The 57,671-nt window shown below is 34.6% G+C and carries 38 protein-coding genes (2 of these 38 only partly in view); 13 read left to right on the top strand and 25 right to left on the bottom strand.

All coding sequences use genetic code 11. The features are described from left to right. The 10 genes from BM289_RS04335 to gcvT all read right to left on the bottom strand — a co-directional run. Positions 1-648 carry the 5' portion of a hypothetical protein gene (locus BM289_RS04335; RefSeq protein WP_143102043.1) on the bottom strand. The gene continues 1,797 nt to the left of window position 1, outside the view, so 648 of the gene's 2,445 nt are visible here — the first part of the coding sequence; it begins with the start codon at positions 646-648; its stop codon lies beyond the left edge, outside the window. A gap of 97 nt (positions 649-745) precedes the next feature. Then, positions 746-7,333: a T9SS type A sorting domain-containing protein gene (locus BM289_RS04330; RefSeq protein WP_091491150.1), complete on the bottom strand. Its 6,588-nt coding sequence runs from the start codon at positions 7,331-7,333 to the stop codon at positions 746-748. Between the two features lie 142 nt (positions 7,334-7,475). Further along, a complete protein-coding gene (locus BM289_RS04325) occupies positions 7,476-8,891 on the bottom strand; it encodes a hypothetical protein (protein WP_091491148.1) in 1,416 nt (471 codons plus the stop codon). Positions 8,892-8,900: 9 nt separating this feature from the next. Then, positions 8,901-10,337, bottom strand: coding sequence for a hypothetical protein (locus tag BM289_RS04320; RefSeq protein ID WP_091491146.1), 1,437 nt, complete (start codon positions 10,335-10,337; stop codon positions 8,901-8,903). After that, positions 10,334-11,689, bottom strand: coding sequence for a hypothetical protein (locus BM289_RS04315; RefSeq protein WP_091491144.1), 1,356 nt, complete (start codon positions 11,687-11,689; stop codon positions 10,334-10,336). Before BM289_RS04315 ends, BM289_RS04320 begins: the two co-directional genes overlap by 4 nt. 17 nt (positions 11,690-11,706) lie before the next feature. After that, positions 11,707-13,782 carry a fibronectin type III domain-containing protein gene (locus BM289_RS04310; protein WP_091491143.1) on the bottom strand — a complete coding sequence of 692 codons (2,076 nt, stop codon included), beginning with the start codon at positions 13,780-13,782 and terminating at the stop codon, positions 11,707-11,709. A gap of 1 nt (position 13,783) precedes the next feature. Continuing rightward, entirely contained in the window at positions 13,784-18,505 is a 4,722-nt protein-coding gene (locus tag BM289_RS04305) for a hypothetical protein (protein ID WP_091491141.1), read from the bottom strand. Positions 18,506-18,807: 302 nt separating this feature from the next. Further along, positions 18,808-19,521, bottom strand: coding sequence for a YebC/PmpR family DNA-binding transcriptional regulator (locus tag BM289_RS04300; RefSeq protein WP_012024626.1), 714 nt, complete (start codon positions 19,519-19,521; stop codon positions 18,808-18,810). Between the two features lie 289 nt (positions 19,522-19,810). Further along, entirely contained in the window at positions 19,811-21,847 is a 2,037-nt protein-coding gene (locus BM289_RS04295) for a S41 family peptidase (protein WP_091491555.1), read from the bottom strand. A gap of 195 nt (positions 21,848-22,042) precedes the next feature. Next, positions 22,043-23,125, bottom strand: a complete 1,083-nt coding sequence (gene gcvT, locus BM289_RS04290) for a glycine cleavage system aminomethyltransferase GcvT (RefSeq protein WP_091491140.1) — start codon at positions 23,123-23,125, stop codon at positions 22,043-22,045. Between the two features lie 408 nt (positions 23,126-23,533). Between gcvT and BM289_RS04285 the strand changes: the two genes are divergently transcribed. The 3 genes from BM289_RS04285 (at position 23,534) to BM289_RS04275 (ending at position 25,801) form a co-directional block, all read left to right on the top strand. Continuing rightward, positions 23,534-24,382, top strand: coding sequence for an NAD(P)H-hydrate dehydratase (locus BM289_RS04285; RefSeq protein ID WP_091491139.1), 849 nt, complete (start codon positions 23,534-23,536; stop codon positions 24,380-24,382). Between the two features lie 266 nt (positions 24,383-24,648). Next, entirely contained in the window at positions 24,649-25,428 is a 780-nt protein-coding gene (locus BM289_RS04280; RefSeq protein WP_091491137.1) for a HipA family kinase, read from the top strand. Further along, positions 25,418-25,801: a DUF3037 domain-containing protein gene (locus BM289_RS04275; protein WP_091491135.1), complete on the top strand. Its 384-nt coding sequence runs from the start codon at positions 25,418-25,420 to the stop codon at positions 25,799-25,801. The genes BM289_RS04280 and BM289_RS04275 overlap by 11 nt, the downstream gene beginning before the upstream one ends. A gap of 367 nt (positions 25,802-26,168) precedes the next feature. Here the strand turns inward: BM289_RS04275 and BM289_RS04270 are convergent, their stop codons facing one another. Beyond that, positions 26,169-27,287, bottom strand: a complete 1,119-nt coding sequence (locus BM289_RS04270; RefSeq protein WP_091491133.1) for a pectate lyase family protein — start codon at positions 27,285-27,287, stop codon at positions 26,169-26,171. Between the two features lie 235 nt (positions 27,288-27,522). Between BM289_RS04270 and BM289_RS04265 the strand changes: the two genes are divergently transcribed. Beyond that, on the top strand, positions 27,523-28,095 hold the full coding sequence (locus BM289_RS04265; RefSeq protein ID WP_091491132.1) for a Crp/Fnr family transcriptional regulator: 573 nt from the start codon (positions 27,523-27,525) through the stop codon (positions 28,093-28,095). A gap of 325 nt (positions 28,096-28,420) precedes the next feature. Here the strand turns inward: BM289_RS04265 and BM289_RS04260 are convergent, their stop codons facing one another. Both BM289_RS04260 and BM289_RS04255 read right to left on the bottom strand, forming a co-directional pair. Further along, the gene (locus BM289_RS04260) at positions 28,421-28,963 is read right to left on the bottom strand and encodes a GNAT family N-acetyltransferase (protein ID WP_244165322.1); all 543 of its coding nucleotides are present in this window, start codon (positions 28,961-28,963) and stop codon (positions 28,421-28,423) included. Positions 28,964-29,022: 59 nt separating this feature from the next. Then, entirely contained in the window at positions 29,023-29,316 is a 294-nt protein-coding gene (locus BM289_RS04255; RefSeq protein WP_143102042.1) for a hypothetical protein, read from the bottom strand. Between the two features lie 124 nt (positions 29,317-29,440). Between BM289_RS04255 and BM289_RS04250 the strand changes: the two genes are divergently transcribed. Both BM289_RS04250 and BM289_RS04245 read left to right on the top strand, forming a co-directional pair. Continuing rightward, complete coding sequence (locus BM289_RS04250) at positions 29,441-30,211, top strand: hypothetical protein (protein ID WP_167365383.1); 771 nt, start codon at positions 29,441-29,443, stop codon at positions 30,209-30,211. Between the two features lie 283 nt (positions 30,212-30,494). After that, entirely contained in the window at positions 30,495-30,887 is a 393-nt protein-coding gene (locus BM289_RS04245) for a helix-turn-helix domain-containing protein (protein ID WP_091491128.1), read from the top strand. A gap of 345 nt (positions 30,888-31,232) precedes the next feature. Here the strand turns inward: BM289_RS04245 and BM289_RS04240 are convergent, their stop codons facing one another. After that, positions 31,233-31,457, bottom strand: a complete 225-nt coding sequence (locus BM289_RS04240; RefSeq protein WP_091491126.1) for a helix-turn-helix transcriptional regulator — start codon at positions 31,455-31,457, stop codon at positions 31,233-31,235. Between the two features lie 114 nt (positions 31,458-31,571). Here BM289_RS04240 and BM289_RS04235 point away from each other — a divergent pair, with 114 nt between their 5' ends. Both BM289_RS04235 and BM289_RS04230 read left to right on the top strand, forming a co-directional pair. After that, positions 31,572-32,138: a hypothetical protein gene (locus BM289_RS04235; RefSeq protein WP_091491125.1), complete on the top strand. Its 567-nt coding sequence runs from the start codon at positions 31,572-31,574 to the stop codon at positions 32,136-32,138. Beyond that, positions 32,135-33,067: a DNA-methyltransferase gene (locus BM289_RS04230; protein WP_091491123.1), complete on the top strand. Its 933-nt coding sequence runs from the start codon at positions 32,135-32,137 to the stop codon at positions 33,065-33,067. Before BM289_RS04235 ends, BM289_RS04230 begins: the two co-directional genes overlap by 4 nt. Positions 33,068-33,156: 89 nt before the next feature. Here the strand turns inward: BM289_RS04230 and thrC are convergent, their stop codons facing one another. The 3 genes from thrC to thrA all read right to left on the bottom strand — a co-directional run bounded on the left by thrC (position 33,157) and on the right by thrA (position 38,417). Then, entirely contained in the window at positions 33,157-34,446 is a 1,290-nt protein-coding gene (gene thrC / locus BM289_RS04225) for a threonine synthase (protein ID WP_091491122.1), read from the bottom strand. 421 nt (positions 34,447-34,867) lie between these two features. Further along, the gene (locus tag BM289_RS04220) at positions 34,868-35,791 is read right to left on the bottom strand and encodes a homoserine kinase (protein ID WP_091491120.1); all 924 of its coding nucleotides are present in this window, start codon (positions 35,789-35,791) and stop codon (positions 34,868-34,870) included. 178 nt (positions 35,792-35,969) lie between these two features. Further along, the gene (gene thrA / locus BM289_RS04215; protein WP_091491118.1) at positions 35,970-38,417 is read right to left on the bottom strand and encodes a bifunctional aspartate kinase/homoserine dehydrogenase I; all 2,448 of its coding nucleotides are present in this window, start codon (positions 38,415-38,417) and stop codon (positions 35,970-35,972) included. 640 nt (positions 38,418-39,057) lie between these two features. Here thrA and hutH point away from each other — a divergent pair. Genes hutH through BM289_RS04200 form a run of 3 tightly spaced genes read left to right on the top strand, consistent with a single transcriptional unit; the run spans position 39,058 to position 42,636 of the window. Beyond that, positions 39,058-40,572: a histidine ammonia-lyase gene (gene hutH / locus BM289_RS04210; protein ID WP_091491550.1), complete on the top strand. Its 1,515-nt coding sequence runs from the start codon at positions 39,058-39,060 to the stop codon at positions 40,570-40,572. A 48-nt stretch (positions 40,573-40,620) separates the two neighbouring features. Then, complete coding sequence (locus BM289_RS04205; protein ID WP_091491116.1) at positions 40,621-41,265, top strand: DUF47 domain-containing protein; 645 nt, start codon at positions 40,621-40,623, stop codon at positions 41,263-41,265. Between the two features lie 30 nt (positions 41,266-41,295). Continuing rightward, entirely contained in the window at positions 41,296-42,636 is a 1,341-nt protein-coding gene (locus tag BM289_RS04200; RefSeq protein WP_091491115.1) for an inorganic phosphate transporter, read from the top strand. A gap of 88 nt (positions 42,637-42,724) precedes the next feature. On the opposite strand, the gene BM289_RS04195 is transcribed toward BM289_RS04200, so the two are convergent. The 3 genes from BM289_RS04195 to BM289_RS04185 all read right to left on the bottom strand — a co-directional run bounded on the left by BM289_RS04195 (position 42,725) and on the right by BM289_RS04185 (position 47,632). Further along, positions 42,725-43,243: a DUF421 domain-containing protein gene (locus BM289_RS04195; RefSeq protein ID WP_091491548.1), complete on the bottom strand. Its 519-nt coding sequence runs from the start codon at positions 43,241-43,243 to the stop codon at positions 42,725-42,727. Between the two features lie 110 nt (positions 43,244-43,353). After that, on the bottom strand, positions 43,354-44,721 hold the full coding sequence (gene rimK, locus BM289_RS04190; protein WP_091491113.1) for a 30S ribosomal protein S6--L-glutamate ligase: 1,368 nt from the start codon (positions 44,719-44,721) through the stop codon (positions 43,354-43,356). A gap of 361 nt (positions 44,722-45,082) precedes the next feature. Further along, complete coding sequence (locus tag BM289_RS04185) at positions 45,083-47,632, bottom strand: ATP-dependent Clp protease ATP-binding subunit (RefSeq protein ID WP_091491112.1); 2,550 nt, start codon at positions 47,630-47,632, stop codon at positions 45,083-45,085. A gap of 258 nt (positions 47,633-47,890) precedes the next feature. Between BM289_RS04185 and gyrA the strand changes: the two genes are divergently transcribed. Then, a complete protein-coding gene (gene gyrA / locus BM289_RS04180; RefSeq protein ID WP_091491110.1) occupies positions 47,891-50,539 on the top strand; it encodes a DNA gyrase subunit A in 2,649 nt (882 codons plus the stop codon). 37 nt (positions 50,540-50,576) lie between these two features. Further along, positions 50,577-51,845 carry a tetratricopeptide repeat protein gene (locus BM289_RS04175; RefSeq protein WP_091491108.1) on the top strand — a complete coding sequence of 423 codons (1,269 nt, stop codon included), beginning with the start codon at positions 50,577-50,579 and terminating at the stop codon, positions 51,843-51,845. A 70-nt stretch (positions 51,846-51,915) separates the two neighbouring features. Here BM289_RS04175 and BM289_RS04170 read toward each other — a convergent pair whose 3' ends face one another. From BM289_RS04170 to BM289_RS04150, 5 genes are all read right to left on the bottom strand, one after another. Then, positions 51,916-52,335 carry an OsmC family protein gene (locus BM289_RS04170; RefSeq protein ID WP_091491107.1) on the bottom strand — a complete coding sequence of 140 codons (420 nt, stop codon included), beginning with the start codon at positions 52,333-52,335 and terminating at the stop codon, positions 51,916-51,918. Positions 52,336-52,743: 408 nt separating this feature from the next. After that, entirely contained in the window at positions 52,744-54,723 is a 1,980-nt protein-coding gene (locus BM289_RS04165) for a DUF349 domain-containing protein (RefSeq protein WP_091491105.1), read from the bottom strand. 250 nt (positions 54,724-54,973) lie between these two features. Then, positions 54,974-55,720, bottom strand: coding sequence for a lipid A phosphoethanolamine transferase (locus tag BM289_RS04160; protein ID WP_091491103.1), 747 nt, complete (start codon positions 55,718-55,720; stop codon positions 54,974-54,976). Between the two features lie 66 nt (positions 55,721-55,786). Beyond that, positions 55,787-56,539 (bottom strand): shikimate dehydrogenase family protein, encoded by a 753-nt coding sequence (locus tag BM289_RS04155; RefSeq protein WP_091491101.1) that lies wholly within the window; start codon positions 56,537-56,539, stop codon positions 55,787-55,789. A gap of 2 nt (positions 56,540-56,541) precedes the next feature. Next, a protein-coding gene (locus tag BM289_RS04150) for a tetratricopeptide repeat protein (RefSeq protein ID WP_091491100.1) crosses the window boundary here: on the bottom strand, positions 56,542-57,671 show its 3' portion. The gene runs 265 nt beyond the window's last position; the window shows 1,130 of its 1,395 coding nt (coding positions 266-1,395); its start codon lies beyond the right edge, outside the window; its stop codon occupies positions 56,542-56,544.

The raw sequence follows: 57,671 nt of genomic DNA, 5'->3' as shown, positions 1-57,671 counted from the left end.
ACTAATTGCCGCATTTTCTTTTGGCGAAACACCCAATTCAAATGGAATAGGAATAGATAGGGAATTTACCTCATCTTTTGCTTTAAAAATGGTAAGTCCTAAATTTATTTTTTCCAATGCATATTGTGTTTTAAATCCGTAACCCATTCTTTTATAGGTTGGAACAAGTTCTGTATTGATAGCATCGTATTCACTGCTGCGCACTAAACGTCCATACATGGCACTGATTTTGAATTTTCCCTGCGGTGTTAAATCAACTCCTAATCCAGTAAATTGATGTCCTGCTAAAGTATAAGGCGAAAAAGTCATACTCACGTCTCCAATGTGTCCAGTAATCCATTTATAAGATGGGTGAATACTCAGACGGTTCATGAGTACTGGTCTGTTGTAGCCAAACTTTTGATTAGTATATGAAAATGAAAACGGGATATTGTACAAACTAGCAATATTCACGTTGATATTTCCGTTTAAGAAATAGGTAAATGGCTCTCTGGCACCGTTTCCGGAATAAAATACTCCATTAGCTGAAGCACCTCCAGAAACGTTTACTAATTTGGCTTTTCCTAATTCTTCAACATTGAAATTCTGTGCGAACATCAGAGTATTACACAATAATAAGCTGAAAAATAATATTCTTTTTAAATTCATTATGATAAATTCAGGGCAATGAAATAGGGAAGGACTGACCTTTTATTTCGAACTGTTTTATTTAAAAAATTGACTTTTTTGATCTGTTGTTTCGAGCTTATTGTATAATTAATTTTCTCAGTTTTGTTCCTTGCTGTGATTCGAACAATACAAAATAAATTCCCGATGAAAGTCCGCTTAAACTAAAATTGAACGAGTAGGCATCTTTTCCATTTCCATTTCTAGAATCCAATACAACATTATTGTTTAGGTTGTAAATTTTTACGCTGGCAGACATTACTTTATCCAATGTGGCATCAACAGTAAATATTCCGTTTGATGGATTCGGATAAATTTTGACATCGAATTTTTTCTGCAAATCAGTATCGTCTGGATCTTCGTATTCGCCTTCTGTTACCACAATCGTTTTAGTTTGATAAGCCGTGCATCGACCTTTTTGTGTATTTATGGTAATATCATATTCACCAGCTTTAGTAAAACTCATTTCGGCATAATCTCCATTATTAGTTGTAATAACAGCTTCAGCAGGCAGTTTCCATTCTACTTTATCAGCCTTTGGATTACTGATATCGATAATGATAAATTTCTCATTTACGAATACTTGAGATGACATCGCAAACTCAGCACTAATATCAGATTCCTGACTTGATATATTAATAGTATCGGTTGCCTGACAGCCTAATTTGTTGGTTACAACAAGTGTATAATTGGCTGGTTCGGAAACTGTAATAATTGGATTCGTACTTTTGAATCCTTTGTCAGAAGTCCAAGCATAAGTTGCTTTATCATCGTCTATAGTACCATTTATTGTAAGACTTTGTTTGTAACACAATGTCACATCTTCACCTAAGTAAATAACATCTTTCGGTGGATTTACAATGGTATATTTTCTTAAGATGATACAACCTCTGGCATCAGTAATTTCCAATGAATAATCACCAGCAGTAGCATTGCTTAATTTATTTGTTTTTTCGCCTGTATTCCACAAATAAGTATATGGAGCTGTACCTGCGATTGGAGTTACAGTAATAGTAGCATCAGAACCTTCATAACAAGTTGGTATTTTGATTACTTCGGCAGCATCTAAATGAGCAGGTGCAGTTAAAGTGATTGATTTTGTAATGCTACATCCGTGATTATCTGTCACAACAACAGAATAATTGCCCGGTTTTACATTCTGAATACTTGCCGTTTTTGCACCATTATTCCAAGAATAACTGTATGGCACTGTTCCTCCGGTTGGGGTGGCATCTATTGTCCAGTCTTCGAAATCCCCACAACGTACATAATCAGCAGTCAATACATTAGTAAGAACTTCTGGTTCGGTTACAATTAGAGTTTGGCTTGTTGCTAAGTTTCCATTAGAATCTTTCGCAATCACATAATAAGAACCTTTTCCAATATTGGTTAAAATGGTACTTGTAGACAAAACATTCGAATTACCGCTTTCAAACCATTGATACGTATAATTTTCTCCAGGTTTTAATAGTCCTCCAGTTGTAGTAGGTCTTATACTTCCGTTTTTATCTCCATTACATAAAACAACATTTTGAACGCTAATTGAAGTTTCTAATAAAGGTGGTTCAGTCACTTCGATTAAAGGAGAACTAAGTGTACAGCCTTTGGCGTCAGTAACTGTGATGTAATATTTACCAGCAGCTAAATTTACAGCCTTGGCAGTTGTTTGATTTATAGCTGAACGGTCTGCTTTAAACCAATTGTAAGTGTAACTTCCGTTTGCACCTTGAGCAGTTGTACTTATTGACCCGTTGCTTAAACCTTTTCCTGTTGCAGGAACAGCTACAATATTGATAATCTCTAAAGCAGTTGGTGATGTAATTTTTACTGTTGCATCTGTACTTACGCACTGCTGTGTATCTTGTACCTGCAGTGTATATTCGCCATTTGCTAAACCGGTAATACTTGTTGAAGTTGCATTTGCAAAATTGGTCCAGTCTTGAACTAATGTTCCGTTGTTAAAGTATCTGTATCTAAAAATTCCATTTCCTCCAGCAGCAGTAATGGTAATGGTTCCGTTACTGTCTCCTAAACATTTTACAGGTTCTTGAACGGTACTAAATGTTACAAGATCTGGCTGTGTAACAGTAAGTGGAGCAGTAGTAACTTCGATTGCTTTTGTATCTTTTACTACAGCATAATAATTTCCAATTTTTACATTTAGCAATTCTGCATTATGTTCGTTTGGTAATAAAACATTGTTTCTGTACCATGAAATTGTTTTGGTACCAAAACCTCCATTTACAACAGCTTTTAAAATTCCGTTATTAGACTCAAAACAAGTTAGAACTTGAGTCTGACTGATGGTTATTGTTAAAGGATTATCTGTAAAATCAAAATCGGTATATTTGGTACATCCAGTATCATCCTGAACAGATACATAATAATGATCTTTGATAAGACCTGTAAAATCTACCATTTTTGCCGAAGTATTTGAGATTGTTTCTAAAACAGTCTCATTTCCAAGAGCATCTTTTTTATAAAGCTTGTACTCGTAATTTGTTTTACCGCCCTTAATTTCAAAATGTAAAGCGCCGTCGTTTCCATTTGCTGCGGTTGGATTTTGATACGTCATTCTATCAATTTCAAAACCAAAATCTGCTGGTTGACTAATTAATATATCATTTAGTAAACCTACGCAATGTGTTGTATCATTTGGATTATAATTTGCATCACGAACTTCTACTGCATAAACTCCTTCGTATAATGTATTTAATGATGTTGGAATAAAGTTTTCATAAAGATTTGTAGCAGGGTTTTTCTTTTTCCAGATATAGGTATACTCTGGAGTTCCATTTACAATAAAAGGAGTTCCACCAGTAACAGTAAGAGCAATAGAGCCGTCTTGTCCGCCATAACAGCTTACATCTATTTTTGAAGCCAAGTTAACGATAACTGGAGTTGGCTGTTGAAATAAGACGTCAATAGTATTAGAATCTACTCCTGCAATATCTGTCGCTGTAAGGCTGTAATCTCCGTCTGCGATGTTGGTGAAATTTGCAGTATTTCCAGTTATTGTAATTGTAGCTCCAGTAGCTTTATTTCTGAACTTGTACGTATAACTTCTACTTGCTTGATTCTGATTGTAAGAAGCTCCTCCAGTTGCAATAGCATTTAGAGATCCAAATAATCCATTACATTTTGCTTGTAAATGTGTTTCTGTCAATGCAGGTCTTGTTGGCTGAGGTACTATGTAAGTATCTCCAGTTGGACATCCTTTAGAATCGGTTACCAATAGGGTATAAGTATCAGCAGGAACATTGCTTAAAGTTGGGCTATTAGTTCCAACAACTGTTCCTAAACTATTTTTCCACTGATAGGTGTATCCTGGAGTTCCACCCAATACCGTAACCACAACTTTTCCTGTAGAAAGCCCAAAACCAGTTGTTGGAGTAATAACAGAATTTGTTATGTGTACAGACTCAGCAGGCTCGGTAATTTGGATAACCTGCTCACCAGTCTGGCAGCCATTTGCATCTATAACTTTTACGATATAACTTCCTTTTGACAGGGCGGAGATAACCCCAGTTTGATTGTTTATAGTACCGCCGTTTGAAACAATAGTATAAGGTTTTGTATTATCAGAGTTTTTTGTTCCTCCTGTGATGTTCAATGTAATTGTACCATTATTGCCACCATGACAAGAAACATGCTGTGGTGTATAACTAAAAGCTAATACCTCAGGTTCTGTAATGGTAAATGTATTGGTACCATCAAGTTTATTACTGTGTTGATCTTTTACCGTAACTTCATATTCACCTGCTTCTAAACCTGAAGCAGTTGAGAAGGTTGAAGTATCTCCTATAACTTCAATGGAAGTGTATTTTTTATTTTTACTCTTGTTAAACCATTCAAACGTGTATTCTTTTACACCACCAGTAACTTCAATAGTAAATTTTCCTGAATCATCACCTTTACATAAAATGTTTGTATTTGGAGCTTGAGTTAAGCTTACCACTCTAAGCAATGGAGGCTGTGTAATTTCGTAATCGATCTGAGGAAGGATACACCCTTTAGCATCTGTCACATTCAAATGATATATACCTGCTTTTAGACCGGTAATTACATCTGTAGTTTTAAGGAAAGAAGTGTCGCCATCTCTTGTCCATTTATAAATATAATTTGGTGTTCCGCCAGATACAATTGCTTCTAAGCTTCCATTTTCAGTTTCAAAACCAGTAAGGTGAGTTGGAATAATTTTATCCAAGGTTAAAGGATTTAGAGGCTGTGTAATTACTACTGGCTGTGGAAGTGTTGCTGTACAATCATGACCTATAGAATCGGTAACAACAACATTATATGTTCCAGTTGTAAGTTCGTTTAGATTACCTGTGTATTCTTGACCATTTTTACTCCATTTTTGAGTATAAGGTGCAGTACCTCCTGAAATTTTTATTTCTATTTTACCAGTCGCCACATTGTAACATGCAACGTCAATTTTATTAGTTACCTCAACGATCAATTCGTCTGGTTCCGTTAAATTGTAGTTTAGCTGTTCTGCTTTAGCAAATTGTCCCAAAGGAGGATTAGCGCTGTCTGTAACCGTTACACTGTAAGAGCCCGCGCCCAGACCGGAAATTTTATTACTATTTATATTTAAGTCAGTTGCTCCTTTTTTCCAAGCGAATTTATATGGGCCAATACCACCTGCAACTTCCGCAGTTAATTCACCATTATTATTTCCCTTACACTTAATGAATTTTGTTCTTTTGATTTCAACGGTTAGTAAATCTGTTTGAGGAACATTATACGTTTTGCTAATAATACAGCCAGAATTGTTAGCTATTTCCCCTTTTGCATCTCGAATTTCCAAAGTGTAGTCTCCAGCTTCTAATCCAGAAATATCTTTAATATCACTTGTAAAAGAAGAATTTGCTTTTTTCCATTTGTATTTATAACCGCCATTACCGCCGGTTGGTTCAGGTAGGGATATTGATCCTGTACTTTGTCCATTTATTAAAACAGGATTTATAGTAGGTTCGCCAATAGTAATTGGATTTGTAGGAGAAGAGATTGTGAAGGAAACATCTTTTGTACAGTATTGATCCTTTACAGTAACCACGTAAGTTCCAGCTGCGATATTTGAGATTGTTGAACTATTATTAGAACTTACAACTGTGCCAGCTTTGTTCCAAGTAAATTGATAAACTCCATTTACAGGTACTCCTCCATGAACTACAATTTGTGCCGTTCCATCACTGCCCCCATAACAATTTACGTTTGTACTGTTAACACTTGTTATAGTGATTGGCAAATTTACAGGATCATTTAATGTCTGGGTCGCTGTAAAATAATTGTCGCCATCAAAAACAATAACTTTGTAATTTCCAGCACCACAATTTTCTAAAGTTTTTTCTGTACTTACTGGAGTTGGATCTGTTCCTTTATACCAGCTGTAACTGTAACTTCCATTTCCATCTACAGGCATTGCTTCTAAAGTAGTTGTATCTCCAATACAGTTTATAGGCGTAAGGACTTTAATAGTGGAAGAAATTGACTGAAGTTTTATGTTGCTGATTGTTATAGGACATCCATTTAAATCTGAAACTAGTCTTTTGTCAGTTACTGTTACACTATATGTGCCATTCTCTAATCCAGTTAAAGCTGTAGGATTTGAAGGAGTGAAAACAGAACCATTTTTTGTCCATATATAGCTATAGTTGCCATATCCATCAGTTACATCAATATTTATGATGCCATTATTATTAGTTGGTGATGGATGTTTTTTTGAATTAAGTGTTGCAGTGAATTTATTTACAGGTTCAATTATGGTTTGTTCTGTATTATTGGTTGATGCATTACATTTAAGATTATCTGTAACAGTATAATAATATTTTCCAGCAGGAGCAGTTATAGTTGAAGTGAGAACATTATTTGCAGCAATAACATTAGAACTGGTAATTTCGACACCCAAATTGTTTTTCCATACTATTTCGTAAGGAGCAGTTCCACCACTTACGGTTGCAGAAATAGTACCATTTCCATTTTTACAGCTCACATGATTTATTACTGTAGTGACATTTATTTGCGGGTTTGGTTTTAGTTCATATACCTCTTCTGCAGTATTGTTTTTTGCGTCAGTTGCTACAACTTTATAAAAACCTGCTGAAAGATTTGTAATCTCAGGATTTGCACTGGCGTTAGATATCGGAGTTGGAGAGTCTCCATTTTGGTTAATACATTGATACCATGTATATGAATAGGTTCTAGTTATAGGCGTGCTACTGTATGGGAAGCCTTCGGAAGCAGTTGCTGTTAAACTTCCTTTACCTCCAAAACATTCTATAACCGAAGGTTTTGTAATAACTACAGTAATTTTTTTCGGTTCATTTATAGTAAATGAATATGGAGCACTTAAACATCCATTAGAGTCTTTAGCTGTTATAGTATAATTTCCAGCGCCTAACGAATTCCAGTTTGCCGGGGTTGCAGGTGTCCAAATATAAGTATATCCACCAGTTCCTCCTTTAAATTCTATAGACAAACTACCATCTGTTTTACTTTCGCCAGTCGCGTTTGTATATGATGGAGTGCCAGAAATTGTTATAGCCGAAGGGTTTGTAAACGTTACTTTTCTAGCACCATTGTTTAATTCGCCTATTGTAGCTTTTTGGGAATATCCAACAACACTTATAAAAAGAAATAATTTAAGTAGATGTTTTTTCATATATTTTTATTTGGAGCTTTATAATTTATCAAAGCAAGTCAAATGCTTTATTTTTTTATCTTTTTGATTAAATAGATTTACAAAAAAGCAGTTATATCTATTTTTTAACATATTACAGTATGTCTGTAAACATCATTGTTTTTTAAATGTTCTTTTCAATACAGTCTTTGCTGTCAGTTACTTTTATTATGTTTTCTGCGTTGGGATTAAGATTTCTAATATGATAAAAGCCATCACCCTCTTTAGTTGGGGTGGGGGTTATTAGAGTGTTGTCTACATAAAATCTATAAGTACCTGTTCCTCCCATGACATTCATTTTTACTTCGACAAGGTCATTGTTGCAAGATGGATGTGTCAATGGTTGTATGATAAACTTGACAGGTGTGGGGGCTTCATATAGAAAAGGCTCTCCCATTGCTAGAGTTCCTCTTGGTGCTCCATTAACTGAAGACTGATATTCAATTACGTAGTATCTATTTTCAAGATTAGTGCCTGCAGGTATATTAAATTTATACTTATACCATTTTGTATCAGCATCATAAGTTAAAGCGGTAACTTCTGGTTGCACTAACATTGGTGTAACTTGTGCTGGTTTAGGATAAGGAACTATATGCAGTATAGATAAAGTTTCACCAGTTTCTAATTTTCTATCAAAATAGACAACCAAATTCTTTACATCATCTTCGTAACAATTAGGGTTTTCGAATGTCCTGTCTTTTACTAATACAGTTCCAGGCTTATACATTATTCTATATGGGTCAGTAAAAGCACGATCGTTGTAACCAAGTCTAAAATCGATTGGGCCAAAGTGATTAACGTGATCAATTTCTCCTAATAAATCCTTAATAGAGAAACTCGGATTAGGTCTGTTGCTCATACTAACCGGAGCATCAATCCAGGTCACTTTGTTATCTAAAGAATATTGCCAATGATAAGCTACATCAGGAAATCTGGTGCCAGTAGGGCCTGGTGTTACAGCAAAAAAATCTACTTGCTGACCCGCAATATATTCTGCAGGTACGCTAGGATTTACTTTACTTATTGTAATGCCATTTGGTCTAAAATTCTTAACTATTACAGTACCAATACAAACTTGTGTGCTTGGACCAATCGAAAAACCACCGGCATAACCGCCTGACATTATTGACCTTTCTATTCCATAAGCATTTGTCGTGACACTATTGTAAGTATACCCATTAGCTAAAATGGTTTGAGTAGCAGATTCGCTACAAACATAATACGGTACAGATGGTACGCCACCACTGCAACTACAAAAAACCTGAGCCGATAAGCTGTACGAAGATAAAAGAGGTATAGAATATGTGTTTGTTACTGGTGATAAAGAAATGTTTTCTGTGGCAATTGTTGTACTGCCGTTTTTTAAATTCCAGCTGGTAGTATTGGCATCACAAGTTTTTCTTGTCTGCGCGGGCACATTAGAATTATTACAACCGTTTGAAAATCTATAATATTCTACATCAACTGAGTAGGTAGGGGTAGTTTGAGAAAATATCTGAGATGAAGTTAGTATAATAAAAAGAAAGTAAAGTTTTTTCATATTTTGGGATTAGTTTTTTTCAATACAGCCATTACTGTCAGTTACTTTTATATTATTATTTGCTGTGGGAGTTAATCCTCTTATGTGGTAATACCCATCTTGTTCTTTTTCTGGTTCCGGATTGGTCTGTTTTACGTCATCAACATAAAATATATAATCTCCAGTACCGCCATGTACATCAATTGTAATTTCTACAGTTTGATCTGCACATAAAGGATTGTTAGCCTTATTAATTTCAAAGGAAATTGGTTCTGGCTCTTTGTATTCTATATTATCGGCCTCTGGCGAAAAAGAAAATCCCTTGCTAGCATTGTTTTCAAAAGCTTGATATCGTATTTGATATGTTGCTCCTGGGTTCAAACCTCTAAAATTCGACAAAGTATACGTAAAAACGTTTAAGGTTTTTTCATCAAATGTCGTAACTACACCGTTTCTTGGATCACCTTCGCTGAAAACAGGATATAAGATAGGTGGAGTTGAATCTGGTAAATTTGTGGCAGTGTTTACCGCTTTTAGCTGAAAAAATCGTAATTCTTCTCCCGGTTTTAAATTTCTGTCGAATGTTAGAGTTATATCACGAATATTATCTCCATTACAAAGTGGAGGTAAATTATATTCCACTTGAGTCACAACAGGCGCACATGTGGAATAAACTAATGGAAATTCCAAACCATTTGCAAATACCATTGAATTGTATCCCATTCTAAAATAAATAGTTTTACCAATATAGTCTAAGTGATTACTGCCTAAAAGGTCAGAAATTGTAAAATCTGGATTAGAAACGTGAAATGCGGCTGGAACATCTCGCCATGTGTTTTTATTATCTAAAGAATACTGCCAATTGTATACTTCCATTGGGAATCCCTGAGGATAAGCGAACACCCCAAATTGTTCATTGGCACAAATAGTTTTTGTCCCTCCCGCAGGATCTCTGTTTGGAGGTAAGAATATAGAAACATTGGGTTTAAAACTTTGAACATAAAAATTACCCGCATAAGTGGTTATGAGCTGATGATTCTTACCGGGATTTATTAAATCGTCAAATTCTATATTTTGATCACCAGTATCTACAGAATACAATGTCTGTCCATAAGCATTGTAAATTGAAACATCTATAAAATAATCGGTAAATGAACTTTCTGCCAGTACATTTTTAAAATTTATATAGGTTAATTGAGGTCCGCTGGTTCTTTTAAAATAATAACCTAAGGCATTATCAATATAGGTCTTGCCGCTATTATCATTGCTGTTCATTTTAACTAATCTGCTGCTGTTGCCATTTAGACCCCAAGCCAGATATTCTTGCGAAAATTGGGGATAGGTTGAAAGATATTCTTGTCTCTTTTCATCAGTAGGCTGACGCTCGTAAGCAATAACAATATCATAAGTCTGCCCAAAGGAATGAGAGACAAAAACGAATAAAAGCAATAAAAATAATTTTTTCATGGTGATATCTTTTTTTCAATGCAATTGTTACCATCTGTGACTATAATATCATATTCTAGTTTAGTACTTGTAGCCAAATCAATTTTTTGACTGCCTGTTCTTATTTCTGTTACTGCACCATTAACGATTGATGATGAAACTTTAGTTTTATCAGTAAAACGGATAGGATTACCTCCATCTATAGAGTAGTAATAGTATTCGCCTGAGCCTCCATTAGCCGTAATAGTAATAGAAATGGTATCATTATGGCATATAGGATTATTTCCTTCCAATCCGAATGTTAATGGAGGAGGTTCGTTATAAGTAAAGGTCTGAGTTGATTCAATAAATCCTTTTAAGATTTTTTTGGAAGGATCAGCTGGATCTGTAATTCGAGTTTGATAAACTATTCTGTATGTTCGGCCTTTTTCTAAAGCATCTAGATTAGTAAAAGAATAAGTATAAGGTGGTGTAGTGCCAATAGATGTGATATTTTGACGTTCATTTCTTTCAATTCCATTATCGACATCTTTCATCTTTATAATGTAAATATCTTCACTCAATTCAGTCTTTAAAGGCCTGTCAAAAGTAACATCAAACTGCGAAATTGCATCGCCATTACATTTCGGTGCTTTATAAACAATGCTCTCGATTACAGGTGCGCAAGCCATATACGTTATTGCCAATGCATCTGTAAAATTTCTGGTCTGGCCGTATCCAAGTCTAAAGTAAATTTGTTTTCCAATATAATTGGTGTGGCTGTCTCCCAGAATCTGCTGCATATAAACAGTAGTTGTTGCAATATCGTTAGTCGGTATTCCATTTATGGTAAGTGGAATATCTATCCATGTTGCCTGATTATCTTTTGAATATTGCCAATGATACGCTTCACCGGGAAATCCAGCCGGAAATGCGGCTAAATCAAGCTGAGCTCCTGCACATATTTCGTTGGGAGCTGCCGTATTTAAATTTCTAATAGTAACATTTGGTTTAAAATAAGATACTTCTCCACCGCCGTTACATCCTCCAAAACCTAAATAATTTCCAGTAAGTAATTTTTTGCTTGTTACAGTTAAAGTATCATTTGATTCACATCCTTCAACTGCTCTTAAAGGAGTACATGAAGTTATAGAATGGAATTTGAATTTTTTGTAATTTGGAACATTCGGATATGTTTTAGTACTTGAGATATTCATACTGTTTCCACCACTGTTAAATGAATCAATTGAATTATTATCTCCTAAAAAATCCCAATTGTAACGGGCCGCGTGGCAACCATCGGAGGATGCGTCATATGAAATTTTTATAGTATAAGTTTGTCCTTGTACTTTAAAGACAAAAAAGACAAAAAATAATAATATAAAGTTTTTCATATAGGTTCTGAAATAATTTAAAATTTTACGGTATAAAAATCCATTTTAGACATTCTGCCATCTTTAGCGACTGCTCTAATACCGTATTTGTAATTAGTATTTATGGTAATTGTCGGATCAGACAAACGCTTTGTTTTTCCTGCAACGATTTGAATTAACTGTAAAGCATCTTTATCTGAAGATTTATAGATTTCAAAGCTTTCTACCTCATTGGAATAATCCCAAGACAAATCAATTGTATTAATTGTTTTGTTGACTTGTGCAAAAAATCCTTTAACAGGAGGAAGCAGGGAGTACTTAGGGATAAATAAATTTAGAAATGGCGAAGGAATCGAAACCAAATTACTTTCATCTTTTGCATATATAGCATAGGAGTAAGAGTTGCCTTCTATAGCATTCTTATCCTGATATTTTTCTTCTTTATTTTTAGTTTCCAAAACTAAAGTCCAATCCTGCTGGTCATTTTCTCTTCGATACAATTGATGTACGGCAACGTCATCACTTGAACTATTTGCCCATTCCAGAAAAACGGATCCATCTTTTATTTCATATTTTGTAAATACAGGTGAAGCAGGAGGAATTAAATCTGGTTTTTTTAATATCAAAGGCTCTGAAAAAACAGACATATTATAGCGATAATCGACAGCAATAATCTTGTAATAGACTTTGCTGTTCAATGTTTTGATAACAACTTTATCTTCAAAAGTATTTGGCTCACTTGGACTTACAGTCAATTGGCTGTATTCTTCATCAGGATTGTAGGCTTTGTAAATTCTGTAACCCAACATATCTTTTTCCCTGTTAGGTGTCCATGTTAATTTAACAACTCCCAAGCTGTCTATTGTCCCTTTCAAACCAATAGGTTTAGCAGGGGGAATAGAATCTACAGGCTGTACCAGCATTGGAAAAGAGGTTCTGCTGTTTCCATTTTTTCCTACGGCAGTAAGTGTAAAATAATTGCTTGGCAGTAATTTATTGTAAACAACATTTCTAGATTTAGGTGAAATGTTTTTTACAACGGTGGTATATTTTCCGCCATCCTCATCAGAACGATTAAGTTCGAATCCAGTAATTTCATTATTTCCCTCTTCAGGAAATTCCCAAATTAAGTTTACGGTTGTATCGTCTTTAAATTCTTTTACTGTAAGATGGGGCACATATTTTAGTAACTCTTTCCCTTTTCCAGAAACAATTTCTGAGTAAGGCCCAAGTTCTCCAAAAGATGAAATACCTTGAATCCTATAACTGTATGCGGTATTATTGGCAATAGAATCGATATAAAAAATTCTGTTATTATTCGAGTTTTCCTGACTTAAACTGGTATAAGGCTTATCAGTAATTCTCTTGAAATTTTGCTTATCTGTTGATCGCTCAATGTAATAACTGCCATAAGCATGTGATAAAATTTTAAAATTCCAGCTCAGCATAGCGCTTTTATCTGTAAAATTGGCTGTAAAATCTATCGGTTTAGGCATTGGTTCATAATCTTTTAAACCAACAAATACACCACTGTATAAAATCTTCATTTCCGTTTCAGGCACATTTGAACTGACTCTGTAAATGTATTTTTCATTAGGTTTAACTGTATTATCTTCAATACCTAACCCTGCTTTTTTGGCGATTTGAAAATCTTTATCAGCACTGTACAATGCAAACGTAAATCTTTGCTGCGTTTCTTCTGATAGATTTACAATTGCCTCCATATTATCAGCTCCAGTAACTGCAAAGTCTTCACCATAAAGTGCTTGTGCCACAATAGCGGCATCGTCATTTGTTTCAATGATTTTTTCCCATGCCTCTATTGGCTCTGGTTTTAGCACTTTTGCCAAAACCACTTTTTCAGGATTTGCAAGGGTTTTTTTATCTCTTGTAACTGTAACCCTTTCAATTAAATATCCATATCGGTTTAGCTTTTTCCAAGCAATAGGATCATTAACAGCCCAACGTAATAAAATTTTATCTTTTTGAACTCTTGCTATAAGTTGTATACCTATTTCTTTATTGTCTTGTAGGGTATCTTTTACCTGTTTATCCTGCGCATTAGATATTCCAGTTGCAATAAAGAAGGAAATAAGTAAAAATTTAAAATTCATATTAATTTGATTTGTTGAATGTAAAAACTGAGCTTGTTCCAGGTTGTCCTCCTGGTAATGTATAAACCAATTTTATGTTATAAAGTCCTTTTTTAATATATGGAAATTCTCCATTAATGATATAATCATATTTAGCAATCATACTCTGATTACCTGTATTATAATACTTATTGACAATCTTATATCTTAAATCGCGGAAATCATTTTTGTAATAAAAAGGTAAATTATAGCGATATGGCAAATACTCTTTCAACATAAAGCTGTTAGGATTATTTAAAATATAATCTTGATACCATACTAATGTTTCAACACCTTTCGTTGGAGGAACTCCTAGCAAGGCTGTATTTCTGTCAAATTTCAAATCATTCTCTAATGGATATCCTTTATAGATTAATGGATAGATTTCTTCTTTATAGTAAGTATCATCTAATACAGCTTCTGTATTTACCAAGGGTACATTTAAAGTTTTTGCATTTCCTATCAATTCGATTTCATCAAATGGTTCAGTCGAATTATTTTGCGATTGAAGTGCATGAACATCCATATAAATAATTTCCACCAATGTTTGTTTTGGTTTTTTAGCAGCCATTTTTTCTTGGAAACTATTGTACTGGCTTGTGTTGAAATTATATTGTAATAACTCAACACCATCGCCACCAACAACTGTTTCAGCTAGTTTATTGTCTTTAACACTCACATCAGCATCTGCTCCTAAATCTTGTTTTGTATAACTTTCGGTTAAATTTCCATTGGCATCTGTTTTGGTTTCCAAGGTCATTAAAGTTAAATTATACGGTTTTGCTGTTTGCAAAACAGGAATATCAATGCTTACCTTTTTAAGAGAACTATCATAGGTTAATGCTGCAGTATCTGTTTTAGTTCCCGTTTTATAAAATGCTTTTTGAGACTGTCCAGGTTTTAATTCGAACAAATAAGTTTGTCCTTGTTTTAAAACTACATAAGCCTTTTTACTTTCATTTTGGTAAACATATTTTTGATCAAAAACAGGGTAGCAATAAGCAATATTACTCACAGGAATATTGGTTGGAGCAGCTCCGGTAGAGAAATTTCTAGTTTCTGTTTCCATAGCAATTTGTCCCTCATCGTAGATAGTTTTCCAAGCACCATTTGTATATTCCTGAAAACTTACTTTTACAGTTAAGACCAAATCTGAATGCTGTGGTAAAACTTCAACAGAGTTAAAACTAGCCAAATCACCTTTTTCATTCCAGCTTACACTTCCTGCTACTGGAACACCATCTTTTTTGATCGTATATTCTTCTAGTTTTAAGCGGTATGTTTTTGTGCCCTGATCATCTTCAATCTTAAAGTTTTTGTCAACAGGCATATTAAAACCAACTTGTGGAACGGTAAATACATCTACGTCTTTGGTTCCTTCTGAAGGTTTAATATCAGCAATTGATTTTAAGCCCTCCAAAGGATTCGTACTTATAAATTCACATTGTTTTCCAAATTCGACTTTAAATCTAAAACTTCCTCTAACTAAACCACCGAGCAAATTAAATGAACCGGCCATATAACCCCGAATCCAGAGAGGATTTGGTAATTTGGCCTGTAATAAAACGGCACCGCCTCCTTTTATAATGGATATTTTCTTCTTTACAAAGAATAATTTTATGTTGATTCCAAGTTCTCCCTGCATGTAAGCATAAGATTGACCATTAGCATACCATCCGTTAAGACCAATTTGTCCCGATCCTTTACATGCGGCTTCACCATAATCTTTCACCATAATGTCAAAACCAAATCCGCAATCGAAACTAGCATAAAACATCAAGAAGCTTATATTTCCTGTGCTTAAGCTAAAATCAGATCCAAATGCAAAACCTTTACCGGAGGCTATACTATTCTCGTCTCGCATATAATCGAGTGTAGCAATATCTACACCTAATAATTTTGCCACAATTGGAGGAGGAGGAGGGCTTGCAGGAATATCATCTCCAAGCATAAAGTAACCTCCAGCTTCTACAGCAAGAGATCCAACGGCAAGTTTTATTCCTAATCGATCCGTAGGTGTCCCCATACGAATGTACCATTTGTCTGGAGCGAAGTGTAAAACTGCCCATCCAGCCCTGTTTCCAGAAGCTCGTCCTTTAATAAAACCTCCTGGAGTATCGATATATAAATCAAAAGATCCATGAAGCGTTTTTAGTCTAAAATCATATTCTATTGCAGCAAAGGCATTAATTCCCATGGAAGTCTGTACTTCGTTAGGATAAAAATCCTGAGCGGCTTTCGATAAATTGGATGTCTTTAGAGCCTCAACAGCAACTTTTGAAAGTAAAGCTTCACTTTCTGTAACGGCTTTTAAAGCACTTGTTAATTCTTCGGGAATAGGTATTTTAAATGGTTGCATTACGTGACCTTCTCCGTAGATACTGATCCTGTTTATACCACCATGCGTATTAAAAGCAATTTCAAAACCACAGCCTCCCCAAAAAGCATCGGCAGTCGCAGTTCCTGCAAATTTGATCATGGCTTTTACACCAAGACCAGAATCGGCGTCGGGTACATAATTAGATCCAGAGGCAACAAATTTATTACTGAATCCATCTTTTTTCATTTTATAATATGCACCACCACCAAAACCTTTGAAAGTTATGGCTCCAGCAGGAATATTAAGATTGTCGACCATGGCATCAACATACCAGTATCTAAAAGTGGTTGACCCGAAAATAGCATTGGCTTCTACTTTTATACCTCCTGTAAAGTCGGCACCAAGCATTCCTTTAAAACCATTTCCGTAAATAGGGTCATTGTCTAAAATAGTAATGCTCCCTTTAAACTTAACCCCTCCAAGATCGGCAGCAAGTGAGATGGTTTCAAATTTGAGGTGGTCGTATTTCCACTTTTGAATCCCTTCTTCTTTGCCAAATTTCCCAACGACATAAAATTTAGTCTGTCCATTAAACTGATTTTCCATCAAATTAACAGCAATGTCAACTTTTAAGCTTGCGCTTTCATCAGTGGAGACTAAAGCAATTTCATTAATTGTTACAGGGAAATTGCTGACTGTAGAACCATCATTTTGTACATTTTTATATCCAAAATAATCCGCACTAATGTATGGAGAAACGGTCTGCAACATTAAGTTTTGAAAGATCAGTCCTTTAAAAGATACTGTTTCTTTCTTTTCGCCAGTAGCAGATGTATCGTTGGAAGTTGTTTTTTCTAATGCAATTGCTTCTTGGGCAGTAATAGGTTTACTGCTTGCATTTAGTGATAGCGTACCGTAGAGAACTGCTTTAGGTAAAAATTTGCCTTCCTTTACCTTTATTTCGACGTAGGAGTTTTTTTCTATGACAGCTGTTCCTTTAAATGCTTGGAAACAAAGCCCATTAGAAACAGAGGCATTTAAAAGATATTCATCATTTAAAGGATCTATTAATGCTTTATAAGCGAGTTCCGATCTTGTATTTCCGGCACATTTAGAGCCTTGGCTGGAAACAGGTAAGAGGATATCACCGCCAAATCCAGCCGCGACTAATGAATTTGCCCTTAGAGTCAAGCTGATATCATTAACAGAAATCTGCCATCCGGAAGCATTTCCTTCGTCAAGACTTAAAATATTACTTGCAGTAAAAGTACCGGAGACTCCTACTCGGTCTATTAATAAGTTACTGGCTTCAAATGTTAGTCTTTTATCACTTCCTTTCTTTTTAAATTCTTCAGGGAGAATTACTTTTAGGGATTTAACGAATAAACCTCTCCATAAATTTTCGTTTCCAGGAACGAGATAATCTTTTTCATAATCTTTAGGCCAGACTATTGAGGTAGAGTTTCTAATATCACTAAAGTCTAGGACAGCGGTATTTAACTCAAAACATAAACTTTTTTTAGAAGATGCTAATTTAAATTTAGGAAGAGAAAGTTCTACTAAAATATCGTTCCAGTTGGTAACTACAGTTTTAAAACTTGCGGTTACTCTTTTAGGACTGGGAATTATATTATATTGATCATCTACAGGTTCAAGTACATTTCTTGAAAATTCATAATCAGCCGTAATACCAAGTTCTTTGAAACCATTACAGTCAATAGTAACATATGTTTTGTTTTCAATGTTACCAGTTTTCATGTCCATTCCTCCTTTTAAGATCAGGAGTGAACTCTCTCCAAACATCTTTATTGGAAAATCGCCTAACAAAACTAAATTAGTATCTCCAACTAGACCTCCTTTATGAGATAGCTTGATATTATTGGCACCAAAGAACAATTCCTTCATTTTGCCGCTAGAATCACCTTGTGGTATGATGATTCGAACAAAAGCAGTTAGTTCAGTATATGTAGGTGTAAACTTCGCATTGCTGATTCCAAGCATATATTGAATACCTCCAATTGTTTTCTTGATACCAAGAGGAAGCATCGATAGTTTTTTTGGCTCAAGAAAATCGGTAACATTGCTGTTTTTTTCGATTTCTTCAAAAGTAGCTTTTGCTTTATTTAGATTATCGTTGGTCTCCTGAGATATAGGATAATTTTTCTGAAGATAACTATCAGTGAATTCACTCTCAGTATTTTGACGATATTGAAAGGGTTGAGAAGCTAAATTAAGTGCACTGTTTGAAATAACATTATTTGCAGGAAGAGGTTTCTTCTTATTGCTTATTGTATCAAGATAAGTATGAGAAAAACTATTAAAACTTACAAGAAATAAAACGATACTTAATACAAAAGAAGTATACTTTGAAGTAATTTTTTTCAATTTATAGTAGGTTTGGTTATGTTTTGGGGAAAGGGGAATCAGGTATAGATGTGATTTTTAAGAGAGAAGTTTTGTTTTTTGTGTACAAAAAATGGATTCTAATCTTTTAAAAATCAGGCTATTCAGAGAGTAGAGTTTCTATTCATATTTAAGATTTGGGTTAGTTTAAAACGTAATAGACTATTAAAATTTTGCCAAAAATAGAAATTTAATTAAATAAAACCTTACGGTTTTCCACATTTTGAATAAAAAAAGCTCCAGATAATTCTGGAGCTTAAAATATTTTTAGTATATTATTTATATTATTCTTCTTTCATAGTATGATAAACGTTCATTACGTCATCATCTTCTTCGATTTTCTCGATTAATTTTTCAACATCAGCGATTTGCGCTTCAGTTAATTCTTTTGTGATTTGCGGAATACGTTCGAAACCAGAAGATAAAATTTCAAGACCTCTGTTCTCTAATTCTTTCTGTAAAGCACCAAAACTTCCAAAAGGAGCGTAGATTAAGATTCCATCTTCATCTTCAAAAACCTCTTCAGCACCAAAATCAATTAATTCTAGCTCTAATTCCTCAGCATCGATTCCGTCTTTTGCAATTCTGAAGTTGCAAGTGTGATCAAACATAAACTCAACAGAACCCTGAGTTCCCATTGTTCCGTTACATTTGTTAAAGTAACTTCTAATGTTTGCAACTGTTCTGTTATTGTTGTCAGAAGCAGTTTCAATCAAGATTGCAATTCCGTGAGGAGCATATCCTTCAAACAAAATCTCTTTATAGTTAGCAGTATCTTTATTACTTGCATTTTTAATTGCGCGCTCCACATTGTCTTTCGGCATGTTGGCTGCTTTCGCATTTTGTATAACAGCTCTTAATCTAGAATTAGCGTCTGGGTTTGGCCCACCTTCTTTAACAGCCATTACGATATCTTTACCAATTCTGGTAAATGTTTTGGCCATTGCTGACCAACGTTTCATTTTTCTTCCTTTTCTAAATTCGAATGCTCTTCCCATTTCTAATTTTTAGTTTTGTGATGCAAAAATACGGTTATTCCTTATTTTTCCAAAAACAAAATTGCTCTTTTTTTGTTTCAGGTTTCAGGTTGAATGGCTTGTGTTGAATTTAACCGCAAAGTGCGCTAAGATTTACGCAAAGCACACAAAGAAAATTTAAAATTAAGCTTTATAAAATCCAAAAGTTCGCAAAGCTATATGAATAAAGCTTTGCGAACCTTGCGTAAATCTTGGCGTACTTTGCGGTTAAACTTGAAACTTGAAACCTAAAACCTAAAACACTCCCCCTTTACTTACTCATTCCATTAAATTCATTAATAATATTTACAGCTTCGTTCAGGTATGGATTCGTTTTAAGATTATCCATCTGATCTTGATTAATGGTTTTATCTGTTGGATAAGCACCAAGCAAAAATTGATTCACACTCGAATTGTAAACATCCAGAGGGTTATTCTCGTCATTAAAAGTATTAATCTCCGTCCAAAGTGCATTTAAAGTCTTTTTCTGTTTAAAGACAACATCTAAAGTCATCGGAACTTCTGCTTTAGGAGTATTCACAATCTGATCGATTTTTAGATTAATCTTTTTTATATTATTAAAGAAATAGTTGTCTGAAAGTCTCGCAGCACTGTTTTTAGCAATTTTGTCTATTAAATTTCGCTTCACGTAGGTTTTATATTTTAAGAACGGTTGAAGACTATCATTTTTAATAGCAGTCGGAAAATCACTTTCTTTTTGATACACATCTTCATAAAATTCTGGCAGTACAACATCAGGTTTTACACCAATATATTGATGACTTTTTCCAGTAATTCTATAAAATTTATTAATAGTGATTTTTAAGAAATCGGTGTTTTTTCCTTCGTCAAGAGGCAAAATTGTCTGCATGGTCGCTTTTCCAAGCGTACTGCTTCCTAATAATAAGGCACGGTTATAATCCTGCATAATAGAAGAGAAAAATTCACTTGCCGATGCCGTATTGCTATTAATCAAAACCACAATTGGACCTCTATAAATAACGCCTTTAAAAGGGTCAGTTATAACCGATTTTTCCTGATGATTATCAACCACAATCGAAAGCGGACCATAATCCACAAACATGCCGGCAAGTTTTATTGCTTCTTCCATAGAACCACCGCCATTATCAATTAAATCAATGACAAGTCCTTTTATATCGTCTCTTTCTAATTTTATGACTTCCCTTGCCACATCATCCGCACATCCTTTTCGATTGTTGCCATCTAAATCAGCATAAAAACTAGGAATCTTGATGTAACCAATTTTACTGTCTTTACCGATTATAAAACTGAATACCGAATTATCTTCGTCTTTCATGACTTGTTTTTCGATATAAACATCAAAGCTTTTACCTGAATTACGTTTCAGAGTAAGTGTGATATGTTTGTTGGCTTCAGACAAAATCATAGTTGAGATAGACTCCAAAGACGCACACGAAACCTGAAGTGTCTCTTTTTGGTTCGAGATAGAAATAATCTGATCGCCCTTTTTTACTTGTCCAGTTTGATAAGCAGGGCCTTTAGGATCAACTTCATCAATAATAATCTCATTTTTTTCATTGAGATTAACCGTCATGCCGAGTGATAAATGCTCTTTAGATAAAGACGCCATGAAACTATTTTTAGAATCATCACTAAAATAAGCCGTATGCGGATCAAAATAAGTACAGAAGAAATTGTATAATTTCTCTTCCTGCTTGGTATTAGTGTCTAGCAAAGTGTTAAAACGACAGATTTCATTGGCTAAAATTTTATTTTTAGAAACCTGTTCTATCGATTTAAAATTAGCCTTAATAGAATCTAAATTATCGCTCGTTTCGGCAATATCGTCTAGGATTTGATAACGCAGTTTTTTAATCCATACTTTCTCTAAATCCTCTTTTTTCAAGTAGAAATCAAAAGATTTTTTGTAAAAACGAATCGTATCTTTTTTTGCATAATCAATTGGCACGGTCTGAATTTTTTCAAGAACTTTTTTAGTTCTCAAAAGCCCATTAACGTAAGTTGCTTTAATATCAGTCAAAAAACTACAGTCATTCTTTAATATTAAATCATCTAAGTTATAACGGTATTTTTTGGCCAGATCATCATATTCGCTTTTATAGAAAATATTACGCGAAGGATCCAGTTCGTTAATGAGGTTGTCAAAAACAAACACAGAGAGACTGTCATCAACAGGTTTAGGTCTAAGATGTTCCGCTTGAATAAGCGCATTTATTTTGTTTATTATTTCACAAGTTTCTGCGCTGTTCTGACCAAAAAAGATAGTTGATGTCAGCAAAAAAAGGAGTAGTGAAATTTTTCTCATAAACAGGAATTCAGTGTTCTTGATTAAAGTTACACTAATTTTTTTACAAATAATAGTATTTTTTAGAAATATCGATGACCAAAAGTTTTTCTCCATGAAATACATATATCGATAGTTTTATCAATATATTTGGAGTACAGCAAAAAAAAAATGCATTACAAACGTAATGCATTCTTAACTATATAGTTTCAAAAATTATTTCTTGTAAAAAGGCAGTTTTACCACTTTTGCAGGAACATCATTTTTTCTGATTCTAATAAAAATATCGCTGTCAACAGCGCTATTTGCTACCGTAACATAACCTAAACCAATCCCTTTGTTCATAGAAGGTGACATAGTTCCAGAAGTTACAATTCCAATTACAGCTCCAGAAGCGTCAACAATTTCATAATCATGTCTTGGTACTGCACGTTCCTGCATTTCAAATGCTACTAATTTTCTAGTAACTCCAGCTTCTTTTTGTTTTTTAAGAGCCTCAGAATTAGTAAAATCTTTAGTGAATTTTGTAATCCATCCTAAACCAGCTTCAAGTGGAGAAGTCGTATCGTTAATATCATTTCCGTACAAACAGAATCCCATTTCCAGACGCAAAGTATCACGAGCGGCAAGACCAATTGGTTTAATTCCGTAAGAAGCTCCAGCTTCAAAAACTTTGTTCCAAACCTGTTCTACCTCATCATTTTTACAATAAATTTCAAATCCTCCAGAACCAGTATAACCTGTAGCAGAAATGATTACATTTTCAATTCCAGCAAAATCACCCACTTCAAAATGGTAGTAAGCAATAGCAGACAAATCTACAGAAGTCAAAGCCTGCATAGCCTCAACTGCTTTTGGTCCCTGAATTGCTAAAAGAGAATAATCATCAGAAAGGTTTTTCATTTCAACTCCCAAATCATTGTGAGACGAAATCCAGTTCCAGTCTTTTTCAATATTAGAAGCATTTACAACCAGTAAATACTGCTCTTCTTTCATTTTATAAATAATCAAATCGTCCACAATGCCGCCTTCATTATTAGGAAGACAAGAATATTGTGCTCTTCCAATAGTCAAAATCGAAGCATCATTTGAAGTCACTTTTTGAATCAAAGCCAAAGCATTTGGACCTGTTAACAAAAATTCACCCATATGCGAAACGTCAAAAACGCCCACACCATTACGAACCGTTTCGTGTTCAGCATTAACTCCTTCATAAGTAATCGGCATGTTATAACCCGCAAAAGGAAGGATTTTTGCTCCTAAACCTTCATGTATGTGCGTAAGCGCAGTATTTTTCATTGTGTTGTTTTATAAAATTGTTCTGCAAATCTATTCAAAAAATATCTAATTTGGATGCCTTAAATTATAAATTTCGCAATAATTAGGAGCTATTCCAGCTTTCCGTTGCAAGTCCTCGCAAAAAAAGCAAAGTTTCTAATGTTCCAAAAAGAGCTTCCGTTGGTCGCTTTTTTTAGAACAAGAAACTTTCGCTTTTTTTACTCCGGGCTTTCCACTGCAATCTGGGCTAGAAACTCACCGTTCAAAAGCTAGATTCATGATTTCAATTTTTTATGTAATTTTAGTATAAAATCAAGTTTAGCTATGTTTATTTAAACAAGTGAAACGCCTTTATACGCAAAATAAAACTATCCCGAAGCTTCGGGACTATGTGTTTAAAAATTAACCGCAACAACTAAAAGAAGCTAAATGAAGTCTCCGTATTTAATCACAAAAGAAGAAATCTTAAAGATATATAAACCCGTAAATCCGCACGCACATAAAGGCACACAAGGCCACGCTGTGATTATTGCCGGGAGCTATGGAAAAGTTGGAGCAGCAGTTTTGGCTTCAAAATCCTGCCTAAAATCAGGATGCGGATTGGTAACGACTTTTATACCCAAATGCGGTTATCAAATTCTTCAGATTTCGATTCCGGAAGTAATGACCGTTACTGACGAAAATACCAATTTCATTACCAACATTCATTTACCCTTAATTCCCCAAGCCATAGGGATTGGCCCAGGAATAGGAAAAGAACTCGGAACCCAAAAAGCTTTATTTGAATTTTTAAGAACCAATAAAGTTCCTTTAGTCCTCGATGCAGATGCTTTGAACATCATTTCAGAAAATTTGTCTTGGCTGGAATTAGTTCCAGAAAACACCATTTTGACACCTCATCCAAAGGAACTAGAACGCTTAATAGGAAAGTGGAATTCAGAGTCTGAAAAATTCCAAAAAACAATCGCCTTTTCAGAAAAATATAAAGTTATTGTGGTCATGAAAGGCGCGCCAACATTCATCATCAACAGAAATTCAGTTTACGAAAACACCACAGGAAACGCAGCACTGGCAACAGCAGGAAGCGGCGACACTTTAACCGGAATCCTAACAAGTCTTTTGGCACAAGGTTACGAACCCAAATATGCCTCAAAATTTGGAGTTTATCTCCACGGATTAACTGCAGATCTTGCTTTGCCAAAAACAGGTTATGAATCCTTTACAGCTTCTACGATTATTAAGTATTTAGGAAAAGCTTTTTTAGAATTAGATAATTAGAGAATGTGTCAATTTGATAATTAGATAATTAGATAATTTTATCGCGGAGCTTGTCACCCTGAGCGAAGTCGAAGGGCAGCAAGTAGCTCGACAAAGTAAATAACTTTGAGGAATATCTTTGCGGTCCTTCGACTTCGCTCAGGATGACAAAATGAGAATAAATCAAAGTAAAGTAAACAAAAACTTTGCGACTCCGCGTCTTTGCGAGATTAAAAAAACTTCGCGTCTTAGCGCCTTCGTGGCAAAAACCTTAGTAAGTTTGTAATATGAAAAACTTCGACTTAAGAACAGTAAATGTCATGCGTTATATAACGCCACTGCGCGAAGGCGGATCATTACCCGCTTTAGCAGAAGCCGATGACGACTTCAAATACGTATTAAAATTCAGAGGAGCCGGACATGGCGTAAAAGCCCTTATAGCCGAATTAGTAGGCGGACAAATAGCAAAAGCCTTAAAACTACAATTGCCAGAATTGGTTTTCGCCAATCTAGACGAAGCTTTTGGAAGAACCGAAGCCGACGAAGAAATTCAGGATTTATTACAGGGAAGCCAAGGTTTAAACTTGGCGTTACATTTCTTGTCTGGCGCAATTACATTCGATCCTGCGGTAACAACTGTAGATGCAAAATTAGCCTCACAAATTGTTTGGTTGGATGCTTACATTACAAACGTTGACCGAACTTTCAAAAACACCAACATGCTAATTTGGCATAAAGAATTATGGTTGATCGATCATGGAGCGTGCTTGTATTTCCACCATTCTTGGAACAACTGGGAACAGCATGCTAAAAGTCCGTTTGCTTTGATAAAAGATCACGTTTTACTGCCACAGGCTTCACTTTTAAAAGAAGTTGATGCCGAATTTAAAGCGATTTTGACTCCAGAAATATTGGAAGAAATTGTCAATACGATTCCGCTAGACTGGTTGCAATGGGAAGATGCAGACGAAACGCCCGAAGGTTTGCGAAATGTATACTTGCAGTTTTTAAAGACCAGATTAGAGAATTCAGAAATATTTGTAAATCAGGCTCAAAATGCAAGATAATCACTTATACGAATATGCTGTGATTCGTGTTGTGCCAAGGGTAGAACGCGAAGAATTCCTGAATATTGGAATCATTTTATTCTGCAAAAAAGCCAAATTTATAAAAGTGCTTTTTCATCTCAATAAAGAAAAAATCCAAGCCTTTTCCACTGACTTTGATATCGAACAATTGGAATGCAATTTAACGTCATTAGTAAAAATAGCCAACGGAGCCAAAGATGGCGGACCAATTGCCGAGTTTGAGATTCCGGAGCGTTTCAGATGGTTAACTGCAATTAGAAGTTCAGCCATCCAAACCTCAAGACCTCATCCGGGGTTGTGTCAGGATTTGGAAAAAACTGTTCAGAGATTGTTTGAAGAATTAGTTCTTTAAAAAGGGGACAAAGGTACAGAGAGACAAAGTGACAAAGGTTTTCTGTAGAGACACACCAAAATGCATGTGACATAATATTTTTAGCCACAGATTAAATTAGGATTAAAATGATTTTTGTTTCACGCAGATTTTGCAGATTCTAGTAGATTTAATTAATAATCTATTTTAAAATCTGCTTCAATCTTTTTAAATCTGCGTGAAAAATCTTTGCGCTTCGACTCCCGATAACCATCGGGATTGCTAGATTAATAAAAACTTCGTGCCTTGGCGCCTTTGTGGCAAAACAAAATAAAAAACCACGAATTACATCACTGCAATCCGTGGTTTTAGAAACTAAACTAACTCACTATTTGCTATCCGGAGTCAATTAAAAAGAGCCGCAGATATTACCGCCCAAAGTTGCTCCTGCATTTGCAGAAACATCAGCTTTTACAGCTGTTTTGTTCAATTTTACGATTGTGTATGGTGGAGTAAAAGCGGTACCGCTTCCAGCTTGATTTCCTGATACACTTGTAAATACGTTATCTGTAGCGGTAACCGCTGTATAACCGCTCATTAAGTCGATTGGATTTTTTACACCTTCAAAAACATTGCTTTCTACACGAATATCAGCTTCAAAACCTGCAGCAATACATTTGTTGCTTACTGTACTATTAAAGAAACTGTTTACAATATGTACTTTTCCAAAACGAACTCTAGGCATTCTTTCTTTACAACCAGGAGCCCACCAGCATCTTGCAAAAGTGATTCTTAATTTGCCGCGGTCACCAGTAGCACCGTCGCTAGAACCAATTAGGTTAGAAAATCTATGATCGTCTGTTCCTCCAGAACCTCCTGCTTTTGGAGCTTTTAAGTAACCGAATTTCGTATAGGAAACCGTAATATAATCTGATTTGTTTTTGATGTCGAAGTTTCCATCAACACCATCTCTAAATTCGCAGTGATCTACCCATACATTGGTACATTCGTCCAAAATAGCATTATCCCAGCCATCAGTGTCATAAGCGCCTGGCCCTTCAAAAATTAGATTTCTGATAATGATGTTTTTGCATCTTTTGATGTTGATGATTCCAGAAGCATCTTTTGTCTGATTGGTAGAAACCAGTTTTGCTCCGTTAGCACCATAAATCGTTTTTCCGGTCTGATCTTGGAAAGACAATCTTGTTGTAACCGTAATAGTTCCAGAAACTTTGATCACTTTTACAGAACTGCTCTCGATAGCCGATTTCAGCTGAGCGTAAGTGGTAACAGTAGTTTCTGCAGCCGAACCTCCACCGGTTGTGCCTCCGTTTTGAGAAGCCCATCCGGGAACCTCAGCGCAGTTTCCAATTTTTGCCGTTGTGTTTGTTGAAACAGTTTCAGTAATTACTTCGTTTGTTGTTTCAATTTTTGCTTCAGCGTTTGAAGCGATTTCTTCAGAATTACATGCCGTAAATCCGAAAGCCAATGTCAATAAAAACATTGAAAGTTTTGATTTTAAGTTCATAATTAAAGTTTGGTTATTTAAAAGTTAACAACGCAAAACTCAGAATTATCTGTAGAAAAAAAGTTGAACAAGTTCAAACTTTTTGAAAAAAATCTAGCAAATGTGTTTTTTTAACAGTTGTAAATTTACAAAAATGCATAAATAGTGTATTTTTACGTAATCGATTACATTATTTAAGCCCCTAATTAATAATGGATTGAGTAACCACTTTATTCCTTAAACAAAAAACCACAAAATGTACGACCTACTACGAAAAAACATTGAAAGGAAAGTTCCGCTTACTGACGAAGAGTGGAATATTATTGTTTCAAAAGCAGAACTCATTAAGCTGAAAAAAAATCAGTTTCTGCAGATTCAGGATTCTCATAATAGTTATGAAGGATTCATTTTAAAAGGATCGTTTAAAACCTACATTGTAAACGAAAATGGAACTGAAACCGTTATTTTCTTTTCTTTTGAAGAGGAATGGATGTGTGACCTAGAAAGTTTTTACCATCAAAAACCAACGACTTACAACATCAAAGCAATCGAAGACAGTGAAATTTTGGTTATCAATAAAATCAGGAAAGCGCAATTGCTTGCAGAAATTCCAAAAATTATGCAGTTTCACGTACTCATGATCGAACGCGCAAATGTCGCTATTCAGCAACGACTTTTAGATGTTTTAAATAAAACCTCTAAGCAACGTTATCTGGATTTTAAAGAACGTTACCCTCAAAAAGTACGTTCGATAAATAATAAGAATCTTTCTTCCTATTTAGGAGTTTCTCATGAGTTTTTATCAAAGATCAAGAGAACGGTTTCTTGAGTTAGAGTTTCAAAGGTTCAGAGAGACAAAGTGACAAAGGTTTTTCTGTAGAGACGCACCGCAGTGCGTCTCACGTCATTTGAAAAATCTCGCAATCCCGATAGCTATCGGGAGCAGAGACGCAAAGTCTTATATAAAGCTCTCATGCAGTTTGTCATTTCGACTGAAAGGAGAAATCACACTAGAAATTCCGCACAGAAAGGCGCGCCAATCTTTGTCGATATGCGAGTGTGATTTCTCCTTTCAGTCGAAATGACAAATATTAAGAACGAGATTATTAAAAAAGAAAAAAACTTAGTGCCTTAGCGCCTTCGTGGCAAAAAAATCAAAGCCCTTTCTCCAAATAAATAAACTCCAAAGGCTCTTCTGAAACCGTAATATGAATACCGCTTTCTGGAAAAGCTTCTCTTTTGCCTATATCAACATAACCGTGGCGTTTGTACCAGGCAATAAGTTCTTCCCGAACCGAAATAACAGTCATAATAATACTTGACAACCCAAGAGATTTTGCATGATTTTCGGCTTCAGCCAAAAGCTTTTTCCCGATTCCGCTGTTTTGAAGTTCCGGCGAAACGGTTAACATTCCTAAATACAATTGATGTCCTTTTTCAACCAATAAAACCGAACCAATAATTTTATCATTCTCCGTAAATTTCAGAATCGTGTTTTTGGGATCTTCGAAAATTTCCGTCATTTCCTGCTCGTCTGTTCTTTTTCCTTCTAATAAATGCGCTTCGGTTGTCCAGCCTTTTTTGGACGTTTCACCTCTGTAGGCTGAGTTGACAAGAGTAACCAATGCGGGAATATCTTCGCGTAATGCTTTTGTAATCATGGTAAGCTGTGCTGTAATTTTTAGTTTGAATTGCATCCAGTTTTTTCTGGAACTGCAAAAGTAGAAAATAGTAGTAAGGGTTTTATTCGCAAATTTTATTTAACCGTTTTTCTTTTTCTATTTAATAAATAACAATAAGTAAGATGACTGGAAATAACCAATGCCAGACCAATATTCCAGTAAATTTTAAAGTAGGCAAAGGCATTATATAAACAAAACACCGATTTTTCAGCTTCTTCCCCAATTCGAAAATGAAGAGGGAAAACTATTAGAATAAGCATTAAGAAAACAGAAAAAACACTCAAACGTCCGTATTTTATTTTATAATAATCAACAACACCGTAAGATAACATTTGCATGATCAGTATTATTAGAAAAAAACTTTCCATGATTCTTGATTTAAACTTTTATTTGCGAATTAAGCCTTTCTGTTGTCATTCAAAATTTTATAAATGTAAGGAAATATTTAAATAAAATTCTAGAAATTTGTATCAAACACAAAATCAATACAGTATGAGTAGAATACATTTGTTTGAGTTTGAAGATCAGCAATGGCTTCCGGAGTTTATTAGAAATTATATGACTGATTTTTTGCAGTTTCTTTCTAATAAAACAGCCATGTACAGAGGAATTGTTCCAATAATAGAAAAAGGTTTAAAAGAAAGCCAAACCAATCAAATTATAGATTTAGCTTCTGGCGGTGGCGGTGGATTGATTTGGCTTAACGCTGAATTACGAAAAAACAATCCCGATTTAAAAATTCTGCTGACCGATTATTTTCCAAACATTCCTGCATTCGAACATACTCAAAAACAAGCGGATAATTTCGATTTCATAAAAACGTCTGTAGATGCCCGAAATGTTCCCGAAAACTTAAAAGGACTTCGGACACAATTTTTATCCTTGCATCATTTCAAACCCAAAGATGCACAGCAGATTCTCCAAAATGCAATTGATACGAACAGTTCGATTGCTATTTTTGAAGGGCAGGAGAGAAGTGTCCCAAGTATTGTGGCAATGCTACTTTCGCCGATTTCTGTTCTGTTGACAACGCCTTTTATCAGGCCGTTTAAAATGGGCAGAATCATTTTTACGTATCTAATTCCAATTGTACCGATTTTGGTTTTGTGGGATGGCGTAGTTTCGTCTTTAAGAACCTATTCTGTTGATGAAATGAACGAATTGATTTCTAAATTAAATAACAGAGAAAATTTTAATTGGGAAGTTGGAAAAGTAAAATCCGGGCCTGCGAAAATTTTGTATTTGTTGGGAACTAAAAAATGAATTGCCTACAGCTTTAGCTGTAGGAGTAAAGTTGTATTAGAAAATGGCTTTAGCCGAATCTTTCGTGGTATTTGGCTAAAGCCGAATTTGAGATGAAAACAGCAAACCTCCAGCTAAAGCTGGAGGCAATTCATTTGTAATATTGTAAATAAATATTGGTTTGTTTAATGGGAAGTCTTATAAATAATGTTTTATGGAAATAATGAAAAGCGTATCTTACAAAAACAGTTCTGTTTTTTACCGAAATTAATTTTCGTTTAAGAATTTTAAATATCTTTGAATTATGAGTACAGCAATAAAACCAAAACATATCGGCAGAAATATAAGCCGTATCAGAGAGCTTAAAGATATGAAACAGGAAGCACTGGCGCAGGCTTTAGGAACAAACCAGCAGGCAATTTCGGCTATTGAAAACAGCGAAACTGTAGATGAAAAAAAACTAATTGAGATTGCAAAAGCTCTTGATGTTTCTGTTGAAGCAATTAAAAACTTTTCAGATGAAGGCGTTATCAATTACTTTAATAGTTTTAATAATAATGTTGTTACGACAGGTAGTATTTTTGCAACAAATTGTACGTTTAATCCTTTAGATAAAGTTGTTGAACTTTACGAACGTTTGGTGCAAGCTGAAAAGGATAAGGTTGAGTATTTGGAGAAGTTATTGAATGGGAAATAGCCGTTTTTAAGATATATTAAATTGAGAAGAGACCTTTGTTTCTATTGCTAGCGCGAGCGTCTCGCTCGTGCCCGTTCAAATTGGTTTTTCAATTTCTTTACATTCACGAGCGGGATTCTCGCTTTAGCGGGGAACGCAAAGAAATTGTTGAATGAGAAATAAATGTTTTTAAAAGATGCTGTAAAATATAAAAGAGAGGAGGCTGTCTCAAAAGTCGAGACAACCTCTTTTTTATTTGGGTACTTATCGGAGAAATTTTCCATTTACGCGATTCTCAACAGCTTGATTTTACTTTTGAGACAGCCTCCTTTTTTTTTCAATCGCTACTAGCGCTATTCGGAGATATTATGAATTTTCTTGAACGAACAAATCATTTAATAAATCCTTGGGAGAGACATTTAATGCTTCTGCAATTTGAAATAATGTTTCAACTGATGGTTGCATATCATTTGTACACCATCTAGAAACAGTTGATTTATCTTTGTTGATTCTTTCAGATAACCATTTACTCGATCGTTCTTGTTCTAATAAAACTATTTTAATTCTATTATATTTTAAATTGCTTTTCACGAAATATTATTTGCGTATTAGGAAACTTTTGAATATATTTGTATAATCTTTTCAAAGATAGTGGAAAAAAATCGTGGTAATTGATTTTCTTTGTGAATAATCAAAGAAATTACTATGAAACAAGTTGAAGATAAGCTTAAGGACGTATTAAATAAATATTCTGAAAATTTTAGTGAAAAAATTTATGTAGATAGTTATGATAATACAGATTTACTAATGAACGCTTTCGGAATTACTCAGGAGTTAAAAAGTGAAAATAAGCAATACTGGGGACGTGAATTAGGTAAATGCTGGGAAAGTCTTTTAAGAAATTTATTTGAAACAACTTGTAAAGATTATATGCCACCTTCAAGATTTGGAAAAGATGAACCAGTAGATTTCTTTGTTGGGAATGATGCTATTGATGCTAAATATAGAGTTGGATCTGGAGATTCTAAAACTTTAAAAGGATTTGAATCTTATGGTAAAATGTTGATAAACGAAGGATATAGACCAGTATTTTTATTTTTAAGAACTGATAATTTACCTTCCGCTTTGAGTAAAATGGATAAAGGTGGATGGGTTAGATATTCTTCTGATGAGACATTTGAATATATAAAAGGCAAAACAAACTTTGATTTAAAAGAATGGTTATTAAAATTAGAAAAAGAAGGTACTTATAAAATAAAAAGATTATTATGAAGTTTGAGACAAATAAAGTTTATCAGGGGGATTGTATTGAAGTAATGAAAAAATTTCCTGAAAACTCTATTGCATGCTGTATAACAGATCCTCCATATAATTATGAATTTATAGATCACAAATGGAGTGATTCAGAGGTGAAAAGAAGAACTGAGCGTGTTAAAGATAGTAATACGATGGTTAAAAATATTCCATATGGAAGTGGCTTAGCAGGAGGTGTTAGAAATTCCCGATGGTACGAAAAAAATCGTAATAACGATTTGGAATATATGAAATGGTGTCAATTATGGACAGATGAACTTTTTAGAGTATGTAAAGCTGGTGCGCCTGTTGCTGTTTTTAATAGTAATCGATCTATTGCGCATGTACAAATAGCTTTGGAAAATAGTGGCTTTTACACAAGAGATTTGTTGGTTTATAAGAGAAATTCTGGTATTCCGAGAGGATTAAATCTTGAGAAGAAACTTGAGAAAATGGGAGAGTCAAACTCTGAAGATTGGAATGGTTGGCATAGTGCCTTTAGAAATGAATGGGAAGCCATAATTTTAGTTCAAAAACCATTGATCAATAATTATTGGGAAACATTACAGAAAACTAATGTAGGAGTTTTCAAGACAGTGAATGAGGATGGTTCATTTCAATCTAATATACTAGAGAATTTTAGCAGTAAGGGCAAAGATGAAAAATTTGATCATTGTACAGTTAAACCATTAGGCTTGATAAAAAAATTGGTAGATACTTTAGTACCATTGCATAAGGAAAACATAATTTTTGATCCGTTTTCAGGAAGTGGAACCACTTTAGTAGCAGCTCAGGAATTAGGTTTTGAATATATTGGAATAGAAATTGAAAAAAATTATGTTCCTATAATTAATGATAGATTAGAAAAATCAAGGCTGGTAAAAGAGTTGAATCCATCACTTTTTTAAGCTTTAGTTCAGTTTTTTCAAAGCCACAGATAATACAGAATGTTTTTCTATATTATTTATGGCTTTAAAAATTGATAAAAGATAAAATATTATAGTAAAAACTGCTTAAGCTCGGCATAAGTCCCAATCTTCAGACTAACCTTCTCCTCATTAATAACACTCTCAATTTGAGCAGGAATAGGAAGTGTAATTCCTAATGCAGGTTCAACAACATCTAAGAATTTAATAGGATGCGCTGTTTCTAAGAAAATACCAATGGCGTTAGGGTGTTTTTCTAGTTCTTTTTTCAAACCTAAATAACCCACAGCACCGTGCGGTTCTGCAATGTAACCGTCTGTGTTATAAATTTTCTTTAGCGCTTCAAGCGTTTCTTCATCCGTATAGCTATAAGAAGAAAAGTCTTTTTCGAAAGCTTTTAAGTCATTGTTGTACAATTCCTGAATTCTAATAAAGTTGCTTGGGTTTCCAACGTCCATAGCATTAGAGATTGTTGCTTTAGAAGGTTTTGGGTCGTATTTTCCGTTTTCTAAGAATCTTGGCACCGTGTCGTTTACGTTTGTCGACGCTACAAAATGTTCAATTGGCAAACCTAATTTCTTTGCCATAATTCCGGCGCAAATATTCCCGAAGTTGCCGCTTGGACAAGAGAAAACTAAAGGTTTGTTTTGGCTTTTCAACGCTTTGTAAGCAAAGAAGAAATAAAACATTTGTGGCAACCAACGCGCAATATTAATCGAGTTGGCAGAAGTCAGGTTTTTGTGCGCTAAAGTTTCATCTAAAAACGCTTTTTTTACCATATCCTGACAATCGTCAAAAACGCCGTCCACTTCAAGCGCTTTTATGTTTTGCCCTAAAGTGGTCAATTGTTTTTCCTGAATATCGCTCACTTTTCCAGACGGATATAAAATGACAACATCAACGCTGTCAACGCCTAAAAATCCGCTGGCAACCGCTCCGCCTGTATCTCCGGAAGTCGCTACTAAAACGGTGTTTTTAGAATCTTTTTTGTCTTTATTGAAATAACCCAGACAGCGCGACATAAAACGCGCTCCAACATCTTTAAATGCCATTGTCGGTCCGTGGAATAATTCTAATGAATAGATTCCGTCTTCGACTTTCACAACCGGAAAATCAAAAACTAAAGTCTCGGCAATGATTTCTTTTAGTTTTTCTGTTGGGATTTCGTCGCCAACAAATTGTTTAATCGCTTCAAAAGCAATTTCTTCGTGGCTTAAACTTTCGATTTTCTCAAAAAAAGAAGGATCAAGCGGTGTAATACTTTCTGGGAAATATAATCCTTTGTCAGTTGCTAATCCTTGTATAACAGCTTCTTGAAAAGAAACTTTTGGGGCATTATGGTTTAAACTGTAGTATTTCATTATTTTAGATTTTTGACTTTAGATTTTAGATTTTTTGGAACGTAAATCCCAGAGCTAAAATTCCAAATTCCAATGGTTTGTGTTTTTTAACCGCAAAGAGCGCAAGGAATTGGTTTCTTTTGAAAACGCAATGTTCGCAAGGCTTTGTGGTTATTTTTTTCTTTTTTATTTCATTTTTTGTCAGGCTGAGCGAAGTCGAAGCCCCGCACAGTATGGCACGCCATGTTTGTCATTTCGACGTAAGGAGAAATCACACTCGGAACTCCGTACAGAAATTCGCCAATCTTTGTCGACATACTAGTGTGATTTGCTTCGCCTGTTCGCTATCGCTCGGGTCTCGTTCCTCGAAATGACAAACGTTGAGTTTTTTCTTTATGTTTAAACTTCAAGAATCAATTTGTGTAAATTCGTGAAATTTGTGTTATATAATTCTTACACCATCAGGATTGATTTTCGAAACGTGAATTTCATACGGTAAATTCATTTTTTCGTACACGTCGCTCATGGCTTTTGCGATTTTTTCGGCGGTTTCTTTCCCTTTGCTTAAAGCAAAAATCGACGGACCAGAACCTGAAATTCCGGAACCTAAAGCGCCGTTTTCATAAGCCGTTTGTTTGATTTGGTCAAATCCTGGAATTAAAACGCTTCGAACTGGTTCAACGATTTCGTCGTGAAGCGAACGTCCAATCAATTCGTAATCTTTGGTGTAAAGACCAGCGACCAATCCGCCTACATTTCCCCATTGCATGATGGCGCTTTTTAGGGAAACATTTTGTTTTAAAACCGAACGGGCATCAGATGTTTTTAACTCAATTTGTGGATGAACGACCGTTGCGTATAATTCTTCCGGACTGTCAATTCTAATAATATCCAAAGGCGAATAACTTCTTACCAAAGTAAAAGCGCCTAAAAGGGCAGGAGCAACGTTGTCAGCATGTGCGTTGCCGCTGGCCAATTTCTCGCCCTGCATCGCAAACTGAACCAAATCTTTACGAGAATAAGGTCTTCCTAATAATTCATTTATTCCGAAAACCGCTCCGGCAGAACTTGCCGCACTGCTTCCGATACCGCTTCCGGCCTTTATGTTTTTATAAATTTCGATTTCAAATCCGAAGTCTAATTCGTCTAAAGTTTCGAGCATTGCCAAAGCCGCAACTCCAGAAACGTTTTTCTCGGTTTCCAAAGGCAAATCGGCACCGACAATTTTAGTGATTCGAACTCCTTTTTGATCGACTTTTCGAACAATCATTTCATCGCCCGCATTGTCTAAGCAAAGTCCCAATACGTCAAATCCGCAGGAGAGGTTGGCGATAGTTGCTGGGCAAAATAGTTTAATTTCTTTCATTTTTGGTTGGTTTTGCCACGAAGGCACAAAGTCACAAAGTTTTATTTTTTTAAGGCTTTGAGTTTTTGCCACGAAGGCGCTAAGACACAAAGTTTTATTTTCTAGTTTCTGAGGTACTAAGTTTCTAAGATGCTAAGTATAAAAAACTTAAAGACTTAGCGTCTTAGTGTCTTAGCGGCTATACATTCCCAATGCGGATAACGTCTGCAAAAATTCCTGATGCTGTTACCGCAGCTCCGGCTCCGGCTCCTTTGATCAATAAAGGCTGGTCTACGTAACGATCTGTGTAGAAAAGCACGATATTATCTTTTCCTTCTAAATTATAGAAAGGATGATCTTTTGGAATGAACTGTAAACCAACGCTTGCTTTTCCGTTTTCGAATTGTGCCACGTATTTCAGTCTTGAATCTTTGGCTAAAGCTTCGTTGTAAATACCTTCAAAATGAGCAGCGTGTTTGATTAACGAAGCAAAGAAATCTTCATTGTTTGTTGTCGCTAAACATTCTGCTGGTAAAAACGATTCGTTTGCAATGGCGTCGATGTCCATTTCGTAACCACTTTCGCGGATTAAGATTAATATTTTACGAGCTACGTCGATTCCGCTTAAGTCGATTTTTGGATCTGGTTCTGTGAAACCTTGAACTCCAGCTTCTTTTACCACATCGTGGAAAGAGTTGTTTTCGTCAAAATTGTTGAAAATAAAGTTCAAACTTCCGGATAAAACCGCCTGAATTTTATGCACTTTATCCCCAGACGCAATCAGATTTTTTACAGTATCTATAATTGGCAATCCCGCACCAACATTCGTTTCAAACAAGAAAGGAGCGTTGTATTGACGAGATAAGCTTTTCAGTTTTTTATAATTGTCGTAAGCAGATGAACAAGCAATCTTATTACAAGTTACAACCGCAATACTTTCTTTTAAGAATTTTTCGTAAGCCTCAGAAACCGTTGCATTTGCTGTAATATCCACAAAAATACTGTTACGTAAATTCAATTCTTTTGCTTTCTGGATAAATTCTTCAATACTTGCTGGTTCACCTTTGTCTAAAGCCGAATGCCAATCTTTTAAAGAAATTCCATCTTCATCAAAATACATTTTTCTTGAATTGGATAAAGCAATAACACGAACGTTAATCTTCAGATTATCTTTTAAGAATTTCTTTTGGCTGTGAATCTGCTCGATGAATTTTTCTCCCACATTTCCAACTCCCATTACGAATAAATTAAGCTGTTTTGTGTTTTCTTCGAAGAAATTCTCGTGTAAAGTATTCAATGCTTTTTTAACGTCTCTTTCATTAATTACAGTCGAAATATTTCTTTCAGAAGCACCTTGCGCAATCGCACGAATGTTTACGTTGTTTTTTCCTAAAGTACTGAACATTCTTCCGCTTAAACCTTGGTGATTTTTCATGTTTTCACCTACCAAAGCAATAATGCAAAGGTCTTTTTCTACATAACAAGGATCGATTTTATTTTGAGAAATTTCGATTTCGAATGCTCTGTTGATTGCAGCTTCGGCATTATCAGCATCAGAATTTAAAATTCCGATACAGATTGAGTGTTCAGAAGAAGCCTGAGTAATAAAAATAACATTGATTTTTTCCTGAGATAATACTTCAAACAAACGTCTTGACGAACCTGCAACTCCAATCATTCCTGGGCCTTCAAGAGTTAAAAGCGAAATATGATCAATATGGCTGATTCCTTTTACAACAGTATCTTTTGAAAGAACAGCATCAGAAATTAAAGTTCCAACAGCTTCCGGTTCAAAAGTATTTTTGATTAAAATAGGAATGTTTTTTCTTAAAACCGGTTGAATTGTTGGCGGATACAAAACTTTGGCACCAAAATGCGACAACTCCATTGCTTCCTGATACGAAATATTTGCAATTGGCTGTGCTTGTTTTACAATTTTTGGGTTGGCAGTAAACATTCCGTTTACGTCAGTCCAGATTTCTAATTGTTCAGCATCTAAAGCTCCGGCAATAATGGCAGCGGTATAATCTGATCCTCCGCGTCCTAAAGTCGAAGTGATTCCGTCTAAAGTCTGTGCTATAAATCCAGGCAAAATATTGATTCTAGATTTATTTGAAGCAAAATATTCTTGAATTAGTTTATTTGAAACTTCAAAGTTTACGGCAGCTTTTCCGAAGTTATTGTCTGTTTTAATTAATTCACGACTGTCTTTGTAAACGGCATCTTTATCGACCTGCTGATAAGCCTGCGCAATGATGAAAGAGGAAAGTAATTCACCAAAACTTAAAATAGTATCAGCAGTTCTTGGAGATAATTCTCCTAAAAGGAAACAACCATCTAGTAAAGTTTCTAAATGATTAATGATTCTTTTTACGTGACTTAAAAGACTGCTTTGTTCGCTTACAGGAATAAGTTCTTTAAGTGTGTCAAGGTGTTTTTTCTCGATTTCAGCAACAACTTCTCTAAAACTTTCATCGTTTGCTGCCGCTTTTGCTGCCGCAGACTGCAATAGATCGGTTACTTTGCTTAAAGCGGAAACCACTACAACTAATTGATCCTGTTTTGCTTTCTGGTTGACGATTTCAAGAACGAGTTTTATATTTTGAGCATTGGCTACCGAAGTTCCGCCAAATTTTAATACTTTCATTTTGTGATATTTTTTAATAAGGTGCGAAGATTTTGAGTAACAAAGGTTCAAAGATTATCAACTGTGAACTGAAACTGAAAACTGCGACAATTTTTTTTGTAAATGTTTTTTATGTATCCAATAACTTTCTTCTTTCAAGAAAAAAGTATAGGTAACCTAGGATTATATGTGAAAATGTATACCCCTAAGGGGTAGTAGTTGTTGTAGTAGAAATAATGGTAGCAGCAATTGCAACTCTAGTAGGAGTTGTCATTGTAGATTGATATTTTGTGCTGTTACTTTTCATTTTTGATTTTTCAAAAGTACAGATTTTTATATGAGTTAAAAACCTAAAAAGGCTTTTTGCGAATATTTTAATAATTCAAATCCCAATAATTCATTATTGAGCATTTGTTAAAATTAAACAGACTAAATTGAGGTTTTGATATATTTCAACAATTGTTTTTTGCCGATTAAATCTTTCTAAAGAGTTGAATTTTAATAAAAAGATAGTGGAAAAGCACTCAAAAGACATCATTTGGGTTTGAAATATAAATTAAGAGCTTTCAAACGGATTTATTGAAATTTTAATTATTGTGATAAATTGTTGCTTTTTAATATGGATTTGTTGAATTTTGACGTCTTAAAATTGAAAAACATCATGAGAGAGATCCATTATATAAGTACTGAAACGATTACTTTAGAAACATTACAAGAGATTTTAGCCCATAATAAAATGCTGGAACTATCAGAAGAAGCTAAAGTAAACGTTCAGAAATGCCGTGATTATTTAGATAAAAAAATGGAATCGCATACAGCGCCCATTTATGGCATAAATACAGGTTTCGGTTCTTTATACAGCGTGAAAATCTCAAATGAAAATTTATCAAAGCTTCAGGAGAACTTAGTGAAATCGCATGCCTGTGGAACTGGAGAAGAAGTTCCGTCAGAAATTGTAAAAATGATGCTTTTGCTGAAAATTCAATCTTTAAGTTATGGACATTCTGGAGTGCAGTTGAAGACTTTAGAGCGTTTAGTAGATTTTTACAATAATGATATTCTTCCGATAATCTATACACAAGGTTCACTGGGAGCTTCGGGAGATTTAGCGCCATTGGCTCATATGTCATTGCCATTAATTGGAGAAGGAGTGGTGCTTTTTGAAGGCAAAAAAGTTTCTTCTGCCGAAGTTTTAAAACATTTTAACTGGGAACCAATTGTTTTACAGTCCAAAGAAGGTTTGGCTTTATTGAACGGAACACAGTTTATGAGTGCTTACGGAGCTCATATTTTAATTAAAGCCTATAAATATTCTTATTTGGCAGATTTAATCGGAACTATTTCTTTGGAAGGTTTTGATGGAAGAATCGAGCCATTTAACGAATTGATACATTATATACGTCCACACAAAGGACAAATTGTGACGGCACAGAGAATTACTGAATTCTTAGACGGAAGCGAAATCATTGCTCAGGAAAAGAAACACGTTCAGGATCCGTATTCTTTCCGTTGCATGCCTCAGGTTCACGGCGCTTCAAAAGATGCGATTGATTATGTTCGAAAAGTATTCAAAACAGAAATCAATTCGGTAACTGATAATCCAAATATTTTTATAGAAGCCGATCAGATTATTTCCGGAGGGAATTTCCACGGTCAGCCTTTAGCTTTAGCCTTAGATTTTATGGCTATTGCTTTGGCAGAATTGGGAAGTATTTCGGAGAGAAGAACCTACCAGTTGATTTCAGGATTACGTAATCTTCCTGCATTTTTGGTAGATAATCCAGGATTGAACTCAGGATTTATGATTCCGCAGTACACAGCGGCAAGTATTGCCAGTCAAAACAAGCAATTGGCAACGCCGGCAAGTATCGATAGTATTGTTTCGAGCAACGGACAGGAAGATCATGTGAGCATGGGAGCCAACGGAGCGACAAAAGCCTTACGAATTCTAGACAATTTAGAGCGCATTTTGGCTATCGAATTGTTGAATGCTTCGCAGGCAATTGCGTATAGAGAGCCACTAAAATCAAGTGATTTCATAGAAATGTTCCTGAGCAGTTACAGAGAAGTGGTGCCTTTGGTTAAAGAAGACCGAATCTTACATAATGACATAGAAAACACAGTGTTATTCCTTGAGAGTTTCCAAATAGAAAACGATTTGTTAACAATGGCTTAACATTGCAAAATATTATTGAAGTAATTTTGCACTATCAAAAATAAAACAATGTCAATAAACAGTATTTTCCAATTTTTAGTGCCGAAAGACAAAAAATTCTTTCCACTTTTTGAAGAGGCTTCAAGCAATTTAATTGAATTAGCTTCTAACTTACACGAAGCTGTAAATTTACCATTAAAAGAAAGAGAAATTCTTTTTCAAAAGATTGACGAATTAGAACAAAAAGGAGAAGACATTACACGTCAGACTAACCTTGAGTTAAGCAGAAACTTTATTACTCCATTTGATAGAGAAGATATTCACACGTTAATTACTTCAATTGACAACGTTGCAGATTACCTACATGGTGCATCTAGTCGTATGAGATTGTATCAAGTTGATAAGATTACAAAATCTATCAGAAAGATGACAGAAATCAACCTTGAGGCTTGTCAAAACATTGACAGTGCAGTAAAAGAGTTGAGAAATCTAAAAAACTTTAAAGTTATTAAAGATGCGTGTGCTAGAATTAACAAACTAGAAAACAAATCGGATAACGTTTATAACAAAGCAGTTTTTGAAATTTTTGAAAACGAAACAGACGCTAAAAATATCATTAAATATAAAGAGGTGTTATCTGTTTTAGAATCAGCAACAGATAAATGTAAGAGTGTTGCGAACATACTAGAATCTATTTCTGTAAAACATTCTTAATTCAATTTTTCAATCTGAAGTTATAATTTTATGACTATACTTATATTAATTATAGTGCTTGCCTTAATTTTTGATTACATCAATGGTTTTCATGATGCGGCAAATGCTATAGCGACTGTTGTTGCTACAAAGGTTTTAACACCTTTTCAGGCGGTAGTCTGGGCAGCGTTTTTTAACTTTCTGGCCTATTGGGTTTTCGGATTTGGTGTTGCAGATACTGTTGCTAAAACAGCGGATACGATGCAAATTGATCTGGTGGTGATTTTAGCTGGTGTAATTGCAGCTATATGCTGGAACTTATTAACTTGGTGGTTGGGAATTCCTTCAAGTTCTTCACATACTCTTATAGGTGGTTTTGCTGGTGCGGCGGTAGCACATGCCATTGCAATTCATGGTTTTTCAGGTTATGTTGGAGCAGACGGAGCAACTCACTACTGGTACGAAATTGTAAGCTGGTATAAGGCCGGTAAAGATGGAGGGATGCCTTCGGGAGTTATTATAATTATTGCTTTTATCGTTTTAGCACCGCTTTTAGGGGTTATAGCATCGTATTTAATTTCAATTTGGTTATTAAATGCTTCGCGTAAAAGTATAGGCCCAAAAATCTTTACTGTAGCTTTAATGCTTGCAACCATTTGGTTTGTTTACGTACAAATGATTCCTTATGAAGAAATTATAAAAGATGGACATAAACCTCGTTTTGCTTCTTCTGTTTTTTGGAGTGTTGCATTTGAGCCTCATAATATTAAATGGTTTTTGGTTGCTTTTATTGTCTTGACAGTAAGCGGGTTTTGTTTAATATTCAGCAGTTTAAATCTTCATCAGGCTGATGCTGCTTTAAAGAAAATGCAGTTATTATCTTCTGCCGCATTTAGTTTAGGTCACGGAGGAAACGATTCTCAAAAAGTAATGGGGATTATTGCAGCAGCAGTTGTTGTTTATATTAATACAAATCCTGGTGTTCATATGGATCCTTGGTTAGATGTAGCTCTTCCCTCAGAAGATGGTGCTTTTAGAATGCCTTCTTGGATTCCATTAGCCTGCTATTCTGCAATTGCTGCAGGAACCTTAAGTGGTGGTTGGAAAATTGTGAAAACAATGGGATCTAAAATCACAAAAGTAAGTTCATTTGAAGGAGTTGCTGCGGAAACTGCAGGAGCTTTGACACTTTACTTTACAGAACACTTAAAAATTCCAGTAAGTACAACGCATACTATTACAGGGTCTATCATTGGGGTTGGATTAACAAAACGTGTTTCTGCCGTAAGATGGGGAGTTACCGTGAGCTTAATCTGGGCTTGGATTTTGACTATTCCAATCTCAGCTCTTTTAGCTGGATTAGTATACTTTATTTTAAGTGTATTTATTTAATGAAAGATATTTAAAATGTGAGAAGTAAATCGCATTTCTAAGATATGATTCAAAAGCCGATTTCAATTTGAAATCGGCTTTTTTGTAATTATAAATTCTGTAAGTTTTTACGATTGTGTTTGCGTTTGTAATGCGTCTGTTTGAGATGTTTTTGATCTGCTGAAATGATGCTGATTGTTCCGTCAATTTCCAGCATGGCAAGTTTGACATCTGTTAGGTGTTCTAAACCGTGTTCTCTTGCAGCTTCTTTTAATTCGTCGTGTGAAATATCTAATCTGCTTAAAGTTTTAAAATCTAGTTTCCCGTCATGGATTAGGACTTCAGGTTTGTCAAGTAATAAGTTGCTTAAAGTTTTAGAGTTGCGGGTTAGTTTTTTAATTGCAAAGTTGACTACAAATAATACCAATGCCGCAACTAATCCGCCTATAAGGCTAGTGTCCGGACCAACCATGGCATTTTGAACCGAGTTACTAATTAGTAAAATCAGAATAATATCGGCTGTGTTTAATTGTGAAAGTTCTTTTTTACCAAATATTCTTAAGGCAATTGTCATGAAAAAATAGACCACAACGCTTCGGATAATTATGTCTAAGTAAGGAAAATGCATCGTTTTACTTTTTTGTTTTATTAAAGTTAAAGAAAAAAGCTTTGCCAAAGTTTTAAACTTCGACAAAGCTTCTAAATTATGAATCGATAATTAAGTTTAAATGAACTTAATTACAGTTTAAAATTCTTTTCAATCGCTCTAATCATTTCTCCGGCAACATCTTTATTAGTTGCGCCTTCAATTCCTTCAAGGCCTGGAGAAGAATTTACTTCCAGCAATAACGGGCCTTTGGAAGAGCGGATGATATCAACACCAGCCACTTTTAAATCCATTGCTTTTGCTGCTTTGATGGCAATCTTTTTTTCTTCTGGAGTTACTTTTATCACAGATGCGGTTCCGCCCAAATGAATATTAGCTCTGAATTCCCCTGGCATGGCTTCGCGCTGAATTGCGGCAACCACTTTTCCGTCAATCACAAAACAACGAATATCTTTTCCGTTAGCTTCTTTGATGAATTCTTGAACCAAGATATTGGCATTGAGGCTTTTGAATGCATTGATAACACTTTCTGCTGCTTTTTTGGTTTCAGCCAAAACAACGCCTTTTCCTTGCGTTCCTTCTAATAATTTTACAATTAAAGGTGAACCGCCAACCATTTTAATCAGATTGTCTGTATCAAGCGGAGAATTAGCAAATCCTGTTGTTGGAATATCAATTCCGCTGTTCAAAAGCAACTGTAAGGAATATAATTTATCTCTCGATTGTGTAATTGCTGTAGCTGAATTCAAAACAAAAACCTTCAAAGCTTCAAACTGACGCGTCAAAGCACAACCATAAAAAGTAATGCTTGGTCTGATTCTTGGAATAATAGCATCGAATTCGTTTAGGATTTTTCCGCCTCTGTAATGAATTTCAGGTTTTTTGGCGTCCAGTTTCATGTAGCATTCTTTAATGTTTAAGAAATGCATTTCGTGACCGCGCATTTCGCCGGCTTCCATAATTCTTTTGTTGCTGTATAATTCAGGGTTACTGGCTAAAAGGCCAATTCTTAAACCTGTTTTTGCTTTTTCTGAATTTTGATATAGTTCTTTAAGAGATTCCGGGGTAGGCTGTCCTAAAAGATATTTTTGCTCTGGATCGACTAAAACTCTTCCACTCATGGCTTCACGCCCTAAAAGCATTCTGAATCCCATAGAATCACGATTGGTCAAAGTCATTTCGATAGGCCATTTAGCATCACCGATTTTTAAGCTGGTTTGAATCACGTAACGATGTTCTCTAAAACCACTTGAGCTTTTTACGATTCGTTTGTCAACTAAAGGTGCTTCACAGTGAATAATGGTTTTAATATTATTCTGAATTGGATTAATATCAAACTTAACCCAATTGGCATCATTTTTTATAAAAGGCGCTATGTTTAAAGCGTGCATTGCCGAAGTTTTAGCGCCGGAATCAACACGAGCTTTGATTGTCGGGATTCCTAGTTCTGGAAATGAGCACCATTCTTCGCTGCCTAAAATGACTTTGTTTTGAAGCATATGTTTTTATTTAGTTTTATGATCTGTTGGTTGTGATTATTTTAAACACATAGAAACATAGTATTTGAAACTGCATAACAGACGTTCCACTTGCATAAATTCATCCCGATTGTTATCGGGACTATGTGTTAGAAACTAGTTTCTTTCTATTTTTCTTTTTTTTTTTTAGTAAAGTAAAAATCTATGTTTCTATGTGTTTAAATGTTTTTTTAATTTCACTACCCAACAGATTTTGTTAGATAATTTAAATTCAAAAATAGCTATTTGCTTTTACTAAAGATAGTGATTTTTGCAAAAAAAATACCCGTTATGTTATGAAAACGTAACGGGTAAGTTATTTCTGTTATAAATTTTAACTAATTTATTGATTCGTCGGCTCTTCGGCTTTGTGGATTTCAACTGATAATTCTTGAGAATCATCTTTTAAGTCCATCAAGATTTCATCGCCTGAATGTATTTTAGAAGTGATGATTTCTTCCGCTAACAAATCTTCAACATATTTCTGGATTGCTCTTTTCAGCGGTCGAGCTCCAAACTGCTTGTCAAAACCTTTTTCAGCGATAAATGCTTTTGCTTTTTCTGTTAAGCTTAGTTTGTATCCTAGTTCTGCAATACGAGAATAGAGTTTTTTCAATTCGATTTCGATAATCAAATCGATGTCTGCTTTTTCTAGTGCATTAAATACAATTACGTCATCAATTCTGTTTAAGAATTCAGGAGCAAAAGTTTTCTTCAATGCATTTTCGATAATGCTTTTTGAATTTTCATCTGCCTGAGCTGTTCTTGCTGCAGTTCCGAATCCAACTCCTTGTCCAAAATCTTTCAATTGACGTGCTCCAACGTTAGAGGTCATGATGATGATAGTGTTTTTAAAGTCAATTTTACGACCTAAACTATCAGTTAAATATCCGTCATCTAAAACCTGAAGCATCATATTGAATACATCCGGGTGTGCTTTTTCGATCTCATCTAAAAGAACTACACAGTAAGGTTTTCTTCGAACTTTCTCAGTCAATTGACCACCTTCTTCGTACCCGACGTATCCTGGAGGCGCTCCAACTAAACGAGAAATCGCAAATTTCTCCATGTATTCACTCATATCGATACGAACTAAAGCATCTTCTGAATCGAATAATTCTTTAGCTAATACTTTAGCCAATTGTGTTTTACCAACACCAGTCTGACCTAAGAAAATGAATGAACCAATTGGTTTGTTCGGATCTTTAAGCCCAGCTCTGTTACGTTGGATAGAACGAGCAATTTTAAGAACAGCATCGTTTTGACCAATTACTTTGTTCTGAATCAATTCAGGTAATTGAGCCAATTTATTGCTTTCTGTCTGTGCAATTCTGTTTACAGGAATTCCAGTCATCATAGAAACAACATCGGCTACATTATCTTCTGTAACTTCGATTCTATTGTTTTTAGAATCTTCTTCCCATTGTTCTTGTGCTAGAGCAAGGTCTTTTTCGATACGTTTTTCATCATCACGAAGTTTTGCGGCCTCTTCATATTTTTGTTTTTTAACAACCATATTTTTAAGCTCACGAACTTCTTCTAATTGACGTTCTAAATCCAAAATTTGTTTTGGAACATCAATGTTGGTAATATGTACACGTGATCCGGCTTCGTCCATTGCATCGATAGCTTTGTCTGGTAAGAAACGCTCAGACATATATCTGTTTGTTAACTTAACACAAGCTTCAATAGCTTCAGGAGTATAAGTTACGTTATGGTGATCTTCGTATTTGTCTTTAACGTTATTCAAAATAGCGATTGTTTCTTCAACAGAAGTTGGTTCTACAATTACTTTTTGGAAACGTCTTTCCAGAGCGCCATCTTTCTCAATATATTGTCTATATTCATCAAGAGTAGTAGCACCAATACATTGGATTTCGCCTCTTGCTAATGCAGGTTTGAACATGTTTGAAGCATCAAGTGACCCGGTTGCTCCACCTGCACCTACAATAGTGTGGATCTCATCTATAAAAAGAATGATATCATCGTTTTTTTCCAGCTCGTTCATTACGGCTTTCATTCTTTCCTCAAATTGTCCTCTGTATTTTGTTCCAGCAACTAAACTTGCTAAATCAAGAGTAACAACTCGTTTGTGGAAAAGTATACGAGATACTTTCTTTTGAATAATACGTAAGGCAAGTCCTTCTGCAATAGCAGATTTACCAACCCCAGGTTCTCCAATAAGAAGTGGATTGTTCTTTTTTCTACGGCTTAGAATTTGCGAAACACGTTCAATTTCTTTTTCGCGTCCCACAACTGGATCTAGTTTCCCTTCTTCAGCCATTTCTGTTAAATCTCTCCCAAAATTATCTAAAACTGGAGTTTTAGATTTTTTGTTTGACTTATTGGCGGGATTATTAAAACTACTTTCTTTTAGACTGTCATCTTGTCCTGAATCGTCATTGTACGATTCGTTTCTTGGCAAGTTTTCTAAGAATTCTTCTTCGTTGTTTGGAGTCATATTTAAATACTGTTCTTTAGCTACGTCATAATCTATTTTAAGTTTATTCAGCAGCTTGGTTGTTGGATCGTTTTCGTTGCGCAAGATGCATAACAGCAGGTGTGCGGTGCTAATTGATGAACTTTGAAATACTTTTGCTTCAAGAAAAGTGGTCTTCAGGGCTCTTTCGGCCTGTCGGGTAAGATGAAGGTTTTTCTTTTCTGCATTTACTTCAACGCTCAGGTTAGCAGGGCTCAGTATTTCTACTTTTCTGCGTAAATGATCTAAATCGACAGCTAGGTTATTAAGTATATGAATAGCTTTTCCGTTACCATCTCTTAAAATACCCAGCATGAGATGTTCTGTACCAATAAAGTCGTGGCCCAAACGTAGTGCCTCTTCCTTACTGTATGTAATAACATCTTTTACTCTTGGTGAAAAATTATCATCCATAATATATAATTGGTATTGTAAATTTAGTGAATTACTGTTTTAAAAACAAAAACCGTACCTGTCAAGATCTCCTGACAGCTAATAGACGAAAAAAAAGAGAATAAAAGCGTTAAAAAACGCTTAATTTATTAACTAAAAGTCAAAATAAAGTTGTTAATAAATCATTTAAATAAGTGTAAGGAAATAGCTGAAAAAATTTTAAAAAAACGTATCTTGGCACGCTTTGAAACTATTATAATTATTTTAATATAACAACTTATGTCTGAAGGAGAAAAGTTAATTCCTATTAACATTGAAGATGAAATGAAATCAGCTTACATCGATTATTCGATGTCAGTAATTGTATCAAGAGCACTTCCTGATGTTAGAGATGGCTTGAAACCAGTGCATCGAAGAGTTCTTTATGGAATGTATGATTTAGGAGTAACTTCAAGATCTGCCCATAAAAAATCTGCAAGAATCGTGGGAGAGGTTCTGGGTAAATACCACCCGCATGGAGATACCTCTGTTTACGACGCAATGGTACGTATGGCTCAGGAGTGGAGTATGCGATATTTATTAGTTGATGGTCAAGGTAACTTTGGATCTGTCGATGGAGATAGTCCAGCAGCAATGCGTTATACTGAGGCTAGAATGCGTAGAATTTCTGAGGAAATTATGGCAGATATCGAAAAAGAGACGGTTGATTTTCAACTAAACTTTGACGATACATTATATGAACCAAAAGTAATGCCTACAAAAGTTCCTACTTTATTAGTAAATGGAGCAACAGGTATTGCAGTTGGTATGGCAACCAATATGCCACCACACAATTTAACTGAAGTTATCAATGGTACTTTAGCGTACTTAGATAATAACGATATTGAAGTTGACGAATTAATGACACATATTAAAGCACCAGATTTTCCAACTGGTGGTGTAATATATGGATACGAAGGTGTTCGTGAAGCTTTTAAAACAGGTAGAGGACGTATTGTAATGCGTGCAAAAGTTGGTTTTGAAGAGGTTGACGGAAGAGAATGTATCATCGTTACTGAAATTCCTTATCAAGTCAATAAAGCCGAGATGATCAAACGTACGGCTGATTTGGTTAACGAGAAAAAAATTGAAGGTATTGCCAATATCCGTGACGAGTCGGATAGAAGCGGTATGCGTATCGTTTATATCTTGAAACGTGATGCTACTCCAAACGTGGTTTTGAATACCTTGTATAAATACACTCAATTGCAATCTTCTTTTAGTGTAAATAATATTGCATTAGTAAAAGGACGTCCTCAATTATTGAATCTGAAAGATATGATTCATTACTTTATTGAGCACCGTCACGATGTGGTAGTAAGAAGAACACAGTTTGAATTACGTAAAGCAGAAGAAAGAGCGCATATTTTAGAAGGGTTAATCATTGCTTCAGATAATATTGATGAAGTAATTGCGTTAATTAGAGGGTCTAAAAACACAGATGAAGCGAGAGAAAAATTAATCGAAAGATTTAAGCTTTCTGATATTCAAGCTCGTGCAATTGTAGAAATGCGTTTGCGTCAGTTAACAGGTCTGGAACAAGATAAGTTAAGAGCTGAATTTGACGAATTAATGAAGTTGATTGAGCATTTAAAAGCATTATTAGCAGATGTTAATTTAAGAATTGATTTGATTAAAGAAGAGCTTACGGAAATTCGCGATAAATATGGTGATGACCGTCGTTCTCAAATCGAATATTCTGGAGGTGATGTAAGTATTGAAGATTTGATTGCTGATGAAAGTGTGGTTATTACTATTTCGCATGCAGGTTATATCAAACGTACAAACTTGTCAGAATACAAAACACAAAATAGAGGTGGAGTTGGACAGAAGAGTGCGGGAACAAGAGATCAAGATTTCTTGGAGCACATGTTCGTAGCGACCAACCACCAATATATGATGTTCTTTACGCAAAAAGGAAAATGTTTCTGGATGCGTGTTTATGAAATTCCAGAAGGAAGTAAAACGGCAAAAGGAAGAGCAATTCAGAACTTGGTAAATATTGAAAGTGATGATAAAGTAAAAGCTTTCATTTGTACACAAGACTTAAAAGATAAAGATTACATCAATACACATAACCTTGTAATGGTGACGAAAAAAGGCCAGGTGAAGAAAACTTCTTTAGAGAAATATTCTAAACCAAGAGCTAATGGAGTTGCAGCTATTACAATTAAAGAAGGTGATGAATTAATAGGAGCACAGTTAACGAACGGAGAAAGCCAAATTATTATGGCTGTGAAGTCTGGTAAATTGGTTCGTTTTGAGGAAACTAAAACACGTCCGATGGGAAGAACTGCTTCTGGAGTTCGTGGAATTACTTTAAAAGATGAGTCTGATGAAGTAATCGGAATGGTAACTGTTGATAAAAATGATATTGCTGAATCTCAGATCTTGGTTGTAACTGAAAACGGATACGGAAAACGTACAAAACTGGTTGACGAAGACGGAGAAGATGTGTACAGAATTACGAACCGTGGAGGTAAAGGAGTTAAGACACTTAATATCACTGAAAAAACAGGAAAATTAATCTCTATTAATGCGGTTACTGATGCAGATGATTTGATGATTATCAATAAATCTGGATTGACTATCAGAATGGCAATTGAGGATTTGCGTGTTATGGGACGTGCTACTCAAGGGGTAAGATTGATTAACTTAAAAGGTAAAGATTCTATTGCAGCAGTAACTACTGTTATGAAAGAAGATGAACCAGAACAAGTTGTAGATGAAGACGGAAATGTAATCGAGTCTGTAATCGAAAGAGTTAAGCCTGATCTTGATGAAGTTCTTGAAGATGATGGAACTGTTGAAGATGACGACGATTCTGATGATGAAGTAATTGATGACGAAGATGACGCAGATGCTGACGAAGAGGAGTCGGAAGAATAATTAAAGACAGAAAAATTAAATACAAATAAAAATCACTATGAAAAGTAAATATGTAATACTAGCATCAGCATTACTGATCTCTGTAGCTACGTTTGCTCAAAAAGATCAAATTAAAAACGCTGAAAAGGCATTAAAAGGTGGTGACGCTCAAGGCGCGATCACAATTCTTAAAGATGCTGAAAACTTAGTAGCGAATGCTAAAGATACTGAACAAGCACAATTCTATTTCGTTCAAGGAAATGCTTATTTAGAGTTAGCAAATAAAAAAGTTGAAGAGAGCAAAAATTTATCTGCTGCAGCTGAGAGTTATAAAAAATTAATTGAAGTTGAAAAAGCTTCAGGAAAACAAAAATATTCTACTCAGGCAGCGACTTCAATCACTAATATCAAAGGTCAGTTGATTAACTCTGCAATTGCTGATACTCAGGCAAATAAACATGCGGAAGGAGCGAAAAAATTGTATGAGGCTTATGCTTTAGATAAAAAAGATACAATTAACTTGTATTATGCTGCTTCGACTGCTGTAAATGCACAAGATTTCGATTTGGCATTGCCAATGTATGAGGAGTTGAAAAAAGTGAACTATTCTGGAAAAGGTACTTTGTATTTGGCTGAAAATAAAGCTAATAATAATGAGGATAACTTTGCAAGTGCTAAAGAAAGAGATATGGCTGTAAAATTAGGTACACACGAAAAACCTAAAACAGAAGCTATTCCTTCAAAAAGAGGTGAGATTTACAAAAACTTAGCGTTGATCTTAGTTCAAAAAGGGCGTACTGAAGATGCTAAAAAAGCAATCGCAGATGCTAGAAAAGCAAACCCAGAAGATACTTCTTTAATTTTGACTGAAGCTAACTTATACTTAGAGACTAAAGATTTCGATACTTACAAAAAGTTAGTTAACGAAGCTTTAGAGAAAGATCCGAATAATGCTGATTTAGTATTTAACTTAGGAGTACTTAGTGCAGGTGCAAATAATAATGCAGATGCCGAAAAATATTACCTAAGAGCAATTGAAATCAATCCTAATTATGCTAATGCTTATTTAAATCTTGCAGCGTTAAAGTTAGAAGCTGAAAAACCAATCATTGATGAAATGAATAAATTAGGTACTTCTGCTAAAGACATGAAACGTTACGATGTTTTAAAAGCTCAGAGAGAAAATGTTTTCAAAGGTGTAATTCCTTACCTTAAAAAGGCAAACGAATTAGATCCTAAAAATGAAGATGTTTCTAAAACATTATTAGGGGTTTACAGTGCTCTTGAAATGACTGCTGAAGCAAAAGCATTAAAAGCTAAAATGTAATAGACTTTCGTTATAAATAAAAAAAAACCATTCACTGTGCGGTGAATGGTTTTTTTTATGCTTAATTTTTTTAGCTAATTAATTCAGCGGATAATGTAATTGTGGTATTTAGCAGTTTAGAAATCGGACAGATTTCTTTTGCTTTATTCGCTGTAGCTGTGAATTCCTCAGCAGAAATTGAAGGGACTTTTCCTTTTAAATCCAAATGAATTAAAGTGATTGAACCGTCTTCAAAAGTCACTGTTGCTTCTGTAGTTAAATCATCAGCTGTAAATCCGCCTTCGTTTAATAAAAAGCTTAATTGCATTGTAAAACAGCCGGAATGTGCCGCTGCAACTAATTCTTCCGGGTTTGTACCAACGCCATCTGCAAATCTTGTTTTGAAAGACAGTTGTGCATTATCTAAAGTAGTACTTTGAGTACTAATAGTTCCTTTTCCTTCCATACCGGTTCCTTTCCAGTTGGCGTGTGCTTTTCTTGTAAATTTCATTTGTGTGGTATTAAAATTAATAAAATGTTGTTATTTGTTTGATTATCAAATGATAATGTGGTAATTCAAATATAATCAATATTTTACAGAATTGTTTTATAGAATTTAATTAGAATGTTAAGTTTTGGATTTTTGTTTGGAGTGGGTTTTTACCGCAAAGCACGCAAAGTTTTTTTTGTATTTCTTATTATTTAAGAAAGGAAAGTTCGCAAAGTTTTGCGTACATAAAGCTTTGAGTAGATAAAGCTTTGAGTAGATAAAGCTTTGCGAACTTTTTATTTACGAACACAACCACTTAATAAAATAAATCTTTGCGTGCTTTGCGGTAAAAGAAACATTTTAGATATAAAAAAAGGTGTAATGAACATTTTCACTACACCTTTCTATAATTATTTTTTAACTTAAATCTTATTCCTGACCTAAGTTTCTTAATTGTTTCAGCTTATCTTTCCAAACTTCAAGGCTTTCTTTATGAATAGCGATGTTTTTGCGTACTTCAGTAACAATTGAATTTTCTTTTTTAGCATTTTTAGTATTGGTAAAAAACTGAATATTGTTTTCTAATTGGAAAATTTCATTTTGAACTTCTTCAATTTTACGCATGATAAAGATTTTTTCATTATCTAATTTGCGCGTGTCATTGCTGTCGGAAAGAGAATCAATGCGATTTGCAAAACGCATCATTTCAGATTCTTTTTTGCTTAAGCTTAATTTTTCGAAAAGAGCATCTAGGATTTTATTGAATTTTCCTTCGATATGACGTCTTGAAAAAGGAACTTTTCCAAATCCTTTCCAGGTTTCGATATGTGCTTTAATGCCGTCCAAATCTGTTTTATGATCTCCAGTTAACTGGAAAGCTCTTAAGACCTCTAAATAGGCTTTTTTGTTGTCAAAAGCAGCTACTTCTTCGCTGTTTTCTTCCGATTTATGTTCTTTTAATTTGTCAAAATAGTGGTTGCAGGCATCTTTAAACTCTTTCCAGATTTTGTCTGAGTATTTTTTAGGAACGTGCCCAATTTGTTTCCATTCTTCCTGAATTTGTTTCATTACAGGAGTTGTAGCTTGAAAATCGGTACTTTCTTGTAATTCTTTTGCTTTAGCTACAAGAGCAAGTTTTTTATTTAAATTGTCATTTTGATCTTTCTTAATGTCTTTGTAGAAAGAATTCTTAAAAGCATTGAAATTTCTAACGGCAGTTTTAAATGCAGCCCAAGTTTCTTCGTTTACTTCTGACGGAACTTTTCCAGCAGCAAAAAACTCATTTCTTAATTCTTCTACTTTCTGGATCTGTACAAGCCATTGTGAGTGAGAGTTTACTTTTTCAGTACCTAAAACTTCGATTTTAGAAATGATTTCTTTCTTAATCTCAAGATTTTGCTGTTCGTTAGCTCTTTGGTTTTCAAATAAAACTTCTCTCTTATCGTGTATCTTTTTGGTTAACTCGCTGAATTGATTCCAAATTTCATCACGGTGTTCTTTAGAAACTGGCCCGATGTCTTCTTTCCAAATTCGGTGTAAATCTTGTAATTCACGGAAAGATTTGTTCACATCTGTATCGTTTACTAATTCTTCAACACGTGCGATTATTTTTTGTTTTAATTCTAAGTTGTGTTTAAAATCTAAATCTCTAGCTTCACGGTCTAAATGAAGATAATCATAGAAATTCTCCACATGAAAATGGTAATTGTTCCAAACGTGATTGTATTTGTCTTTTGGAATTGCACCAGCATTTTTCCATCTTTCTCTCAACTCATTAAAATGTTTAAGAGTATCTTTTATATTTTCCTGCGGATTGATTAGTTCTTTTAATTCCTCAACAATTGCTAGACGAGTTTCTAAATTCGTTTTTAAATTAGTCTGTAAATGTTTAAAATGAACATTTCTTTTGTCTCTAAAAACATTATAATATTCGTCAAACTTTGATTTTAAAGGTAGGTGGTATTCAAATTCTTCATTTGGGTCTGTGTTGGAAGCAAGAAACTCTTCTTTCTTTTCCTCTAAAAGATGATGATATTGAAGTAAAAAAGCTTTTTTGATTTCTTCAATATGATCTTTTACAGACATTACTTTGTCTGTATTAACCAGTTTTTTTAATTCATCTACAAGAGCATCTAAAGAGAATGTATTATAATCCTGCATTGGAATATCATGACGTTCTTTTAAAGTCTCGTCTTCACTTTCGGCTGCATTTGAATTGGTGATAACATCCAGTGCTTCTTGATGAGCATTTTCAGTAGTATCATCGTTATTTTGAGTTTCTGAAGTTGAATTCTCAACTAAAGTTTCAGGATCAGATATTTCAATTGCATCATTTGTTGCAGCATCATTGATTTCGATTCCTGATTTTCCGTCTGCATCATGCAGGTTATCATTCTTTTCTTCTAACATCTTTAAAATGTATAAGGTTTTTATTTTAAACAGAGCGAAAGATAGTAAAGGTGTTTCTAAATACAAAATAAATCGCTTGATTATGCTGTATTTTAAGACGAAATTCCTATTCTTTGGACTTATTAGCTGTTATGTTGAATGGCTTTTGATTGAATAACTGAGGTATCCATAAATTCAAAATCTGCATTCTTTTTTTAATTATTATTGTAAAAATATAAATTAGTAAGGTTCTATTGATTTTTTTTTTGGGTTAGAAAAGAATCAAAACGCCCATTTCAATTCCAAAATTGTAGGTTCTGTTTATGCCAAATCCTGCACTGGGGTGTATGTAGACTAAATTTGTAGGTGTGATTTTTCTTCCGAATTCAACAAAAGCATTATTTTGAAAACCGTCAATAATATCATTGTATCTAAAAGCAACATCGGCGGCTACCCAATTTTTTCCGAAGAAATGCAATAAAACATTTTCAAAAAGAGTGACACTGATATCATTTCGACTATCATCGCCCGCAAAACTACTTTGATATTCCATTGTAGATAACCAAAGGAATTTTTTATTGTATAAATACTTTCCATAAACAACAGCAGGCATGATAACCCATTTCCCAGTTCCAAAATTGGGATCTGCAGCAGTATTGCCATAAACTCTTGTGCGTAAGGCAAAACCGTTGCTGTTTTTCATATAGGGAATATAACTGACTCCCATACCAACATCTCCAATCGCAGTTTTGTTTATGGAATTGGTATTTGCAGAAACTAAAGGAAGATCAAAACGAAGATTCCAGGCTTTGTTCCCAATTGGAAGCAGAACGCGTACTTGTGTGGTGTTGATAGAACCGTTGTCAGTATCTAGATACTCATCAAAAAGAATTATGGTCTTGAGGAAATAATGGTAACGTGGCTCTGAGAAAGGACTTTGTAAGGTATCATTTTCTTGAGCTAAAAGTAGATTGTTAAATAAAAAAAATAAAATGCTAAGTAATTGTATTTTCTTCATAACCACCTGTTAATAAGTGGTTTAAAAATACAAAAAATACATTAACATTTTATTTTGATACTCTTTTTATTTGTTCCAGATTTTCCAGGCTTTTTCTGCCTGAAAAATCAGCATGTCATGACCGTTTTTTATCACTGCGCCTCTTTCTTTTGCCAATTTTAGAAAAGTAGTTTCGGCGGGATTGTAAATTAAATCGTAAGCAATATGTTTTTCTGTAAAAAACTCATACGGCAAGTTTGGACAAGCATCAATATTTGGACTTGTTCCAACAGGTGTACAGTTAATTATGATTTGAAAATTGTCAAAAGTAGTGGCATTGATCAAATCGTAATCAATAATGTTTTCTTTCGCTTCTCTGGAAACAAAAGTATACGGAATACCCAATTCATCTAGAGCAAAAGCAACGCCTTTAGAAGCACCGCCTGTTCCCAGAATAAGCGCTTTTTTATGATGTGGCTCTAAAAGTGGCTCTAATGATTTTTTGAATCCGTAATAATCAGTGTTATATCCTTTTAGTTTGCCGTTTTTGGTAAATTTTATAGTATTGACAGCACCAATTAAAGTGGCTTTTCGTGATAATTTATCTAAGAAAGGAATAACTTGTTCTTTGTAAGGAATGGTAACATTTAATCCTTTTAAATCAGGATTGTTTTTAATTAATTCGGTGAAATAATTAATTTCTGAAATGTCAAAATTCTCATAGCTGTTACCAGCAAAGACTTCATTGTTAAATTTTTCTGTAAAATAACCTTTTGAAAAAGAGTAGCTAATGTTGCGCCCCAATAATCCAAAACGTCTTCTTAATAAAATATCAACCATTATTATTTACGATGTTTTTCTATATAATTTTTTACTGTTTTTTTTGACCAAACCACTGGAAATAAATCTTCAATCAAGATGTAATTATCAAAATTAAGACGTAAACCATTGCTTAAATGGAATTTAGCTTTTGTGGTATCTTGAATCATGAAATATAAACCAGCTAAACGATATTCGATTTCATTTTCTTCAGGGAAATATTCTGAGGCCTGTAATAAAGTCTGAATAGCGCTTTCAAATTCTCCTAAAAACTGAAGAATATCAACCCAATATAACCAAGTATCTAGTGCATAATCTCCAAACTCAACTGCTTTTCTGAAACCAAATTCGGCTTCTTCAAAGAAGTTCATGTGTTTGTTGATTGTTGCATATCTTTTCCAGTACAAACGATTTTGATTGTCGATTGCCAAAGCTTTATTGACAAAAAATAATGCTTTTTGATAGTTTTTCTGGCGAAGATGAAAATCGGTTATGGCAATCCAGCCTTTGTCTAAAAGCGGATCTTCATGAACAGTTTGGTTATAATATTGAATCGCTTTCGCTAAATTTCCAAGTTTCTCGTAACATTTACCAATTCGAAGCAGAGCATATGATGTTGCATCGTCCAGTTCGATGGTTCTGTTATAACTTTCAATGGCTTCGTTGTATTTTTTCAGACGTTCGTAAGCTTTTGCTTTTTCCATAAAAGCGCCTAAAAATTCGTCATCTATCAACGTTGCATAATCGAATGCACGAATGGCATTTTCATATTCTTTTACGCCATAATGAAGACGTCCAAGCTGATGCCATGCAATTTCGCTATACGGATTTCTGTTGATATATTCGTTAAGATAGACAATAGCTTCTTGGTTTTGATCTAAAAACTCAAAACAATACACTACGTTATAAAGAGCAGATTGATCTTCTAAATCTTCTTCAAGACATTTGATAAAATTCTCTTTTGCCAGCTCGAGATTATCCATAAAAAGATATTCCATTCCAATCAAATTATACACATCAGCATAATCATCAGTGTATTGCAACGCGATTTTTAACAGTTCAACTGCTTTTTCGTGCTGATCTCTTTTAGAACAAATATTGGCTTTCTGGATATAGATTTCCTCGTTGTTAGGTTCAATTGCGTACAACTCAT

Origin of the sequence: Flavobacterium phragmitis (assembly GCF_900112575.1) — a bacterium.
In the GTDB taxonomy this organism is placed as follows: domain Bacteria; phylum Bacteroidota; class Bacteroidia; order Flavobacteriales; family Flavobacteriaceae; genus Flavobacterium; species Flavobacterium phragmitis.
The sequence above is the reverse complement of the archived record's forward strand: the minus strand, read 5'-3'. Positions and strand labels throughout refer to the sequence as shown.

Coding starts and splice junctions, on each gene's coding strand:
- BM289_RS04330 (WP_091491150.1), bottom strand. CDS start 7,333: ATGAAAAAACATCTACTTAAATTATTTCTTTTTATAAGTGTTGTTGGA.
- BM289_RS04325 (WP_091491148.1), bottom strand. CDS start 8,891: ATGAAAAAACTTTACTTTCTTTTTATTATACTAACTTCATCTCAGATA.
- BM289_RS04320 (WP_091491146.1), bottom strand. CDS start 10,337: ATGAAAAAATTATTTTTATTGCTTTTATTCGTTTTTGTCTCTCATTCC.
- BM289_RS04315 (WP_091491144.1), bottom strand. CDS start 11,689: ATGAAAAACTTTATATTATTATTTTTTGTCTTTTTTGTCTTTAAAGTA.
- BM289_RS04310 (WP_091491143.1), bottom strand. CDS start 13,782: ATGAATTTTAAATTTTTACTTATTTCCTTCTTTATTGCAACTGGAATA.
- BM289_RS04300 (WP_012024626.1), bottom strand. CDS start 19,521: ATGGGAAGAGCATTCGAATTTAGAAAAGGAAGAAAAATGAAACGTTGG.
- BM289_RS04295 (WP_091491555.1), bottom strand. CDS start 21,847: ATGAGAAAAATTTCACTACTCCTTTTTTTGCTGACATCAACTATCTTT.
- gcvT (WP_091491140.1), bottom strand. CDS start 23,125: ATGAAAAATACTGCGCTTACGCACATACATGAAGGTTTAGGAGCAAAA.
- BM289_RS04285 (WP_091491139.1), top strand. CDS start 23,534: ATGAAGTCTCCGTATTTAATCACAAAAGAAGAAATCTTAAAGATATAT.
- BM289_RS04280 (WP_091491137.1), top strand. CDS start 24,649: ATGAAAAACTTCGACTTAAGAACAGTAAATGTCATGCGTTATATAACG.
- BM289_RS04275 (WP_091491135.1), top strand. CDS start 25,418: ATGCAAGATAATCACTTATACGAATATGCTGTGATTCGTGTTGTGCCA.
- BM289_RS04270 (WP_091491133.1), bottom strand. CDS start 27,287: ATGAACTTAAAATCAAAACTTTCAATGTTTTTATTGACATTGGCTTTC.
- BM289_RS04265 (WP_091491132.1), top strand. CDS start 27,523: ATGTACGACCTACTACGAAAAAACATTGAAAGGAAAGTTCCGCTTACT.
- BM289_RS04260 (WP_244165322.1), bottom strand. CDS start 28,963: ATGCAATTCAAACTAAAAATTACAGCACAGCTTACCATGATTACAAAA.
- BM289_RS04255 (WP_143102042.1), bottom strand. CDS start 29,316: ATGGAAAGTTTTTTTCTAATAATACTGATCATGCAAATGTTATCTTAC.
- BM289_RS04250 (WP_167365383.1), top strand. CDS start 29,441: ATGAGTAGAATACATTTGTTTGAGTTTGAAGATCAGCAATGGCTTCCG.
- BM289_RS04245 (WP_091491128.1), top strand. CDS start 30,495: ATGAGTACAGCAATAAAACCAAAACATATCGGCAGAAATATAAGCCGT.
- BM289_RS04235 (WP_091491125.1), top strand. CDS start 31,572: ATGAAACAAGTTGAAGATAAGCTTAAGGACGTATTAAATAAATATTCT.
- BM289_RS04230 (WP_091491123.1), top strand. CDS start 32,135: ATGAAGTTTGAGACAAATAAAGTTTATCAGGGGGATTGTATTGAAGTA.
- thrC (WP_091491122.1), bottom strand. CDS start 34,446: ATGAAATACTACAGTTTAAACCATAATGCCCCAAAAGTTTCTTTTCAA.
- BM289_RS04220 (WP_091491120.1), bottom strand. CDS start 35,791: ATGAAAGAAATTAAACTATTTTGCCCAGCAACTATCGCCAACCTCTCC.
- thrA (WP_091491118.1), bottom strand. CDS start 38,417: ATGAAAGTATTAAAATTTGGCGGAACTTCGGTAGCCAATGCTCAAAAT.
- hutH (WP_091491550.1), top strand. CDS start 39,058: ATGAGAGAGATCCATTATATAAGTACTGAAACGATTACTTTAGAAACA.
- BM289_RS04205 (WP_091491116.1), top strand. CDS start 40,621: ATGTCAATAAACAGTATTTTCCAATTTTTAGTGCCGAAAGACAAAAAA.
- BM289_RS04200 (WP_091491115.1), top strand. CDS start 41,296: ATGACTATACTTATATTAATTATAGTGCTTGCCTTAATTTTTGATTAC.
- BM289_RS04195 (WP_091491548.1), bottom strand. CDS start 43,243: ATGCATTTTCCTTACTTAGACATAATTATCCGAAGCGTTGTGGTCTAT.
- rimK (WP_091491113.1), bottom strand. CDS start 44,721: ATGCTTCAAAACAAAGTCATTTTAGGCAGCGAAGAATGGTGCTCATTT.
- BM289_RS04185 (WP_091491112.1), bottom strand. CDS start 47,632: ATGGATGATAATTTTTCACCAAGAGTAAAAGATGTTATTACATACAGT.
- gyrA (WP_091491110.1), top strand. CDS start 47,891: ATGTCTGAAGGAGAAAAGTTAATTCCTATTAACATTGAAGATGAAATG.
- BM289_RS04175 (WP_091491108.1), top strand. CDS start 50,577: ATGAAAAGTAAATATGTAATACTAGCATCAGCATTACTGATCTCTGTA.
- BM289_RS04170 (WP_091491107.1), bottom strand. CDS start 52,335: ATGAAATTTACAAGAAAAGCACACGCCAACTGGAAAGGAACCGGTATG.
- BM289_RS04165 (WP_091491105.1), bottom strand. CDS start 54,723: ATGTTAGAAGAAAAGAATGATAACCTGCATGATGCAGACGGAAAATCA.
- BM289_RS04160 (WP_091491103.1), bottom strand. CDS start 55,720: ATGAAGAAAATACAATTACTTAGCATTTTATTTTTTTTATTTAACAAT.
- BM289_RS04155 (WP_091491101.1), bottom strand. CDS start 56,539: ATGGTTGATATTTTATTAAGAAGACGTTTTGGATTATTGGGGCGCAAC.